The organism is Streptomyces sp. NPDC026515, from assembly GCF_055567595.1.
In genome coordinates this window covers 410,437-466,177 of record NZ_JBVHQD010000002.1, presented here as the reverse complement: position 1 = coordinate 466,177, position 55,741 = coordinate 410,437, and the positions used below count along the sequence as shown (strand labels likewise).

General features: G+C 67.9%; 53 protein-coding genes, 1 tRNA gene and 4 pseudogenes (2 of these 58 running past the window's edge). 30 read left to right on the top strand and 28 right to left on the bottom strand.

Translation table 11 applies throughout. The annotated features are described in order from the left end of the window. A protein-coding gene (locus ACZ4O3_RS05590; RefSeq protein ID WP_362721439.1) for a response regulator crosses the window boundary here: on the bottom strand, positions 1-507 show its 5' portion. It extends 51 nt beyond the left edge of the window; 507 of the gene's 558 nt are visible here — the first part of the coding sequence; the start codon lies at positions 505-507; its stop codon lies off the left edge, out of view. 98 nt (positions 508-605) lie between these two features. Here ACZ4O3_RS05590 and ACZ4O3_RS05585 point away from each other — a divergent pair. Further along, positions 606-677 (top strand) — tRNA-Arg (locus ACZ4O3_RS05585). A 238-nt stretch (positions 678-915) separates the two neighbouring features. Here the strand turns inward: ACZ4O3_RS05585 and ACZ4O3_RS05580 are convergent. From ACZ4O3_RS05580 to ACZ4O3_RS05545, 8 genes and pseudogenes are all read right to left on the bottom strand, one after another. Beyond that, the gene (locus ACZ4O3_RS05580) at positions 916-1,635 is read right to left on the bottom strand and encodes a Shedu anti-phage system protein SduA domain-containing protein (RefSeq protein WP_467721272.1); all 720 of its coding nucleotides are present in this window, start codon (positions 1,633-1,635) and stop codon (positions 916-918) included. A gap of 91 nt (positions 1,636-1,726) precedes the next feature. After that, complete coding sequence (locus ACZ4O3_RS05575; RefSeq protein ID WP_467721270.1) at positions 1,727-3,115, bottom strand: tyrosine-type recombinase/integrase; 1,389 nt, start codon at positions 3,113-3,115, stop codon at positions 1,727-1,729. Next, on the bottom strand, positions 3,112-3,324 hold the full coding sequence (locus ACZ4O3_RS05570) for a helix-turn-helix transcriptional regulator (protein WP_467721269.1): 213 nt from the start codon (positions 3,322-3,324) through the stop codon (positions 3,112-3,114). The genes ACZ4O3_RS05575 and ACZ4O3_RS05570 overlap by 4 nt, the downstream gene beginning before the upstream one ends. Next, positions 3,314-4,684 (bottom strand): annotated as a pseudogene (locus ACZ4O3_RS05565) (replication initiator). The gene ACZ4O3_RS05570 and the pseudogene ACZ4O3_RS05565 overlap by 11 nt, the downstream one beginning before the upstream one ends. A 361-nt stretch (positions 4,685-5,045) precedes the next feature. Further along, complete coding sequence (locus ACZ4O3_RS05560) at positions 5,046-5,336, bottom strand: hypothetical protein (RefSeq protein ID WP_467721268.1); 291 nt, start codon at positions 5,334-5,336, stop codon at positions 5,046-5,048. Between the two features lie 35 nt (positions 5,337-5,371). Next, positions 5,372-5,566, bottom strand: coding sequence for a hypothetical protein (locus ACZ4O3_RS05555; RefSeq protein ID WP_467721267.1), 195 nt, complete (start codon positions 5,564-5,566; stop codon positions 5,372-5,374). 12 nt (positions 5,567-5,578) lie between these two features. Further along, positions 5,579-6,901 (bottom strand): FtsK/SpoIIIE domain-containing protein, encoded by a 1,323-nt coding sequence (locus ACZ4O3_RS05550; protein ID WP_467721266.1) that lies wholly within the window; start codon positions 6,899-6,901, stop codon positions 5,579-5,581. Further along, positions 6,898-7,248, bottom strand: a complete 351-nt coding sequence (locus ACZ4O3_RS05545; RefSeq protein WP_467721265.1) for an SCO3933 family regulatory protein — start codon at positions 7,246-7,248, stop codon at positions 6,898-6,900. Before ACZ4O3_RS05545 ends, ACZ4O3_RS05550 begins: the two co-directional genes overlap by 4 nt. Before the next feature lie 204 nt (positions 7,249-7,452). Here ACZ4O3_RS05545 and ACZ4O3_RS05540 point away from each other — a divergent pair, with 204 nt between their 5' ends. After that, on the top strand, positions 7,453-8,193 hold the full coding sequence (locus ACZ4O3_RS05540) for a GntR family transcriptional regulator (protein ID WP_467721264.1): 741 nt from the start codon (positions 7,453-7,455) through the stop codon (positions 8,191-8,193). Positions 8,194-8,640: 447 nt separating this feature from the next. On the opposite strand, the gene ACZ4O3_RS05535 is transcribed toward ACZ4O3_RS05540, so the two are convergent. Further along, positions 8,641-9,279, bottom strand: a complete 639-nt coding sequence (locus tag ACZ4O3_RS05535) for a hypothetical protein (protein WP_467721263.1) — start codon at positions 9,277-9,279, stop codon at positions 8,641-8,643. 323 nt (positions 9,280-9,602) lie between these two features. On the opposite strand from ACZ4O3_RS05535, the gene ACZ4O3_RS05530 reads away from it, so the two are divergent. The 8 genes and pseudogenes from ACZ4O3_RS05530 to ACZ4O3_RS05495 form a co-directional block, all read left to right on the top strand. Then, positions 9,603-9,779 (top strand): hypothetical protein, encoded by a 177-nt coding sequence (locus tag ACZ4O3_RS05530; RefSeq protein WP_467721262.1) that lies wholly within the window; start codon positions 9,603-9,605, stop codon positions 9,777-9,779. A 452-nt stretch (positions 9,780-10,231) separates the two neighbouring features. After that, positions 10,232-10,633: a hypothetical protein gene (locus ACZ4O3_RS05525; RefSeq protein ID WP_467721261.1), complete on the top strand. Its 402-nt coding sequence runs from the start codon at positions 10,232-10,234 to the stop codon at positions 10,631-10,633. Between the two features lie 1,379 nt (positions 10,634-12,012). Beyond that, the gene (locus ACZ4O3_RS05520; RefSeq protein WP_467721259.1) at positions 12,013-12,768 is read left to right on the top strand and encodes a hypothetical protein; all 756 of its coding nucleotides are present in this window, start codon (positions 12,013-12,015) and stop codon (positions 12,766-12,768) included. A gap of 107 nt (positions 12,769-12,875) precedes the next feature. Beyond that, complete coding sequence (locus ACZ4O3_RS05515; protein WP_467721258.1) at positions 12,876-13,784, top strand: ComEC/Rec2 family competence protein; 909 nt, start codon at positions 12,876-12,878, stop codon at positions 13,782-13,784. 84 nt (positions 13,785-13,868) lie between these two features. Beyond that, entirely contained in the window at positions 13,869-14,042 is a 174-nt protein-coding gene (locus ACZ4O3_RS05510; protein WP_362170175.1) for a KTSC domain-containing protein, read from the top strand. Further along, positions 13,972-14,349 carry a hypothetical protein gene (locus tag ACZ4O3_RS05505; protein ID WP_467721329.1) on the top strand — a complete coding sequence of 126 codons (378 nt, stop codon included), beginning with the start codon at positions 13,972-13,974 and terminating at the stop codon, positions 14,347-14,349. The genes ACZ4O3_RS05510 and ACZ4O3_RS05505 overlap by 71 nt, the downstream gene beginning before the upstream one ends. A 653-nt stretch (positions 14,350-15,002) precedes the next feature. After that, positions 15,003-15,470 (top strand): SCO4402 family protein, encoded by a 468-nt coding sequence (locus ACZ4O3_RS05500; RefSeq protein WP_467721256.1) that lies wholly within the window; start codon positions 15,003-15,005, stop codon positions 15,468-15,470. Positions 15,471-15,577: 107 nt separating this feature from the next. Then, positions 15,578-15,922, top strand: a pseudogene (locus ACZ4O3_RS05495) (DUF4265 domain-containing protein); the annotation flags it as partial. Positions 15,923-16,971: 1,049 nt separating this feature from the next. Here ACZ4O3_RS05495 and ACZ4O3_RS05490 read toward each other — a convergent pair. Beyond that, the gene (locus ACZ4O3_RS05490) at positions 16,972-18,705 is read right to left on the bottom strand and encodes an AIPR family protein (RefSeq protein WP_467721255.1); all 1,734 of its coding nucleotides are present in this window, start codon (positions 18,703-18,705) and stop codon (positions 16,972-16,974) included. Between the two features lie 549 nt (positions 18,706-19,254). Here ACZ4O3_RS05490 and ACZ4O3_RS05485 point away from each other — a divergent pair. Continuing rightward, positions 19,255-19,809, top strand: coding sequence for a hypothetical protein (locus ACZ4O3_RS05485; RefSeq protein WP_467721254.1), 555 nt, complete (start codon positions 19,255-19,257; stop codon positions 19,807-19,809). 334 nt (positions 19,810-20,143) lie between these two features. Here the strand turns inward: ACZ4O3_RS05485 and ACZ4O3_RS05480 are convergent, their stop codons facing one another. From ACZ4O3_RS05480 to ACZ4O3_RS05470, 3 genes are read right to left on the bottom strand one after another with little or no spacing between them, the layout of a single operon-like run. Next, positions 20,144-20,473: a hypothetical protein gene (locus tag ACZ4O3_RS05480; protein ID WP_467721253.1), complete on the bottom strand. Its 330-nt coding sequence runs from the start codon at positions 20,471-20,473 to the stop codon at positions 20,144-20,146. A 3-nt stretch (positions 20,474-20,476) separates the two neighbouring features. Next, on the bottom strand, positions 20,477-20,788 hold the full coding sequence (locus ACZ4O3_RS05475; protein ID WP_467721252.1) for a hypothetical protein: 312 nt from the start codon (positions 20,786-20,788) through the stop codon (positions 20,477-20,479). Beyond that, positions 20,778-21,329, bottom strand: a complete 552-nt coding sequence (locus ACZ4O3_RS05470) for a bifunctional DNA primase/polymerase (RefSeq protein ID WP_467721325.1) — start codon at positions 21,327-21,329, stop codon at positions 20,778-20,780. The genes ACZ4O3_RS05475 and ACZ4O3_RS05470 overlap by 11 nt, the downstream gene beginning before the upstream one ends. A 420-nt stretch (positions 21,330-21,749) precedes the next feature. On the opposite strand from ACZ4O3_RS05470, the gene ACZ4O3_RS05465 reads away from it, so the two are divergent. Both ACZ4O3_RS05465 and ACZ4O3_RS05460 read left to right on the top strand, forming a co-directional pair. After that, positions 21,750-22,997, top strand: coding sequence for a hypothetical protein (locus ACZ4O3_RS05465; protein WP_467721251.1), 1,248 nt, complete (start codon positions 21,750-21,752; stop codon positions 22,995-22,997). A 40-nt stretch (positions 22,998-23,037) separates the two neighbouring features. Beyond that, the gene (locus ACZ4O3_RS05460) at positions 23,038-23,646 is read left to right on the top strand and encodes a hypothetical protein (RefSeq protein ID WP_467721250.1); all 609 of its coding nucleotides are present in this window, start codon (positions 23,038-23,040) and stop codon (positions 23,644-23,646) included. On the opposite strand, the gene ACZ4O3_RS05455 is transcribed toward ACZ4O3_RS05460, so the two are convergent. The 6 genes from ACZ4O3_RS05455 to ACZ4O3_RS05430 all read right to left on the bottom strand — a co-directional run bounded on the left by ACZ4O3_RS05455 (position 23,643) and on the right by ACZ4O3_RS05430 (position 33,022). Next, positions 23,643-24,572, bottom strand: coding sequence for a phosphotransferase (locus ACZ4O3_RS05455; RefSeq protein ID WP_467721249.1), 930 nt, complete (start codon positions 24,570-24,572; stop codon positions 23,643-23,645). The two genes, ACZ4O3_RS05460 and ACZ4O3_RS05455, sit on opposite strands and share 4 nt — an antisense overlap. A gap of 722 nt (positions 24,573-25,294) precedes the next feature. Further along, the gene (locus ACZ4O3_RS05450; RefSeq protein WP_362719497.1) at positions 25,295-25,687 is read right to left on the bottom strand and encodes a hypothetical protein; all 393 of its coding nucleotides are present in this window, start codon (positions 25,685-25,687) and stop codon (positions 25,295-25,297) included. Continuing rightward, a complete protein-coding gene (locus tag ACZ4O3_RS05445; protein WP_467721248.1) occupies positions 25,687-28,032 on the bottom strand; it encodes a DUF4132 domain-containing protein in 2,346 nt (781 codons plus the stop codon). The genes ACZ4O3_RS05450 and ACZ4O3_RS05445 overlap by 1 nt, the downstream gene beginning before the upstream one ends. Continuing rightward, positions 28,032-30,536: a DUF4132 domain-containing protein gene (locus ACZ4O3_RS05440; RefSeq protein WP_467721247.1), complete on the bottom strand. Its 2,505-nt coding sequence runs from the start codon at positions 30,534-30,536 to the stop codon at positions 28,032-28,034. Before ACZ4O3_RS05440 ends, ACZ4O3_RS05445 begins: the two co-directional genes overlap by 1 nt. 275 nt (positions 30,537-30,811) lie before the next feature. Further along, on the bottom strand, positions 30,812-31,723 hold the full coding sequence (locus ACZ4O3_RS05435) for a hypothetical protein (RefSeq protein ID WP_467721246.1): 912 nt from the start codon (positions 31,721-31,723) through the stop codon (positions 30,812-30,814). A gap of 441 nt (positions 31,724-32,164) precedes the next feature. Continuing rightward, complete coding sequence (locus tag ACZ4O3_RS05430; protein ID WP_467721244.1) at positions 32,165-33,022, bottom strand: inositol monophosphatase family protein; 858 nt, start codon at positions 33,020-33,022, stop codon at positions 32,165-32,167. Between the two features lie 77 nt (positions 33,023-33,099). Between ACZ4O3_RS05430 and ACZ4O3_RS05425 the strand changes: the two are divergent. Beyond that, positions 33,100-33,601: pseudogene (locus tag ACZ4O3_RS05425) on the top strand (helix-turn-helix domain-containing protein); the annotation flags it as partial. Here ACZ4O3_RS05425 and ACZ4O3_RS05420 read toward each other — a convergent pair. Together ACZ4O3_RS05420 and ACZ4O3_RS05415 are read right to left on the bottom strand one after the other, a co-directional pair. Next, positions 33,526-34,058 (bottom strand): annotated as a pseudogene (locus tag ACZ4O3_RS05420) (IS701 family transposase); the annotation flags it as partial. The pseudogenes ACZ4O3_RS05425 and ACZ4O3_RS05420 sit on opposite strands and share 76 nt — an antisense overlap. 78 nt (positions 34,059-34,136) lie before the next feature. Further along, entirely contained in the window at positions 34,137-34,877 is a 741-nt protein-coding gene (locus ACZ4O3_RS05415; RefSeq protein ID WP_362713280.1) for an SDR family NAD(P)-dependent oxidoreductase, read from the bottom strand. Between the two features lie 441 nt (positions 34,878-35,318). On the opposite strand from ACZ4O3_RS05415, the gene ACZ4O3_RS05410 reads away from it, so the two are divergent. After that, on the top strand, positions 35,319-36,203 hold the full coding sequence (locus ACZ4O3_RS05410; protein WP_467721324.1) for an alpha/beta fold hydrolase: 885 nt from the start codon (positions 35,319-35,321) through the stop codon (positions 36,201-36,203). A 1-nt stretch (position 36,204) separates the two neighbouring features. Next, the gene (locus tag ACZ4O3_RS05405) at positions 36,205-36,624 is read left to right on the top strand and encodes an MOSC domain-containing protein (RefSeq protein WP_467721242.1); all 420 of its coding nucleotides are present in this window, start codon (positions 36,205-36,207) and stop codon (positions 36,622-36,624) included. 417 nt (positions 36,625-37,041) lie between these two features. On the opposite strand, the gene ACZ4O3_RS05400 is transcribed toward ACZ4O3_RS05405, so the two are convergent. The 3 genes from ACZ4O3_RS05400 to ACZ4O3_RS05390 are packed head-to-tail and all read right to left on the bottom strand — an operon-like array spanning position 37,042 to position 40,479. Beyond that, positions 37,042-37,746 (bottom strand): ABC transporter ATP-binding protein, encoded by a 705-nt coding sequence (locus ACZ4O3_RS05400; RefSeq protein WP_362713262.1) that lies wholly within the window; start codon positions 37,744-37,746, stop codon positions 37,042-37,044. Between the two features lie 6 nt (positions 37,747-37,752). Then, positions 37,753-39,138 (bottom strand): ABC transporter permease, encoded by a 1,386-nt coding sequence (locus ACZ4O3_RS05395; protein ID WP_467721241.1) that lies wholly within the window; start codon positions 39,136-39,138, stop codon positions 37,753-37,755. A 54-nt stretch (positions 39,139-39,192) separates the two neighbouring features. Continuing rightward, positions 39,193-40,479: an ABC transporter permease gene (locus tag ACZ4O3_RS05390; protein ID WP_467721240.1), complete on the bottom strand. Its 1,287-nt coding sequence runs from the start codon at positions 40,477-40,479 to the stop codon at positions 39,193-39,195. A gap of 202 nt (positions 40,480-40,681) precedes the next feature. Between ACZ4O3_RS05390 and ACZ4O3_RS05385 the strand changes: the two genes are divergently transcribed. The 11 genes from ACZ4O3_RS05385 to ACZ4O3_RS05335 all read left to right on the top strand — a co-directional run bounded on the left by ACZ4O3_RS05385 (position 40,682) and on the right by ACZ4O3_RS05335 (position 50,844). Beyond that, positions 40,682-41,344, top strand: a complete 663-nt coding sequence (locus tag ACZ4O3_RS05385) for a response regulator transcription factor (protein WP_362713256.1) — start codon at positions 40,682-40,684, stop codon at positions 41,342-41,344. Further along, positions 41,335-42,525: a sensor histidine kinase gene (locus tag ACZ4O3_RS05380; RefSeq protein WP_362713254.1), complete on the top strand. Its 1,191-nt coding sequence runs from the start codon at positions 41,335-41,337 to the stop codon at positions 42,523-42,525. The genes ACZ4O3_RS05385 and ACZ4O3_RS05380 overlap by 10 nt, the downstream gene beginning before the upstream one ends. Before the next feature lie 5 nt (positions 42,526-42,530). Next, positions 42,531-42,758: a head GIN domain-containing protein gene (locus ACZ4O3_RS05375; RefSeq protein WP_362713253.1), complete on the top strand. Its 228-nt coding sequence runs from the start codon at positions 42,531-42,533 to the stop codon at positions 42,756-42,758. Positions 42,759-42,960: 202 nt separating this feature from the next. Then, positions 42,961-43,317, top strand: a complete 357-nt coding sequence (locus ACZ4O3_RS05370; RefSeq protein ID WP_467721239.1) for a hypothetical protein — start codon at positions 42,961-42,963, stop codon at positions 43,315-43,317. Positions 43,318-43,530: 213 nt separating this feature from the next. Next, the gene (locus tag ACZ4O3_RS05365; RefSeq protein WP_467721238.1) at positions 43,531-44,982 is read left to right on the top strand and encodes a glycosyltransferase family 39 protein; all 1,452 of its coding nucleotides are present in this window, start codon (positions 43,531-43,533) and stop codon (positions 44,980-44,982) included. 63 nt (positions 44,983-45,045) lie between these two features. Continuing rightward, positions 45,046-46,266, top strand: coding sequence for an NAD(P)/FAD-dependent oxidoreductase (locus tag ACZ4O3_RS05360; RefSeq protein WP_467721236.1), 1,221 nt, complete (start codon positions 45,046-45,048; stop codon positions 46,264-46,266). A gap of 10 nt (positions 46,267-46,276) precedes the next feature. Beyond that, the gene (locus ACZ4O3_RS05355; protein ID WP_467721235.1) at positions 46,277-46,579 is read left to right on the top strand and encodes a (2Fe-2S)-binding protein; all 303 of its coding nucleotides are present in this window, start codon (positions 46,277-46,279) and stop codon (positions 46,577-46,579) included. Continuing rightward, positions 46,569-48,002, top strand: coding sequence for an FAD/NAD(P)-dependent oxidoreductase (locus ACZ4O3_RS05350; RefSeq protein WP_467721233.1), 1,434 nt, complete (start codon positions 46,569-46,571; stop codon positions 48,000-48,002). Before ACZ4O3_RS05355 ends, ACZ4O3_RS05350 begins: the two co-directional genes overlap by 11 nt. 30 nt (positions 48,003-48,032) lie before the next feature. Beyond that, the gene (locus ACZ4O3_RS05345; protein WP_467721322.1) at positions 48,033-48,968 is read left to right on the top strand and encodes a dihydrodipicolinate synthase family protein; all 936 of its coding nucleotides are present in this window, start codon (positions 48,033-48,035) and stop codon (positions 48,966-48,968) included. A 33-nt stretch (positions 48,969-49,001) separates the two neighbouring features. After that, complete coding sequence (locus tag ACZ4O3_RS05340) at positions 49,002-50,003, top strand: proline racemase family protein (protein WP_384999155.1); 1,002 nt, start codon at positions 49,002-49,004, stop codon at positions 50,001-50,003. Between the two features lie 154 nt (positions 50,004-50,157). After that, entirely contained in the window at positions 50,158-50,844 is a 687-nt protein-coding gene (locus ACZ4O3_RS05335) for a GntR family transcriptional regulator (RefSeq protein WP_467721232.1), read from the top strand. Between the two features lie 22 nt (positions 50,845-50,866). Here ACZ4O3_RS05335 and ACZ4O3_RS05330 read toward each other — a convergent pair whose 3' ends face one another. Both ACZ4O3_RS05330 and ku read right to left on the bottom strand, forming a co-directional pair. Further along, entirely contained in the window at positions 50,867-51,349 is a 483-nt protein-coding gene (locus ACZ4O3_RS05330) for a DoxX family protein (RefSeq protein WP_467721321.1), read from the bottom strand. A gap of 398 nt (positions 51,350-51,747) precedes the next feature. Beyond that, the gene (gene ku / locus ACZ4O3_RS05325; protein ID WP_467721231.1) at positions 51,748-52,806 is read right to left on the bottom strand and encodes a non-homologous end joining protein Ku; all 1,059 of its coding nucleotides are present in this window, start codon (positions 52,804-52,806) and stop codon (positions 51,748-51,750) included. Positions 52,807-52,878: 72 nt separating this feature from the next. Here ku and ligD point away from each other — a divergent pair, with 72 nt between their 5' ends. Beyond that, the gene (gene ligD, locus ACZ4O3_RS05320) at positions 52,879-53,760 is read left to right on the top strand and encodes a non-homologous end-joining DNA ligase (RefSeq protein WP_362724990.1); all 882 of its coding nucleotides are present in this window, start codon (positions 52,879-52,881) and stop codon (positions 53,758-53,760) included. Positions 53,761-54,170: 410 nt separating this feature from the next. Here ligD and ACZ4O3_RS05315 read toward each other — a convergent pair whose 3' ends face one another. After that, on the bottom strand, positions 54,171-54,986 hold the full coding sequence (locus ACZ4O3_RS05315) for a nuclease-related domain-containing protein (RefSeq protein WP_467721230.1): 816 nt from the start codon (positions 54,984-54,986) through the stop codon (positions 54,171-54,173). A gap of 112 nt (positions 54,987-55,098) precedes the next feature. Here ACZ4O3_RS05315 and ACZ4O3_RS05310 point away from each other — a divergent pair, with 112 nt between their 5' ends. Further along, positions 55,099-55,605, top strand: coding sequence for a protein-tyrosine phosphatase family protein (locus ACZ4O3_RS05310; RefSeq protein ID WP_362730741.1), 507 nt, complete (start codon positions 55,099-55,101; stop codon positions 55,603-55,605). Positions 55,606-55,717: 112 nt separating this feature from the next. Continuing rightward, a protein-coding gene (locus ACZ4O3_RS05305; RefSeq protein ID WP_467721228.1) for a hypothetical protein crosses the window boundary here: on the top strand, positions 55,718-55,741 show its 5' portion. 717 nt of this gene lie beyond the right edge of the window; 24 of the gene's 741 nt are visible here — the first part of the coding sequence; it begins with the start codon at positions 55,718-55,720; its stop codon lies beyond the right edge, outside the window.

Sequence of the window (55,741 nt, the reverse complement as noted above, 5' to 3'; positions counted from 1 at the left end):
CCGCTCCCCCGAGAAGTCCACGCCGCCGGTCTCGTCACCGTCTCCCCCACGCTCCCGCTCCTCGACCCCGTCCGGCCGCCGCAGCTCCATCAAATCCCTTACGAGCCGCACGAGTTCGGCAGGCTCGAAGGGCTTGGCGAGGAACGCGTCGACGCCGACGTCGAGGCCCGTCTCGACCTCGTACTGGGTACAGGCGCTGACGATGGCGAGCGGAAGGTCGTGAGTGCGGGGGTCGGCACGGAGCAGGGCGGCGGTCCGCAGCCCGTCGAGCCGGGGCATGACGACGTCGAGGGTGATCACATCGGGCTGCACCTGATGAACGACATCCAGACACTCGGCACCATCGGCCGCGGTCACGACCTCGAGACCCTCCAGTTCGAGATTGACCCTGATCAGCTGCCGGATGACCTTGTTGTCGTCCACAACAAGCACCCGGCCCGACGCCCCTGGCACAACTCGAGAGTAGGTCCGGACCGGCCACCGCGTCCGGGTTTTCCGGACTTCCACCCCGCGCGGGAAGGCACCCCGGGAAACCCGTTCCTGATCACCCCGACCGAGCTGGTAGTGTTCTACCCGTCGCCGCGAGCAACAGCTCAACGCCAGACGCCCCCGTAGCTCAGGGGATAGAGCAACGGCCTCCGGAGCCGTGTGCGCAGGTTCGAATCCTGCCGGGGGCACCTTGGATTAGGTGCCCAAAGACCCCGACACCAGCGAAGACGCTGAGGCCGGGGTCTTTGCATATCCAGGGTCCGTGCGCAGGCAGATGCCGCCGAAAGCAGCTGTTTGCCACTGATCACGTAATGGCGACGTAATGATCTTGGCGGATCTTTCCGCAGGTCAGTGACCGTTCATTGCCGTGCCGAGCACAGCCGTGTGGACTACCTGTGGACCAGCTCCGCTGGGGCATCCACCGCCTCACCCCGAAGAGCCCGGCGACTCCCTGTCCACGGTGCGCCCTGGCAGATGGCAGTCTTCGCAGATGACGACCCGCGCCTGCGCCAAGTCCCCTCGAAAGCGGATTCGGTGGCGCGCCTCATCCATGAGCCAGTCATACGACTTGATCAAAACGCGCTCGCGCCACACGAGCGATTTCAACCGCTCCCGTTCAGCCTCGGAGCGATGATGGCGACGCCCGATAATCACAAGCCCGGTCGCCATATGGTCCACGCCGATCAGTCCAAGACCCTGATCAGCTCGACTCCGCCGGGCGACATCTCGATTGGCGATCAACCAGTCCCGCCAGTCTTGAACCTGACTAAGCCCCTTACGTAGTTCCTTCCTTGGTTGCCCATCCTTGGTGAACAGTTGAACGGCAGGGCTCTCCAGTTCCACCAAGGTCCAGCGCACCCCGCCGCTGTCAATGCGGGCAACTAGGAAGTCCGGCACGTAGCGCCCACCAAGACTCACCTGCGGCAGAACCCATCGGCAGTTCGCCGCATACTCTTGCGCGAGGACGCCGGGGTGATCCTCGAAGAAGCGTTGCAGCGGTCGCTCATCAGGCGCAGCGTCCAGTACCGCTTGGTAGTCCGCGATGAGCTGCTCGTCCACATCACCTCGGGCAACACACTGCCGCTCATAGCCATTGCGGCGCATCTCGGCAGTGACGTGAGCCACGTAGGCGGTCCAGTCATTCACGCCACCCAGTGTTACCAAGAAAAGACAGGTGGAACGGCGGAAGCCCCAGATCACTCTGGGGCTTCCGCTCTTGAGGTTCCTCGATACCTCTCTACTCGCCCAGCTCAGAGTGCTCTCCCAGACCCCGCATGATCCGGTCGTTCATCGCCGCCTCCTGGCCGTCGATGCACTTGGCGTAGATCTTGAGCAGCACGTCCACCGAGTGACCGGCACGAGCCGCGACCTCCGGCGCCGGCACCCCGGAGTTGAGCCACTGGGAGACTCCCGCGTGACGGAGGTCGTAGGGCCGGAAGGCCAGAACCGACATCACCTGATGCGGCAGCAACGCCAGCTCGCGAGCCTGCTTCCACGCTCGCGAGTAGGACGAGGCGGCGATCACATTCCCCCGCTCGCTGAAGAACAGCCGCCCGTCGGCCGCTGTGCCGAACTCCTTCACGTGCTCGCGCAGCAGCCGCACCAGCGGAGGCGGGATCGGCACGATGCGCACCTCTCCCTCGGCCCGCTGCTTCAGCCCCCTCCGGTCATGCGCCTCACCGGAGTCAGTCCACGCCTTCCCCGCGGTGGGCCGAGTCTCCGCCAGCTCGATGCGACCCCAGCCGGTAGCCGGGAGCGTGCAGTCGGAGCGGCGGAGCCCGAGCGCCTCCCCCGGCCGCATGGCGGCGTAGTACAGGCAGCCGAAGAAGGCCCGGAGTCGCCGACCGCCGGCCCGGTCGTAGCCGCCCACGTACGTGAGCGCGGTGAGCAGCTCCCGAGCCTGCCGAGGGTTGACCACCACCCGCCGGTCGACTTCCTGCACCGGCCGCTTTCCCCGCTTGCGCCGGACCCGGCTCAGGGGATTGGATGGCAGGTGATCGAGTTCGACGGCGTACTCAAGGACGTTGAAGACCACCGCTCGTCGTCGCCGGTAGGTCTGCGTCGCCGCAGGCTTGCCGTCCAGCCTCCGACTCAGCGCCTCGATCACCTCGTGGGCGCGGGCGATCTCTTGCAGTTCCCCCACCGGGAGGGACGCCTTTTCGATCCACCGGACCGCCTCAGCGATCTCCTGCGGCCTCTCCCGTTCCCTACGAGGTACCGGCAGGACGTACGACCGCAGGGCGCGCCGCAGCAACTCCGGGGCGGGACGTCCCCGCCCCGGCTTGACCAGGGCGGGAACAACCGTGGCCAGGGCATCGGTCACGCTGTCCCGCTGCTTGGCGGACGCTTCCGCCCACCGTGCCTCCACGTATTTGACCGCCAGGTCGAGGAACGAGAGCGCCGCCTTTCCACTCCGCAGCGAGTCCGGCAATCCGGTCACCGTGTCGAAGGGCTCGCCCTTGTCGGCGGCACGCAACAGTTTGGCCCGGAAGCGGTCCGCCAGTGCCTTCGTCTTGTGAGACTCGTGGAACGGCTCGCCGGCCACCGACCACCGAACAAGGTAAGTCGGCTTCTTCGCCGAGCGGTTGATGCTGAGCTTCCAGATGACGACCTTGTACGACTTCACCGCGCAGCCCCCTCCGCCCGCTCTTCGAGCCAGTGATCGAACACGTCACGCCGAACCCGCAGCTCCCCGTTCGGCAGCCGTATGCACGCGGGCGCGAGGCGCAGCTCCCGCCAGCGGTAGAAGGTGCGCCGCGAGATGCCGCCCAGCTCGTCGAGGACCTGCCGAACGGTGAGCAGCTCGGCAGTCCTCCGACCGTTGTCACGAGCCATGGGAAGCACCGCCCTCCCGTACCGAAGCCGCCAGGAGCGCGGCATCCGGCGAGTAGCCGCGCCCCGCATACCGCCACCGGCCAACCGTGACCGCGGGCACGTCGACCAGGCCCAGGGCGGCCCGCTGCTGCTCCGCCCGATGGTCGGTGCGCGCGTGTCGCAGCGCGGTCAACGTGGTCGAGTAGCGCCGGGACTTCGTGGAGAAGTGGCCGCCGTAGCCGAGCATGTGCGCCCAGCGGCGCAGCCCGAGCGCTTCGAACTCGGGTAGCCCGCCGAGCCACCAGCTCGTCGCGATCATGCGGAGCACGTGCGCGCGTACTGGCAGGAGGACCATGTCCCGAGCACTGTGGATACGGCCGTCCACGGCGCCGGCGGACTCCGCTCCCTTGGTGGCGTACTTGGCGATGTATCCCGCCACGGCGCCAGGAGCAGGCCGCTCCCCCACATCGCCCCGGTACGACACAACCGGTCGCGCGTCGACCTGAGCCCCGAAGTGCAGCGCCCGCGGCCCGATGACCCCGGTGCCAGGAGCGATCAGCTGTACGCGCCCGATCGCACCCCGCACAGAGTCGACCAGGAGCGGAACGGTCGCCCAGTCGGGCGGTTCCGAGTCGGGTCCATCCGGCCCGTCGAGCCGGATGACGGCGTGGAAGTGGACGAGGCCGCGCCGCTGATACTCGGCGACTTTCGCGTACGACAGTCGGGCGACTTATCCGAAGTCGGTCCGGGAGAGCCCGACTCGCCGGGCGACCTCCCGCCGTAACTCCAGGCCAAACCGGTGCCAGAGACGACCGGCGAAGGCATGCCAGAGGACGGCGCCCGCGTAGTCGTAGCACCGCGCGCAGAGCGGCTCGCCGAGCCGAAGGTCATCCGCCGAGTGCCGTTCCCGGCATCCGGCCGGTGTCCCGTGTGGGCAGAGCTCCCCGGTCCGCCGAGGCCGACAAGCCGCCGCCGCACGCCCATCCCTCTCACGGCGGGTGTGCACGGGCCCGAACCCGGGGGCGGTAAGCGTGGCAAACACGCGCGGGTAGTCGCTCACCGACTCCGGAACGCTCTTTCCTCCGACGAGACCGGCCCGGACGAGTTGATATGTGTCCGCCCGATACAGCGCCGAGCAGGCCGGGCAGACCGCCGCCCGCCGGTTGCCGCAAGCGACGAGAAGGCGACCGCCGTAGGCATCCGAGCCGTAGGAGAGCAGGGCGGCCCCGCTCGTCGTATCGTAGACGGTTGCCGCACCGACCAGGTGAATCGGGTTGGTGCACCCGCCGAGGCGGACGATGTTCCGCCGCCAGGCCGCGAACTCCGGCTCCGACGACCTGACGACGAGAGCGGCCACGTTCTGAGGAAGGACAGTGGTCATCGGCGACCACCCCCGTCCCCGAACGCCTGCCCCATCACGGCCGAGATCCCCTCCAGCTGAGTCTTGGCGCTGAAGCGGAGGGTAGGGTCCGTGAGCCACACGGCAGCGGCATGCGCGGAACACAGCCACTGCTCAGTGCCATCGAGTTGGACGAGGACGATCTGCTCCCGTCCGGCGCAGGTGGCGACCTGCGCGTCACGCTGCCTGAGATCGCACTCAGGCGGCAGGGATTTGCGCGAATGATTCGCGGTGGACAAAGTGTGCGTACTCCTTTCACTGCTCACGTGGCGGATGGAGTGGGTTCCTGACGGGGTCGGGTTTGGCGACATCGCGCCCCGTCGGGAGCCCGTCGTACGGGCGATCACTGCCGTTCCTGGGGAGGGACCGCGATGACGCCGTACGAGATCGGCCCGAAGTCGAGCCACGCGTTGAAGTAGCCCTCTCCGATGTCTGCCGCCGGCACGCCGAGCGGGGCGGCGACGAAGTCCACGCCGTCGCGGCGAGCGATGGAGTCGGAGGCGTCGACCAGGACGGCGACGGACGCGTGACGCGGCACGACGACGGTCGGATTGGCGGTCAGGAAGTCGACCAGCTCCCGCAGACCGGCCAGGAAGGCCGCACGGTCGCCGGAGCGGATGACGTAGTCGGACACAGCAAGTCCCCTTATCGGGTGAGTGGTTGGGCGGGTCAGAATCGGAACTGACCGAGGAAGCCGTTCACGCCGTCGAGGAGGCCCTGAACCACGGGCGCGGCCACGGTCCGGGCGAGCAAGAAGCCGAAGACGCCGCAGAGCAGCGTGTCGGCCCAGCGCAGGTAGCGGATGCGCAGGAGGAACCAGATCACCAGGCCGAGCAGCAGCACGGCCGACATGGACACCAGCACGACAGGCCCCTCTCACAGCGCTTCGACGTGCAGCTCGGACAGGACGGGAGTCAGGTGCGCGTACTCGGCGGCGACGGCTTCCGCCTCCGCTTCCGTGATCAGGTAGGACCGGGCGCGTTCCCAGCCGTCGCCGGACGCGAGCACGGCCGTACCGGCCTGCTCGGGAGCGATGGCCTGCGCCGCTTTCAGGGCGTCGGGGTTGAGATCACCGAGTGCCATCTCTGCTGTGCCGGGATCGGCGACCCGGTGACACACGCGCCCGCCCAACTGCGCCCGCAGGGCGGTCACACCGGGCCCGAGATCGGACCCGACGCGCTGGCCGGCCACGACGAGGAACACCCCGAGCGCCGCGCCGAGTTGGGCCAGGCGGATCAGCGCCGTACCGGCCGCATGCGCTTCGTCCTTCTCGCTCCGGCTCGCGACGAGGAAGAGTTCCGCGATCTCGTCGACGATCACGACGACGGGGACCGGCCGCTCCTTGTCCGCCAGGCCCCAGATGTTCCGGACGCGAGCCGCCCGGCAAAGGGTCATACGGTCGAGCGTCAGGTCGACGAGAGCGGCCAGCAGCCGGACGGCCTGCTCCCGATTCGTCGCGAGCGCGGACAACCGTGGCTCGTAGAGGGACAGTTCCATGCCGCCCTTGCAGTCGATCCCGACGAGGGCGACGGACTGCGGAGCGAGCCCCGCCACGAGTGCGTTGATCAGAGTCGACTTGCCGGAGCGGGTGGCTCCGACGATCAGCCAGTGCGGGATGCGCCGCAGGTCGACGATCCACGCGGCGCCGGTCTCCAGGGCACCTACGGTCACCCGGAGCAGATGACCGGGCCCGCGCTGCTTCGGTATCCGCAGATCGGCCAACGGGTCGGCCGCCGAGGCGACGATCCGTACGACCCCTGGCTTCCAGGAGGTCACGCGGACCGCGTGCACCTGCCAGTTCTCCGCCATGGCGGGAGCAGCCTTGACGAAATGCTCGGGCACCTGGCCCGGCAGTAGTCGCACCAGCAGTACGAAGCCGCCGGAGGTCGGGCGTATGAGTCCCCGCCGCGGAACCCGCGGCTGCGGCGGAGGCGCCCCTTTGCCGACGAGCCCGGACACCACGGTCAGCGCCGGCCGACGGCTCACGGCGAGCCCGCACCCGGCCATCAGGGGCCGCCATGTCTGCATGACCCGGAAGGCCACGAACGGGAACCCGCATAACAGCCACCAGGCGACGGGATAGCGGCGGCGCAGGCCCGGGCCTGCAAGAAGCAGACCCGACACCAGCACTGCGGCCACCACCAGGACCCAACTCGGCCAGTGCGCACCGGCCGAAGCGGCGGAGGCCAGTTCACTCACTGTCCGGCCCCCTTACCCGTCGTGGCGGCGGGGGCGTGCAGGGGCCGGATCTCCGCCGCGCGGAACGCGATCCCGTGCCGCCCCTCGTTCTCCCAGGGCGTCGCGACCAGGTCCCGCACGGCCACGGGCATGCCGAGCTGCACACCGGCCGGCTCACCGGCCACGCTCACGTTGACGACGTCGGCCGATGCACCTGCCATCAGGCAGAGGCCGACCTGGTACATGGTCTTGCCGGTCTCGCGGTCCACGCGGAGCTGACCGGTCTCTCGGTTGGCGACCCGCGGAGCCGGGGGAACGGCGCAGATGATCCCCGTGAACTTCGCGGTGTCGATCGGAAGGCTTGCCACTGTTCGGTTCTCCTCATCTCAAGTCACCCGAAGGCGAGTCCTTCGGGTTGCTATACAACCCGTAGTACGGGTTGCGGATACAAGACTGACCACCCGTAGTACGGGTTGTCAACCGACCTGGCGATGAGCGATGCTGTCCACGATCGTGGGCAAGCTGTCCGCGACGATGACCAGCCGAAGAGGCCACGGCCACGGAGGGCCCGTATGCCGCCGAAGAACACGCAGCCGAAGTACCGGCAGATCGCCGACTACCTGCGCGAAGGCATCTTGGACGGCACATTCCCCGCCGGCCAACCGCTCCCCTCCGAGGAGTCGTTGGCAAAGCAGTTCAGCGTGACGCGCCCCACAGTCCGTCAGGGGCTCAGTGAGCTTCGGGCGTCAGGTCTGGTCGAGGCGATCATGGGCCGAGGCACTTTCGCCCGCTCCCCGCACAACCGCCCGAGCCACACGCGCCCGCGCGGCGTACGCCGGACTCCAGAGGGCCGGTACGTCGAGGCGGACGGCATCCGTTGGACAGACGCCGAGGCGCCGGTAGCCACCCGCACCGATGCCCCACTCGCGCTCGCGGACCTGCTCCGCATCCCGCCAGGCGAGCCGATGTACACGTACGACGCCCTACAGACCGCGGACAACGGCCGTCTCCGCCAACTGCACCGCACGTACATCCCATTCTCGGTACTGATCGACACCAAGTACGAGGAGGAGGCCCCACCGCCGGCGCCGGAGCTCTACACCGCGCTCGCCGACCTGGGACACGAACTCCACTTCACGGAGTACGTCCGCACCCGCATGCCATTGCCAGACCAGGCCCAGGCGCTACGACTGACGGACGGTGTCCCGCTGCTCCACATCATCCGCGTGACGCTGACCGAGTCGGACAAGCCCCTCGCCCTGGAGGAGTTCCACCTCCCCGGCGACGAGCTGGAGCTCTCGTTCAGGCTGTAGCCGAAGCCGAGTTGGCTCAGACTTTCTCTACGTCATCAAGGGCCCGCGCAAAGCGCGGGCTGGCCCCTTGGGCCTGGCCCCTCTGCGCCTTCGGCGCCGGGGCCTGGCCCTGGGGCCGCAAGCATGTTAGGACCCAGTTGGTAGAGCCCTAGACGGGCAGGCCACGGTCAGAACAATGCCTCCGGCGGGGGATCGGCCGGCACCGGGATGGAGGGGGCGCCGTTTCCGACTGCGGGTTCGTAGTGGCGTGTGCGGGGTGCTCCCATCCCGTCCACCGTCGACCCAGGCAGAGCCGAGCAGACGCGGCCCATGGCGTCCAGGTCGTTCGTACAGTGGCGCGCTCCACCTGGACGCCATGAACCACGCCCGCTCCACGGTGTGTGGGTCGACGGCAGACGGGATGGGAGCTGGGGAGTGGTGGGTTGAGGCAGAGGTGCTGGTGACGGGTCAAAAGGCCAGATCAAGGATGCTCTGCACTGCAAGCCCAAGAGCGACGCAGAAGAGACCGAGCACCTGCTCATGCAAGCCACGAATCGTCGCCTGTTTTGCTTCCTCATCGAGGGCAGTGATGCGAGCCTGGAGGTCACCACTAAACCTCTGATCTTCCTTCTCTCGGGCCTTTGTTTCCTTCACCAGGTCGTGTTGCACGTCTTGGGTCAACCTGTGCACACGGTTCAGGCGGTCTTCGATCGCAGCCTTGAAGGCGTCGAGGTCCTGAGTAGGGTCAGGCAACGGCCCGAACTGGACGATGCCCTGAGCACTTCCGGCGAAGTTGAGTTCGACGGCCGTATCGAGGGTGCCATACACCGTTGTCGGTCGCGGACGTCCGAAGAGACGACGCGAAAGCTTCTTAGCGCCAGCCCAGACCTGTCGGGCCACCTCATGTTCAGTCCGCAGCACGCGGGCGATGAAGCGATCGCCCGGGGCCGAGGAGTCCTTGAAGGTGTTGAACAGGCCGACTGCTGCTGCAACCAAACCGAGAACTTGAAGCACGATGCTGGAGATCGTGAGTACAGTTTTGAGCACCTGGCCATCTTCAGTGCCGGTCGATGATCGGATGTACCGATCGCGAAAACTGTCGTTCAAGTCCCGATGCGCTGTACAGGCGCGCTGTCAAGCCCCCGACTCACGTCTGACACCAGTAGCTGACACCAACAGGCCCGAACGGCAGCGGTCAGCGCCGAACCTCGGTGGACGAACAGCCGAGGACCGTGACCGATAGACCCGCATCACCGACTCCCCATGATCGACCGGATAAGGATGAGGCCAGACCTCAAAGCTTGGCCTAGACGGGCGCCAGCCGCATCATCGGCAGGCGCCCGCCGCTCTTGTGCAAGCAGCTCCGGTCCAAAGCTGGTCTTGGCCGCACGGTAGCGTGCCGCGTCACAACACTTGACCTGGAGGTATGTATGGCTACCTACGAAGAGCACGAGCGAGCTGCCATCGAACTCCTGGCACCGCTAAGAGGCGCCATGGTTGGGGCAGCCCAGCCGGACTATCGTTTGCAGATGGCCCAAGTGGAGGCGCTTCTGGCTCTTGCCGCGGCCATTGCCGGTCGTCACCAGGAGGGCGGCATGCCGGGGTAGCCGCCGACCGCGAACGGCCCTGAATACCCCTCCGACGTGCCCGAGAGACGTCAGCAAGCATCGTTCCCATAGTCTTCTGCATCGAGGGGGCCATGGCCGTGCCACATCCGTGCCAGAACGGACGGGGACTCACGGGGAATCGCGGTTTCCCAGGCTGCGCACGGCCCTAAGCCGCCCAAGGCCGGGATTCCCAGGTCAGGCCCAGAGGCCCCCAACCTCGCTCCTAAAGCGGGTGTCGGTCGCCTCGTTGTCCTGGTCTTTGTCCAGTGCACCCATGGCCACCACCGTTCATGGACGTACGTGCACCCCGTCTGACCTGCCCCGCGAACCCCAGCGAACACCCCCGGACGGCCGCGCGGACAGTTGGAAAGCGTGCACCAGTGCTGACGCTGGCATACGAGCCGTTCCGATTCTCTGCCCCACTGTCAGACTGGCGCTGTACGGTCCGCTCCATGGCTGAGAGTCCTACGACGAACTGGCGTAACTGCATAGCTAAAGAAGCCGAGGAGCTGGCCGCCGGCGCCCTGGACCCTGAGTGCGCGTGTATGGCGGGACTGTTCCCCGAAGAACTGCTTAGGTCGACCGATGCGGTCCTCGACACCTTCGAGAGCGAGCTTCCCGGGCTGGGTGAGGCAGACGACGCACAGATCTTCGGTGTCGTGGAGCGCGTCGTCCTGGCCCTGAACGCCGTGAACGAAGCCCACGACGAGAGCGGCTACGAAACCGATGAGCGCGAGCAACTGTGCCTGTTCATCGACCAATCGCTCACCGAGCACGGCGTCGACATCGTCGCGCTGACCGCCCGGCATGGACTCGGCCGCTACCAGATCACGGACAAGTGGCGGAAGTGGTAACGCCGCTCGCCGACGCTACCTGCTGAGGATCGGCTTCCTGACACAGCACCGCTCCCGCACCCCAGGCGCACCAGATCGAGCGGGGAACCGCGGGGAACTGCGGTGAAAGCGGCCAGACCCGGCGAGACCGCATCGCGGCCGTTGGCCCAGGTCAGTGCACGAACGAGCCGTAAATGCCCGCAGCTTCCCAAGCTGATTGCCGTGGGCGCAGGGCCAGACAACCGGCACAACCCAAAGGTGCAAACTGGCGCCCCTGCTCACCGTGGCCACGTCAGAATCGGTTTCATGGGGCGTTGCGCTGGTGTGACACGGCAAGGGCAAGCATGCCGCAATTCTGCGGGCTGGAACGGCTTCTGCCACCTACACGGCGGTGGCGGGCGAAGTCGGGCACCCAGGCCCGGCCGACCTCCGGCACCCGTAGGTGTGACGCACGGTTTGGGACCTCAGCGCCTGAGGCGGCGGAGAGGCTGGTGGTGGAGGCTGCGGTATCTCTGCGTGAGCTGGTTCGAAGCGCTGTGCAGCGCTATCGGTCGGCGCCGGCGGGGTTAGAGGCTGTAGCGGAGCTTCGGCGGCTGGGCCGTCTCTGGGCCGTCCGAGGTTGCTCAACAGTGGCCGGTGACGACCAACGACGGCGGCCAAGCGTACGAGGCCTTCGAGCTCGTTTCCGTCACCGTAGATGGCAAGTCGCATCCAGTCCGCCGGAGTAGCCGGAAGGACGGCTAGCTCTTCAGCGGGAGCCTCGGTGACGAGGTGCAACGAGGCGAGCAGGTGTCGCCGGCGTACACCTTCCGCGTCTTGGTTCAGCAACACGGACACATACGGCACCTCGATCTCGCTCAACCGACCAAGGACTTCACGGCTGAACTTTGGTACGGCGATTGCGGTATCCGGCATATGAACGTTCTGGACCACCTGTCTGGGCCGCGACAGTCGCGAGTGGCCGAACTGGCCGCAACCGACCCATCACCAAGTGTTCAGGTGGCATATCCAGGCTGGACGTTTCCCAAGGGAGGCGTGGCCTTCGTGTGGGTGTCGGAACGGGAGATGCGCGCGGTCACTGGTCGACAGAAGTGATCACATTCGGTCAAGAAGGAGGGTGGTCTACTCCTTTTGTCTGCCCTAAGTCTGACGGAGCGTGAGGGGTTGTCGGTCCCGTGCGGCTACTGTGTGTGCGGTAGTTGGCCGAAAGCACGGGGGTGCAGAGGCCGTCTCATCGTGTGATGCGCCAATGCGCCTGGAAGCCAAGGAACCGACGTGCGATACGAGATCGACCTTCTCTCGATCGAGGAGGAGCTCAAGGGCAGCGACGCCACAACCGTTTGGCGTGGCAGTGGGTGCAGATGCCGCCGGGTGCAGATTGCCGCTGGGGGTGCCTGACCGTGGTGTGGCTCGACGAGTACGAACGCCGGGCGAGACTCATACCGGGACTGCTGGCGATCTTTCCATTGGCGATCCTTCTCTCGGTGCTGAACTTGCGCCAACTCCCTACGGTCTCTTACGCCATGGGCGCGGCGGCCGTCATCGGTATGCCCGTAATAGTGGCCGACATAGTTCGTCAGCGTGGCCGGAAGACCGAGAAGACCCTTTGGGCCAGCTGGGGCGGCCCGCCAACTACGGCCTGGTTGAGGCTGCGGGATTCCTCGGACAACGAGGTGCAGCGGGACCTCTGGCGCAAGGCAGTTGCGGAAGTTTCTGGCGTAGAGCTTCTGAGCCTACGGGCTGAGCGTGCGAATCCATCGCGAGCCGACCAGGCGATTGCAACCGCCGTCGGCCAGGTGCGGGATCTCACACGGGACACCGCGAAGTTCAAGCTGTTGTTCAACGAGAACCGTAACTACGGGTTTGCGCGCAACTTGTACGGAGTTCGCTGGATTGGTCGTGGCATCAGCCTCGGCGGAGTCATGGTTGTAGGCGCCTACATGGCATGGGTGTCGCTTGGGCGGCACCAGGACGGCATTACAGCCGAGAGCCTGTTCGGCGTGGCTTCGTGCCTCGCATTCTTTGTCTACTGGTGTGTTTGGCCGTCTCCAGGACGGGTGCGAGAAGCGGCCAACAAATACGCCCAGCAACTGTTGCAGTCTGCGGTCACTTTGAAGGGTGAAGCTCATGCGGCTGCGTCGAATCCGAACGCGTAAGTGTGCATGACCTTGAACGGAGTAGTGGAACACTCGTGATGAAGATTCATTTCCTAAATGTGGGGCACGGAGACTGCACGATCGTGGAGTTGCCCTCGGGTAGAATCATGATGATCGACATAAACAATTCCAAGAGCCTGCCCGAAGCGGATGAAGAGGCATTGGCCGAGAGTAGCGGGGTATCGCTTTATGATTTCCGCTACCGCCGATCTCAGCTTGTCAAAGGAGAGTTTCGCTCCTGGGAAGACTACTACAAGTCCTTGCTGGTCGACCCAGCTGACTACTTTAAGGACAACTTCTCGGGCAAGAGCCTCTTTCGCTACATCCAGACACATCCCGACATGGACCACATGAGCGGCCTGCATCGCCTCTTCTGGCAAGACAAAGTTACTGTTGAAAATTTCTGGGATGTAGACCACGACAAGGAGTTGGAGGAGTCTGGATTCGACAAGAGCAAGTATGCGTATGTCGACTGGCTGGTGTACAAGTGTCTGCGCGGCGGAGTTGGTCCGGACGACACTAAGCAAAAGGTGCTGAATAACCTGCGAGGGGCTTCAGCTCAATACTGGGCTGATGACAACATCGAGATCCTGTCGCCAACGCAAGAGCTGATCGACGGCTGTTCTGTAAGCGGCAGCTACAACGACTGTTCCTACGTTCTGAAGCTCACGCACGCCGGCCGTACGGTGATCCTGCCGGGCGATGCCGAATCGGCAGCTTGGAAGTCAATGTTGGACAACCCTGGGGAAGACGCGATCAAGTGCGACATCCTCAAGGCATCGCACCATGGCCGGGAATCCGGCTATCACGAGGAGGCCGTCGAGGCCATGTCACCGGAGGTCGTGATCTGCTCGGTCGGCAAGAAACCCGGGACCGACGCCTCCGACGAGTACAAGGGCCACGGTGCCAAGGTGCTCTCAACCCGGTACAACGGCACTATTACCGTCAAGATTTGGGATGACGGCGACGTGTGGGTGCAGAATCACAAGGGGGAGGACATTCACACGATCGACTAGTAGGGCAAGCTGAAGCCAGACAGGTGGATATCTGAGGGAGGGATCTTGCAACGACAATCCGTCGCCTCAAGTAACGTTTCTTCTGTGGGCTATGCCCTTGAAGGTTCGATTCTTGAAGTTGGGTTCCATAGTGGAACCGTGTATCAATACTACGGTGTTCCGCAGTCGGTATATACCGCATTCGTGAATGCTCCAAGCAAAGGCCGCTACCACGCTCGCTTCATCAGAGACAGGTATCGTTTTCGGCGAGTGGCGTGAAGGGGCTACTCGCTCCCTGCTTCTCGACCAAGGGCGCGAAGGTAGTGACGTCGATGTGAGCGATGACCACGAGGAAGAGCTACGCAGTCTCGTCAGCCACTTGGGCGCCGGCATCCGTGACACGCACTACCAACTCGCGTACGACGCGGCCGCGAATGTCTGCTCAGGCACCTTGGACATGATCCCCATAGACCTCCACGACGCCGTACACGTGGCGGTCATCGCCGGATACGCAGCCGCACTAAGCGACCTGGAGGAGGGCAAGCTGGACGACCAGGTTCGAGAACGGTCCGAGATCATCGAGTGAGAATCCGAGTCGCAAGCCGTCTCAGTTTCCGTCTCATTCCGCACGGTTCACGGTCGTTCAGGCGAAACCTGGAGCCGTTTCCACGCCAGTTGGCAACCGTCGATGAACGCAGGTGAACGGCCCCGTCCGAGGCCCTCAAGACCACCACCACAGTTGGAAAGCGTGCGCCCCTGAGCAACCTCCTTGGGCCGCCGTGCACCGCTGCGCACTGCAGTGCGCCTTCCGCAGAGGAGATGCGCCCGGTAATCCTGCACTGGTCCGCACGACCGTCGAGACCGAGGGTGGGAGACGTGGCTCGTACGCAGTCCAGGTGTGGAGCGCTCACGGCAAAGGGCACCCGGTGTCAGCGGCTGGCGATGATCGGTGCGTCGCGATGCAACCTGCACCGTGGCGAGTGGTCGCCGTACACCATCGAGAAGCGCAAGGAAGCCGAACGCAAGGCGAAGGCACGCAAGCGTCGCAAGTGACCCCAGCGGCTGTGATGTGACATCCAACGCTGACATCAACGACAGCGGACAGCGACGGGGCGGTCGGTCTGTCACGGCTGCGGCGCCCCGCGCAGCCCGGGTGGACTGGCGGTCGGATCGAACTCCTAATGCGGTGTTCTGAGAGCGCCGACGCCTCCATCACTTGCGGTCGCTACGCTCGGATTCGTGAGCGATGCCGACCGAGTCATAGCGAATCACCGAGTGCACGTCGTACCTGTTGTGCTGGCTCTGGCCAACCCGCCGTGGCAGCGGGATGTGTGGCTCGACCCGTCGGCGTTCGAAGACCTGGCCCATGTCTTCCACACACTCTTCGACGACTTCTGCGACGCTGACGAGCCAGAGCGGTACCTCGGCGTCAGCCTACGAAGTGACGAAGAGGTCGTCCTGATGAGAGAACTCGGTGCCGCGCTCAACGCCGCGGCGGCCGAGGCGCCCCACGACACCGACGCGGAGTACCTCCGGGCATCTGCCTGGCCAGAGGTCGTGGCCATCGCCGGACGCCTCGCTCAAGTCATGGTCGCGAACGACCTAAGGGAACTTGCCGCATTGCTTGGCGACGCGGCCGCGCCAGACCCGTGCCAGATCGGGCGGGGAACCACGGGGAACAGCGGGGAGCAGGCCGGCGGAGACTGAGGCCCCGACACGGCATCGCCACAGGTCGGTTAGGCGACCTCCCGTAAACGCCCTTAGCTTCCCAAGCTGAGGGCTCCGGCATCGTCGTCACGGGTCGGCCGTCGTGGCCTGCTCTGGTCGACGGCATCGCCTGCGGGGACGTCGTGGCCACCCAGCCCGACGAGGAAGGTGTGTGGTGGGCCGGCGACGTGGTCCGGCGTTCGGAGAACTGCACCATCCGCCTCATCGTCCTCCGAGACGGCGGTTCGGGAGCAGCACGGCAGAGCGTGATCAACGCGTTCCACAGACTCGGCGTCGACGGCGAGGGCATCGAGAGGTTTCGGATGGTTGCCCTGGACGTCCCGCCTACCGCTGATCTCGCCAAGGTGCAGAGGCTGCTTCGGCACGGGGTGACCAAAGAGTGGTGGCACATGGAAGAGGGCTGCATCAGGCGAGCCGCTTCCGTCGGCTGACGCCGTTCAGCGTGCCCATGGCTGGGCCGTCTCTGGGCCGTCCGAGGACGCTCGACAGTCGCCAATGACGACCAACGACGATTACCAGGCGCACGAGCCCACGGCCCCTGAGCAGCGAAAACCCGGCTCACCAAGATCCCCGACAACACCCAGGGCAAGAAGAAGTGAGCGCACGAGCAAGTCTTGCCCACGACGACCCTCACCGGGCGAGTGGGATCATCCATGGATGGCAGACATACGGCTCCCCCGTGGTTGGACTCTTCAGCAGATCCGCGATGTCTCGGGGGACCGAGAAGCTGCCGCCCTGGATCCCGATCGGCCAGTGCAGTGGGTCAGCGTCGGCGAGACCCACAAGATGTCACACCCGGAGATCGTTCTGGGTTTCCACAGCCTGTGTCTCGTGAAGCTTGTCGACGACGACTGGTACATGGGCAGCCTGTACGACGACGGCAGCGTCGACTGCTGGACCGCCTATGGCGACCTGTACGAGGCGCTACGGGGCCTCTAGAAGCCTTGCTCCGTGTGCGCGGCCCGGCTGAGTGTCCAACTGCGTGACAACCACGGCGCACAACCGAGAACACCCGCGTACGCCAACGCACCATCAGCGCAGGTGAGAGGCTCAACAGCCCAAGGACAGTGACCGTCCCAAGTGGCTTCGGGACGGAGAGGTCGCTCAGTTAGGGTGCGCTCCATGACCAACGACGCCCCGGCCTGTCCAGAGTGCCACCGGCCTATGGAATCTGGCGGCCTGGTTCTCTCAAAGCGAGAGGACGACGGCCGACGTACCTGCCGGGCATTGTGGCGGTGCGCGGACCGGCACACGTGGTGGCGGTGGGCGGACCGGCCGGACGATCCGTTGGAGATCTGCCCAGTTCCGAAGCTCTTTCGCTGACATCCAACTCTGACATCAACAGGGCCGGACAGCGCGTACAGCAGCGCCCTCGGGCGGCCGTCGGACCAGCCGTCGACGGCCCCAGGGGCGGGCGTAGATCGAACTCCTAAAGCGGTGCTCCCCCTGATCCCCCGCAAGCAGCCCGGAACCGTTGAGGTCAACGGTCAATCTTGAATCGCCGCATGGCAATTGTGGCTTGACGCAACCTGACTGTGAAATCCTGACTACGGGCCACTTTATCGATGCCTTGAGCTCTGTTCCCCCGGAGAGTCGCTCGGTATTCGCGATCCAGGAGATTCGTCATTGCCCCCAAGAGGGCATCCGTCAGATGCTCAGTTCTCACGTTCAGGAGATCGCTTTGGGTGGGCCGCCTCAAACGCGTCAGAGTGAATGAACTCATGTATGCAAGGTGATGTCGCCAGTTCTCTGCCGTATCGCCGAGTAGTGGGCGATCTTCGGCATAATAAGCAAGAAACTCTCCGACGCGCACATGTACATCGAGTACCAACCTGTAGAGGTCTAGATCACTCTCAGCCGAGAAGACTTTATAGTAGTGGGAATCATCTAGTAGCAGCGTCTCCGAGTACTTGAGTGCAGTATGTGGTTCCCCCACAACAAATGCTGTGTATTCTCGGACAAGTCGCGACATGGAAACGACTTGTTCAAGCGGGAACCCCAAGTTCTTGTAGTAATTCGCCCGCCGCTCATAGTAGTAGCCGTCTCGCGCCAACGACTCCTCGATGTCTTTCTGAATCTTCTCGGTAGCACGTAGAGCCCCCGGCGGTAGCTGAGTCTGGCTGTTAGTCGCGCGGATGATGACATCTCTGGCGCGCCCAGAAGTCGGTGGAACCATGACCCTAACAAGGACTGAGCGATTGTTATGCTGTCCGGCGTGCTGGAAGTGGTTGAATATCTCGTGGCTCGTCTGGAGACCATTCACGATTTGAGGGTCCCTGATTACGATCTTCTTACCCGCAATCCTAACTTCTTCCGCGACGATGGTCACGCCGTTATTGAACCACCAGAAGTCTTCGCGATGGCTAGACTTCAGCGTCTCTCCAATGGCGGTATTTACCGATGTACGTCCCGCATAGTCTCGAACATTCGACTCGAACAGTTCTAGACGCAGTGCCCCGTTTTCCGAAGTGATGAACTTGTAGTATTCGTCAAGGCGTACCAGGCAAACATAGCCTTCGCCAAGTGACGTACTCATAGGCGTCTCGGTGAACACCATTTCGGATACGACCACGGCACCGCGAGCCGACAACGCCCTGAGTTCTGCGGCACCCAAATACTCGACTGCACATTTTGTTTGAGACGCAACCTTAGCCAACTCGCGAGCAAGCCTGGTCCCTTTCGCGCGGACGTTAGGATGCGGATGCTCTGCGGATCGGGTGGCATAAATGACGCGGATTGACACCTCAGGGAAGGAAGATGCAAGAGCTTCTAGGACATTAAGAAACCGGCCGGTGCGATCCAAAAGCTTTGCATTTGTCGATTCAGAGAGCTGCTTGAGATCGCGATCCATGTCGAGCAACAAGGGCAAGTGATAATGCAATTTCTCGAATGCAGTCTCCTGATATCCAGGAGACGTCTTTGCCTGTAGAATGACTAGCTCAATCTTGTTGGCTCGAACGGTTACGTGCCGTTCAATATTTGCTGAGACATAGCGGTCGTCGACAAAAACCCAAAGGCCGTCAACGCCGCAGTCGTGTGATCCATCAACGATGCCATCTCTAAGCTCATCAATGTCGAGATCCAGGTCCTGCAATGCCGTACTCGCCGCAAAATAGTTAAAGAAATCATCCATCTTCTGGTTCGGCGCAAGCCTACGTCGTTGATCTTCAAGAATGCGGTCGAGGAGTCGTTGATCGTTGCTCTTTACAGCCATCTGCAGGCCCCCAGTGATCTCTGCGACTACGCAAGCTCTCATCTTGACGATGAGTCACATCGGTGGCAAGACTTCGGGTCAGGGCTCGACGCCCCGACCCGAGATTCGAACTCCTGTTACGTCTCGTGCGCATACTCATGCTTCAAGCGTTACCGCGAAGGGTTGAAGGGCAGCATCGTGGTGACCATCCTTTACGTACTCAGACTCAGTCCCGAATGGATCGGCTACTCCATCGCGCTCGCGCGTCTCAGGGAACCTCAGGGAGACAATCAGCAGTCACCTGCGCTCGCGGCCCTCTGCGGTGAGGCCGACTGCAACCCTGCCAGATCGTGCGGGAACACCGGGGAACGCAAGCTGCGAGCGTCAAACGTCGACACCGTTACGCCGCAGGTCAGCCCGGCAACCGCCGTTAAGAAGCCCAAGCTTCCCAAGCTAAAGGGTCAAGGCACGCCTCGACGGGGAGCCCTGGTGCGCACGGCCAGCAGACCCCAGTTACGAGTGAGTCACGACGCCGCATCTGCGGCTCACTACCCGCCATGATTCCTGATCATGGAATGGATCTCGCTTGCGATCACCCTCGCTGCGGCGTTGGCCGCATCGGGTATCGCGATATGGCAGGTACGCACACAGCGAGTCCGACAGGTCGAGGACTTCTACGTTGCTCGCTACTGGTCGCTGCTGGATCGCCTGTCGACTCGCGCCCTTCGCGGAGTTGACGCTGACACCTTGAGTGAGCAGGAAGAGGCAGCGATCCGGCTGTACTTTCGCCTCAGCGAGGACGAGGCCGATCTGCGGGCCCAAGGTTGGGTTTCCGATGACACCTGGCGGTTTTGGGGCGCCGCCATCCACTCTCAGATGCACCGTCCGCCATTCGACCGGCTCTGGACGGAGACCGTCCAAGATTCGGATGCCGGGCGTGACTACGAGTTCAGGCATCTGCGCGAGCTCTGGCACGACACCGCCTACGATCCCGCGCCGAGTCGTACCTTCCGAAGGTGGCTACGCCGCAGCCCGTGGCGTCGGCCGGCGTCAGCACGCCGCTCGACGCTTCCCCGCACCACAACCGCACCAGTTCGAGCGGGGAACAGCGGGGAACCACGGTGACACCGGCCGAGCCTCACGAGGCCGCACCTCGGGCATTCGTGCAGGTCAAGTGCCGAACCGCTCTCTTATGACCGCAGATTCCCAAGCTGGGGTTCTCGCGTGCGATCAAGCACGCCTCTCGTTGCACAACAATCGAACATGCTTGTCTGCCGCGTCGTCCGGGCTGCGGCGCTGGGGCGCCGGTCCCGGCCGAGCGGCAGACGAGAGAGCTGACGTACGACAAAAGGCCCCGCACATCGGCCGCCGGGAGAGATGGCGATGTGCGGGGCCAGCCCGGCCGGTCGCAGGAGCCTGCCAGCACTGCGGCCAACCGGAGTTTCATCGACCGACGAGATCAGACCGCTGACGCACTCCGGCCCATCGTGCGCCTCGGCGTCGGCAATACGTCGGAACTTGCCTCTGCCTCCGTCGCGAGGCCGACGAGGATCAGTTCAGCCAGCATCGCGGCCGTCTCCGGCCGGATGGCGCCAAGGTGTACCAGGCCGTCACCAGCAACATTCACGTCTGCCGCAAGGCCGGGGAAGTCCGTCTCCAGGCCCAGGGCTGACAGTTGTGTGGCCAATGCCCCTGCGCCGCGTCGAGCCTGAACCCAACCACGAACGTACGGAACTCCGGACATCAGGTCTTCGGCGCGCTTGGCGACGACTCCCCGTCGGTCGGTCATGGCTCAGTCCCTTCCTGCGCGAAGTTCGGTGGCTCGGGCGCCGCTCTTCTCACATCGCTCGCCGCCCGTTGCCAGGGCCAGCCGCAGCAACTCAGCCAATCGCTCCGCGGTGGCCGGCGTCACCCGGCCGAGTTCGACCAAGCCGTACCCGAAGGCATTCAAGTCGGCACGCAGGTAGGGGAAGTCCTTCTCCATTCCTGCACGGATCAAGGCGTCTCGTAGAGCGGTCGTGCCATTGCGAGCGGCGTACCAGCCGTCGCTTTCCAGAGGCGACCAGGTAGCAGCGTCATGCCGGTCCGTGGTGTCATCCGGCATCCGCCGCGCTCCCCTCGATTGCACTCCAAGTCAAGGCAGCAGCGGACGGGTAGCGCTCGCCGTAGCGGTCTACCCGAGCAAGCAGTTCTGCGGAGGCTACGAGCATCGTGGCCAATGCGACCGGGCGGAGCGGGTTGGCCATCGGTCGGCGGATCGGGGCGCGGAGCCATTCATAACGGTCGCCGGGCATGGGCATGGGGCCAGGTACAACGACCACCGATCCCCCGCTGAGGTAGCGGTACACGGGTGGAGTCCCCTCTTCGCGTTCGAGGTAGTGAGCGAAGTCCTCCCGGCTCTTCGAGCCGAGAAAGAAGCCCACCCGCTGGCTCCCGTGATCGAGCACCGTCGGGCCGAACGGAAGGCCGCGCCGCAGCAGTTGATCGAACGTCTCCATGCCGACCCGCTGCCCGACGGTCACCATGTCGAAGAGGCGGCCGGCCGGGACCATGTAGGGCGACCGAGGATCGTCCGCCCAGGTGGCCCGGCAGTCCGCCGGATCATCGGCGGCAGCGGAGAGCCATTCGACGCCCCTCCTCGTCATCCTCTGCACGTCATCTCACCTCGGTCAGAACCGGAGACAGTTGCGGCTGCGACGCCGCCTTGTGTCCAGAGTCGGGGTCAACGTCGTGGCCAGGGCAGATGACGAGAGGTGACGGGGGATGACGTGTCACGCGTCGGCGCGTCACCCCCCGTCATGCACCCAACGACGCCCGGCATTCGCTTACTTGCAGCGCAAGATGATGAACACCGCGTACATTCGGTCGTAAGGTCAGAGAACCGTGCGCCCCGCAAGTCGCGCCCGTTCACAGGTGGGGAAGGAATGGTCACGTCTTCGCTGGAGTCGGCCAGCGTTCGCTTACGGCAAGCCCGCGTGACCCGAGGCTGGAGCCAGCCACGGTTGGTCAGAGAGTTACGGCAAGCTGCCATGCGTCGTGGCCATCAGCTCCCGTCCGACGCGAGCGTGAAGCGCCGGATCGCCAGCTGGGAGAACGGGCACAGCGTGCCGGACGACTTCTACGGTCCGCTACTGTGCGAGGTCTACGACCTCAGCCCCGTCGAGCTGGGGCTGAACCACGAGGGCGAGCGGGACACAGGCCTCTTGGACGCCAGCTATCCGGAGAGCCCCGAAGGCGCAATCGAGACCGTCGGTCAGTTGTGGCGCGCCGATCTCAACCGGTACGAGCCTCTGCTACAGGCCGAGCCGTCCGAGCCTGCCTGGAACGAGGCCTCGCTTCGATGGTTGGTCGCGCCCGAGCCGGCCGTTCCTCAGCAACGTCGGGACGGCATGCGTGTCGGGCTCGGAGATGTGGCCGCCATCAAGACCACCGCGGACATGTTCGCCCAGTTGGACGACCGGTTCGGCGGCGACCACGCGCGCCATGCAGCTGTGCAATACCTCAGCACCGAGGTAACACCACTCCTCCACGGGCAGTACAACGAGCAGGTTGGCCAGGCCCTCTTCTCCACCGTGGCGGAGGCGACGCTCCTGGCCGGTTGGATGTCCTACGATGCCTGTCGCCACGGCTTGGCACAGAGGTACTTCCTCCAAGCTCTCCGGTTGGCCCAGGACGCCAATGACCGCCGGCTCGCCGGAAGCATTCTGTCCGCCATGAGCCATCAGGCGACGTTCCTCGGCCGATACACGCAGGGCGCGACGCTCGCCCGTGCTGCGCTCATGGGTATCTCTCCCGTGGCCACGCCCACGCTCCGCGCTCAGTTCCACGCCATGGAGGCACGCGCGCTTGCCCGGACCGGAGACGTTCGGGCCTGTGAAGCCGCCTTGAGCGCGGCTACGAAGGCGCTGGAAGGCCGGAATAACGACGACGAGCCCGAGTGGATCAGCTATTTCGACGAAGCCGAGCTTGCAGCAGAGGCCGCCCACTGCTTCCGTGACGTCAACAGCGCCCGGCAAGCCGTCGCCCATGCCGAGAACGCCATGAGCGGCAGCCACGTACGAAGCGACTTCTTCGCAACCATGGTCCTCGCCGACGCCCACCTACGCGCCGGTGACGTCGAGGAGGCTTGCCGCGTGGCACTCGACGCGCTGGACCTCGGCGAGCAGCTCAAATCGGCGCGGTGTGTCAGCTATCTCGCCGAGTTCCGGCAGAACCTCACCCCGAGCGGCAACAGCGCGGACGTGCAGACGTTTACCGAGCAGGTCAGGGAGCACAGGCTGTGGGTAGCCGCAGCCCCACGAGCGGCAGTCTGACTTTCACCCGGATCGCCCAGCAAGGAGAAAGGATCCGTTCATGGGTGACCTGCTGACTCCCATCATTTCGGCTGCTTCGGCCCTGCTGGGCGTTGGCCTGACCGGCACCATCAGTGCTCGCTCCGATAAGCGTAAAGACAAAGCTCTTGAGAGACAGCAGTTGCACCAGGAATCCGTTCAGGAGCGCACTCACAAACGCGAGCTCCATGCGGAACACAAGAAATGGCTGCGCGAGCAAAGATTGGCCGCGTACCAGTCGCTACTGACTGCCATGACCCAAGCACGTGAGGCAAATTGGCAATATTTCAACGTGCTGCAATCGACGTCCTCGCCCTCGCCCGACGCCCAGGAGAGGAGGACCGCAGCACGACAAGCACGTAGCGTGGCCAGTCAAGCAAGCCACACTGTTCAGTTGGAGGGTCCCGAACCGGTCTCTGCCGTTGCTGTCCGCTGCCTGGCAATCGTGGAGCTTGAGTACGAACGTGTTGCCACTCTCGTAGAGGGCACACTCACTAACAATCTGAGCCAGCAACGTGAGGCCGACATACGGGCGGAATTCAGGGAAGGCGATCAGGAGTACAAGGACGTGATGGATCTGTTCGTTGAGACCGCAAGAGGAGCACTCGGCGAGATCCTGGCCGTCGACTAGAACGGGCCCCATTCGTCTCGCCCGTCTCCGGTACGAATGGACCGCACCCGCCGCGCGAATTCCGCGGCAGCTGAGTCGCTGGTCGTGACCTGGTGGCCGAGCCACGCGACCATCATCAATTCGCGGAGGTCCGCGAGAGTCCCGTATCCGGGCCAGTTCATCACGTCGAAGCCGTACCGGTGGACGAACTCCGCGTACTCCGCCTCTGAGTGCCAGCCGTACCGGTCGTAGAACATCGCCGTCTGGATCAGGTCCCACTCGCGCGGAGCAAGAGCGAAACCGTCCAGGTCGATGAGCACAGCGCGTCCATCCCGGTGGCGAAGGATGTTCCCGATGCTCGCGTCACCGTGGATCATGCCGAAGGGGAGGACGAAGTCCAGTCGGTCGTACTCCTTGGCCAGACGTGCCGCTCGTTCGTCCAGGAACGTCCGGTCCTCGGCCGCGATGCCGTCGAGGCCCTCCAAAGAGGCCGCCAGCTTTGCCAGCGGGTCGAAGTACGGGAGGCGGAGGGATTCGGGTTCCTCAAGCCAGTGGAGGTGCCTCAGGAGATCAGCCAGTTCAGCGACCGACGCGTACTCCACTCGGTCTTGGACACTCTCCCAGAAGGTCACCACCAGGCCGCCGACGACCAGCGGTTGCGTGACCGATGCCGGCATGCGCATAGCCGGGAAGTCCTGTGTCTCCAGCCACCGTGCCACACTCACGGCCCGGTCCATGTCCGCAAGGACAGATCGATCACGCGCGATGCGGACTATGACGGGTAACGAGGTGAGCCGGTAGACCGCGTTCGAGCCAAGGCGCAGCAACTCGGCGCCGCGAGAGTCGAGTCCGACCGTCGCGCAGGCCTCTTGGAGTACGGGCTCCAAGCCCTCCGCCGTGAACTCCGTGCCGCCGCCGTCCGGTCCCCCGCTGCTGCCCGAGATCATGCTTTGACCATACGGGCCGGACGGACCACCCGACAGGCCGCCCACGTAATAGGGGCGTAATGATCTTCATCAGCGGAGACCAGGACCGCACCTCCGCCGCAGGTCAGCGCCCCAAAAGCGCAACGGTCCCTGATGGCCTCCGGAGCCGTGTGCGCAGGTTCGAATCCTGCCAGGCACTCGAGCCTGCCGCCCGGCGACCGAACTGAAGATCCCAGATCTACCGGGACAACGAAAACGCCGCACACCTGCTGATCGAGTGCTTCAGCCGCCGCCCCGTGGCGCCGGCCGTCGTGTGAGTCGGCAGAGTTGCGTGCCCGGTCACGCCCATGGGCATCCGCCTCCCCCTCCCCGCACTGGCCTGGTGCTCGCTGGAGCGAGCAGTGTGCGCTCGAACCGTGGGTAAGCACGGGTCCGTGCGTTGCGGTGAGTTTCGCGGGGCAGTACGCGTACTGGTTCGCGGTATTGGAGGTGAGCTCGGTCCAGGGCGGAGACCGGGCTGGGGGCGCGGTCGGAGGCGAGGCGCGCTGCATGTGGCGGAAGCGGACGCGAAATCCTCACGGGCTTGCCCTGCACGGCCGGCACCGGTCGACGGGGCCGAGATCCGTACCGCCGCCCAGGCGGGCGACTGACGGTGACGGTGGCCTTCGGTCGGGGCGGAGGACTTGTCCCGGTCTGATGGACCCGGACAGGCCCAGCGCCTTCGGCCGAAAGGCACCGGTCGCTCAGCCGCCGACAAGCGCGACGAGCTTGATGAAGACCAGGTTGGGATCGGCGGTGAGGTCGACGACTTCCTCGAGGTCCACGACCTGGCGATCGCCGGCCAGGATGAAGAAGCCGTTGGCCAGGAAGGCTCGCTCGGCGATCTCGGCCTGGCGCTCCCAGTCGATGCGGCGGGGCTCGCGGAGTCGGTAGCCGTTCAGCTCCGTCTCGGCGTCGTCGGGGCGGACGAGGCCGTTGAAGCGGCTGGTCGGGCGGGCGTTGTGCCGGGCGACCTCCTCGCGGACCCGGAGCCTGATGAGCTCCTGCACGGTCATCCGTTCGGGCAGCCCGGAGACCTCCCAGTCGGTGAGCGGCTTGCCCGTCGCGGTTTCGTCCCGGAATGTCACGGTGGCCATCAGGCACCTCGCTTGATCTGCATGAGGATGGACTCGTCGGTTATCTCGGTGTCGGCGGCCAGCAGGAAGGCCTTGCTGAGGATCAGTGAGAGGCGGTCGTCCTCGAACGGCAGGAACACCTTGCCGTCCCCCGGGCGCCGCGCCGGGACGATGCACAGGTAGCTGTCGTTTGGTTCCATCAGGATGTTGGCCGAGCCCAGGTGGATCTTGTACGCGCGCAGGTCGCCGCGTACGAGCAGGAAGCGGCCGTCCAGCGTGCATCGGTCGGCGATCTTCAGGCGCGGGAGGATCCGGTCCAGGACGTCGCGGCGGGCCTGGGCGCTCTCCGTCAGCTCGGCGAATCCCGCCCGCTGCCAGTAGGTGCGCCCGGGGCCGCCGTCGGTCCAGGCCGGGTCGGCGGCGATCGAGGTCACGCCGACGAAGAGATCGACGTCCCGCATCACCTCGCTGAACACCAGTGGGGGCACGTCGGCGAGCGGTGCCTCGCGCCAGGCGCCCTGCACCCGGCGGTCGAAGCGCACCTGGTCGGTCGAGGCCAGTTCGTCGTCACCCGCCCAGTCGGCCCAGGTGTGGAAGAAGCGGACCCGCCACTCCCCCGCCGCAAGGGTGCGCTCGGCCTCGTCGCCGTCCCCGCCGTCCCAGGGGCCGAGCAGGTCACTCTTCCATCCCCGGGCCCGGAACAGGGCGAACATCTTGCGGTAGTGGACGAGGTGCGCGGCGAAGCGGTTGGAGTAGACGCGGGTCTGCTCCTCGGCCGGGGTGAGCAGGTAGATCTCGCGGAACGCCTGCTTGAAGGGCTGGCGGATGCGCTGTTCGATGAGCAGGTCGCGCCAGGCCCGTACGGTGTCCGGCTCGGAGCGGATGGGGTGCCACAGCCGCACGGAGACGTCGTCGGGCGCGTCGGGAAGGACTCCGGCTGTCTCGGGCAGAACGGCCCGCCACTCGCCGGGTGTGACCTCGATCTCCCAGATCAGCCGGCGTACGAGGGTCCGGGCGAGCGGGTGTCCGGCCAGCTCGGTGCGCCACCAGCCGTACGGGTGAACGGCGTCGACGGTGAAGCCGCCTTCCAACGCGCGTACGAGGGTGATGAGTTGGGCGTTCACCCGCTTCACCAGCTCGCGCAGCTCCTTGACGAGGGCCGCGTGGTCGCGGCGGACCGGCGCCGGGACGGTGCGCAGCGGGCGGCCGTCCTTCTCCCAGGTCAGCGTGGCGGTGTCGGTGACCGTGACGACCGCCTCGTAGTCGCCGGCCGTCCGGCGCAGGACGCCACCCGCGGCGGAGCCGCTGATGGATGCGGTGTCGAACTCCAGCCTCGGCAGCCGTAGCGCCACGTCGGTGCGCTCGGCCAGGGCCGCGTCGACCTTCTTGAGCATCTTGTCGAGCTGCTTGGGCACCCCGGCGTGCCGGACGGTCCGGCGTACGGTGCGGATCGCGGTCACCAGCTCGGGCGTCGGGTAGTCCTGCGCGGCGCGGACCACCTCGTACAGCAGGGCCTGCGAAGGAAGCGTCTTCGCCGGTGTGGGGGCGAGGGCGAGGCCGGGCAGCAGCCGCTCGAACAGCTCCGGCAGCCAGGGCTCGTCGCGCAGCAGGGCAACCCGCAGGGCCTGTCCGAGCGAGGTGATCTCCCGGTCCGTGAACGCCTTGTCCGCCTGGTAGGGGATCGCGCCCGCCCGGATCGCGTCGGTGCGGTCGGCCGCCGCTTCCAGCGCGCGGCGGGCGAACACCACGTAAGCGGGGTTGTCGGCCGGCCTGCGCCACGCCTCCGCCTGCGGCGAGACGAACCTGCTGTCCCGGTCGGTCTGGGACAGCAGTGTCCGTTCGGCCGGGGTGAGGCCGGCCACGACGGCGATCTCGTCCGCGACGATGGGGCCCACATCACGGGAGAGTCGCTCCACGGCCGTGCGCAGTGTCCCGTCGTCGGCGAGTCCCGCGACCGCGAGCAGCGCGTACGGCTGTCGTACCGTGTCCTTCTCCAGCCAGAACCCGACCAGGGCGCGGGCGGGTTCGGAGACGTCGGGCAGCGGCCCTGTGCAGCGTTCCAGCGCGTCCAGGCCTCGGGTGAGGTCCGCCCAGCCCTGCTCCTCACACCTTTCGGCGAGTGCCTCGAACAGACGGCGGCACGCCTCGGGCGTATATCGCGGCCGCCGTTCCCGTGCGGCGTCCTCGACCGCGAAGCGGACCCTCGTCACCGCGGGCGTGGCCGCGGTCCCCACCCGGTAGGCCGCCACGAGCAGACTGCCGAGTTCCTCCTCGGAGATCTGGGCCAGATCCTGGTTGCTGTCCTGGTCCTCAAGTGTGAAGTCCGGGTCGGTCAGCGCGCTCATCAGCCGGGCTGCGAGGTCCATCAGGCCCCTCTCCTGATCTGGCGGAGGATGGTGTTGTCGGTGATCTTCGTGTCGGCGGCCAGCATGAATGCCTTGCTGAGGATGAGGGAGAGCCGCTCGTCCTCGAACGGCAGGAACACCTTGCCGTCCCCCGGGCGCCGGGCCGGAACGATGCACAGGTAGGCATCGTCAGGTTCCATCAGGATGTTGGCCGAGCCAAGGTGGATCTTGTACGTCCGCAGATTGCCGCGGACCAGCAGGAAGCGGCCATCGAGCGTGCACCGGTCGGCGATCTTCAGGCGTGGGACGATCCGTTCCAGCGCCTCGCGGCGGACCTCGGCGCTCGCCGTCAGGGCTCCGAACGTGGCCGTCCGCCAGTACGCGGCGTGGCGGTCCTCGCCCCGGTCGGTCCAGTCGGGATCGGCGGCGATCGAGGTCACGCCGACGAAGAGATCGACGTCCCGCATCGCCTCGCTGAACACCAGAGGGGGTACCTCTGCCAGCGGAACCTCCCGCCAGCGCCGGCCGTCCCGCTGTTCGAAGCGGACCTGGTCCGTCGCGGCGTGCTCGGGCTCGTAGCCGCCGTCGTCGTCCGCGACGGGCTCGTGGTGGAAGCAGGCCCGCCACTCACCGTCGCCGAACTCGGCCCGCGCCGTCCCGTGGTAGCCGCCGTCGTACCGGCCGAGGAAGTTGGCCTGCCAGCCGCGTTCCTTGAACAGCGCGTAGAGCCGGCGGTAGTGGACGATGTGGGCGGCGAACCGGTTGGAGTAGACACCGGTCTCCTCCTCCGCGGGGGTGAGCAGGTAGATCTCCCGGAAGGCCTGTTTGAACGGCTGTCGCAGCCGCTCGGCGACGAGCCGTTCCCGCCACGCCCTGATGTCGTCCGCCGACGCCCGGATCGGATGCCACAACCGGACCCGCTCGGGCCGGCCGGGCGGCCCGGCCATCGGTGCCGTCGCATGCCACTCGTCGTCCGCGTCCCCGGCGTTCTGGAACTCCCAGATCAGCCCGCGGACGAGAACCCCGGTGACCGGATGGTCACGGTAGTGGCGGCACCACTCGTCGTACGGCCACTCGCGCCCGGCCGACATCAGCGCCTCGAGCCGGGCCCGCTCACCCGCCAGTGTCCCCCGTACCTCCTTGGCCAGGGCCTTCACTTCCCGGAGCTCGTCCGGGAAGCCGTCCTTCACCGCGGCCGGAGCGGTGCGGGAACTCCCCCCGTCGGGGCGCGTGAAGGTGAGCCGCACGGTTGCCGCGTCCTCGATCGCCAGCCGCACCCGGTGGCCGCCCAGCTCGTGTTCCAGCGAACCGTTCTGTGCCAGTCCGTGGTCCGGCACGCTGCGCTCGATGAGCTGCTCCGCCGTGATGCCCTGTTTCCCGGCCGCCGTCACCAGCGCGGTGTCGAGCTGCTTGCGCAGAGCCCGGTGCTCGATCCTGGACCGCAGCCGCCACAGGGCTTCAAGGGAGGCCGGGTCGCCGGTCTCGGCCAGCGCGTTGATCGCCGCGCCCGCGAGCTTGAGGTCCTCGACCACGCCGGTTCCGGGTCCGCCGGTCCGCAGCGCCAGCGCACCAAGGTGCCGCACCGCTGCCGAACCCCCGGTCAGCGCGGCCGCCCAGACGACGCCACGCGCCAGGTCGCCGTCGTTCTGGTGGACGACGTAGTGGTAGTGGTAGCCGTCAGGGAGCCAGGCGGTGTGCGCACCGCTTCCGGTGCTGCACAGCGGATCGTCCTCGGCCAGCGCGCGCAGGACGTCCGCCACCAGGTCCCGGGCCGACGCCGCGTCCGCGAGTTCCAGGCACGTCCGCCGCCATCTCTGGGTGGGACGCGGCCCCGACAGGCTCGCCACGTGCCGTACGAAGTCCGCCAGTTCCCGGGTCGGTGAGGTGTTCGCGCGCTCGCGCAGGGAGGTGGCCCAGGGGGCGTACGGCGGGATGAGCTTCTCGGGGATGTGCGCCTCGTCCGCGCTCGCGAGCAGTGCCCGCAGGCGCTGGGCGAGCGACGTACGCAGGCGCGCCTCGACGGTGGAGTCCATCAGTTCCGTGTGTGCGTGCCGCAGCGCGGGCATGACCGCACGGCGGCCGTCGGCGTCGAGCTGGTCGGCGGCGTTCAGCGCCGGCCCCAGCGAACGGGCGAACCGGTAGCCCCTGTCCCCTTCGGTGACGCGGAGCAGCATCACCGCGACCTCGTCGGGCGTCCAGCCGCTCACCCGCGAGATCAAGGCCCCGATCTCGACGTCGTACTCCCACACGCTCGTGTCGTCGAAGCAGGCGGCCAGCATGAGGCACAGGACCGCAGCCCTTCCCTCGTCGTCGGCGCAAGCCGCGAGCCGGGTGTCGATCTCGGCCTGGGTCGCCGCGCCAAACGCCCTGGACCGCCGGAACTCGTGTCCCATGTTCCGCCGGAACTGCGCCCGTTGACGTTCCAGGAGGTCGACGAGCCAGCGGACACGGTCAAGTGCGGCGGACCGCACCTCGTCCAGCGAGTCGTTCCTACGAGATCCGGCCACCAAGGCTTCGTACAGCATGACGGGATGATGGCAGGGGGGACTGACAATGCGATCAACTCAAAGCGCGGCACTGGCCCTCCTGACGAACGTCGACGCCCCTTGGCACGGTGCCAGGAGTGCGAGGGTGGCGTGGGCGCCGGGTGGGCCTTCGACACGCCGTCCGGCTCACAGACCGTGTTCGTCCATCAGGCGCATCAGGTTCCGCTTGCGTCTCTGGGCGGTGCGCAGGGCATTCACCGCGTGTACCGGGGCGGTCTCGAGTGCCGCTCAGCCCGACCCCGGCGGCTCACGGCTCAGCAGTCGTAGCGGTGGGTGGTGGGCCAGGTGGGGCAGCTGCGGCAGACGAAGACATAGACGCCTCCACAGTCCCCCATGATCATTTCGTGGCTGCCGTGCTGCAGTTCCGGGCTGTCGGAAGCTTCCCAGCCGCAGCCGGGACGGGTGCGCTCCTCGACCGGAAGCCAGCGGCCACACGATTCACTCGCCGAGATCGTCAGCAAGTTTTCCATCCGGGAACCGCACGAACAGTGCGGCCAGTTCGGCGGCTGTGTCCAGCCGGGATATCCGCCGACCTTGCTCTGCTGGGTGGTGAAGGCGTCGTAGTAAGAAATACCAAAGGACTCCTCCATCTCCTCGCTCCACTCGCCCACGCGCTCGGACAACTCCGCGGGCATGTCCCAGTTGGGGTACTCCACGGTCTCGGTGGGGTGTATCACGCAGGGCTGTGGGACGTACTCGTCATCGAACTCATAAGGCCGCGGCGCCTCGTCCAGCAGTGGCCGATCCGCCAGGTCAGCAACGGATCGCCAACGCAGCATCGGAACCGGCGAGTGCTGGTCGTGTTCGGAATGGATCAGCGGGCACCAGAGCACCTGGAGCACGTCGGCGCCGACCGGAAACACCAATGCCGGAACGTCGTGGGCGATGAGTTGCAGCACGGGCACCAGGGAGACAGGGGCCGGCCCGACCACCGCGCAACCGCGGGCGGGGTTGTAGTGGTCGGGAGCCATACACGTCGGCCAGGGCTCATCGGCGGGCCAGAGGAGCGGCCCACCCAGCGAGCTCTCATCCCGTTCGGGGCTACCGGCACGCGGATACAGCAGCGTGGTTGCCCTCGCATACGGCACGAGTTCTGGAAATACTTCCGCGATGTCGTACGGAGCTGGCGGAACAGTAAGACTCATGATCACCTCCGGGGCGCGCATGGTAACGCGACGGGAGTCAGCCGACACCGCTCGTGCCACCTCGAAGCGAATTATGGGCGCCACGGTCGCTGGGGTCCGCTCGGCTGGTCAGGCGGTCATGCGGGACTGTCGGCGGACGGGCCGCTTCTTCAGACCGCGATCGTCGCGGGTCTCCCCCGAGTCAGTCCACTACTTGCCGACCGACGGACGAGTCCGGTGGAACAGAGCTGCTTCCCGTCCTCGTCGCCACGGTCTGGGAGGTTGCGCCGCGAGCAAGGAGCATGGGCACAGCTACGGGGCCGTAGTGCCGTTGTCAGTCGCCGGCCCGCGAATGGATCGAATGAACGGGCGGGGGCCCTCGTGGATGTGACCACGCTTGCCGTCGCACTCATCAGCGTCGGAGGAACGCTAAGGCTAGTCCCGTAACCCATGAGGCGGGGTGAAACGGTCCTGGACTGTGGGTCAGTTGGGGGGTTTGGCCAGGCCCAGGAGCTGCTGGTGGAGGCCGGGTCGGGCGAACAGAGCTGCGCCTGTGTCGGTTCGTCGCCGGCCGGAGAGGTCGCTGAAGGTGCCGCCGGCCTCCTCGACGATGGGGATCACCGCGGCAATGTCCCAGGGGCCGGCGCCCAGCAGCAGGAAGGCGTCGAGTTTTCCTGTCGCGACCAGGAGGGCTCCGTGGCAGGTGCCGGATCCGGTGGATGGCTTGCTGGGTGGCGGCGTGGTGGGCTCCGCAGATGCCCAGTTGAGTGCGGGGAGCACGGTTGCGGTTCCTGCTGCCAGCCGGGCCGCGGCGGCGCGTTCGGCCTTGCTCAGCCGCGGTGGTGGAGGCCAGATTCCGATGGCGGCATCCTTGGCGTTTCCTCCTGCCGTGAGCGTCAGCCGATGCGGCGGTGTCGACGGATCGGAGGGGCAGGGGCCCGTCCAGGCGCCGGTGCCTGGCGTTGCCCACCAGCGGCGCCCGAGCGCGGGTGCGGAGACCATGCCCATGGTCACGGTGCCGTGTTCTTCCCGGGCGATGAGAGTGCTCCATTCCGGATCGCCCGCAATGAAGCTCGCCGTGCCGTCAATGGCGTCGATGATCCATCGGCGGCTGCTGCGCCCATGGGCGCCGAACTCTTCGCCCACGAACGCGTCGCCGGGGTGTTCCGTACGGATCGACGCGCGCAGGACGCATTCGATCTCGCGGTCCGCGTCGGTGACCGGACTTCCGTCGCCCTTGTCCTCGGCACCCAGGTCGGGTGCGCGGAAGTAGCGCCGGGCGATCTCGTCCGCCTGATCAGCCAGTTGGTGCGCCAGCGTCAGGTCTGCCGAGTCCGTCATACCGCCCACTCTTCTCGCCGATACCCCCGTGATCAAGTCCCGGTCCAGGCGCACGGGCTCGGTGAGACGACCAGCGCATGGCTGGTGTGACGACGGCGTCCGAGCCGTCCTGGACAACCCCCGGGCGTGAATCCGCGCCACTTCCACAAGACAGTGCCCGCGCTCCGGCGCGAGGGGGCCGAACTTGTCCGGCGCGGCCGGCCCTGGGCCTTTCGCTGGAGGACCGGGTACTGCCCGTCGCGGCCTGCTGGCGCGCGAACTTGACGATACGCCAGCTCGCCCTGCTGTTTGGTATCTGCAAGTCCGCAACCGACCGGATCATCAACCGGATCGGCCCACTCCTCGCGTTGAAGCCCCGGCAACGCTTCACCAAGGGCACGGTGTCATCGTGGACGGCGCCCTGGTGCCCACCCGTGACCACACGATCACCGAGCAGTCCAAGAACTATCGCCATTCCACCAACCACCAGGTTGTCATCCACGCCGACACCCGCCGGTCGTCGTGGTCGGCCAGTGCACCGTCTCGGGTATCCCGGCCGCCTCACGTCGTTCGGGATCACTGGACCAGGAGTGCTCGGGGGAGGTAGAGCCGGCCAGGGCGAGAACCACGCCGATCTGCGCGTTCTCGAGGCGTCCTGCGGTGCCGGTGTACTGCCTTTGCACGCCGGCCGAAGACCGTCCCTTCTTCAGGAAGCCGGTCTCGTCGACGACGAGGACGCCGCCACCGGTGCCGAGGCGTTCGGCGGCGTAGGCACGTAGGTCGTCACGGACCGCATCGGCATCCCAACGGGCGCAGCGCAGTAGGCGCTGTACCGGCCCGGGCCGCGCAAGGCCCGCCTGCTCGGCCGGCTGCCAGCAGCTCTTCCGTTCGAGACGCTCGACAACAGCCCGAGCAGGTAAGCACGGGCCGCGGCCCGGGGCTCAACCCGTTTGAACCTGCCCGAGATCCGGGCCCTGACCCGCTCGAGAATCGCCTGCCAGCGGGCAGGGTCTACGCTAGGCCCGCGGCCACCGCGCGAAAACAGGAGTCCACACATCCCCCGATGAACACGCGGGTGGTGGCCGTCCCTCATGGCGGCTGGGCCTCAGCGTGGTTTCGGAGTCGAGCTCGCGTGTCAGGCGGTGAAGCCGCCGTCGACATGGATCGAGGCTCCGGTGATGTACGAGCCGTCCGCGCTTGCCAAGTGGGCGACGGTAGCCGCGATCTCGGCCGCTTCCGCATAGCGGCCCACAGCCGTGAAGCCGGCGATCACCTCGGCGTTCGGCCCGTCAGCGGGGTTGGTGTCCGTGTCGGTGGGGCCGGGATGCACCAGATTGACGGTGATTCCCCGCGGACCGAGTTCTCGGGCCAGGCCCTTCGTCATCCCGACCAGAGCCGTCTTGCTCATCGAGTACAGCGCCAGTCCGGGGAAGACCGCACGTTCGGCGACATTGCTGCCGATGCTGATGATGCGGCCGCCCTGGCCCATGTGACGCACTGCCGCCTGGGACGCTGCGAACGGCGCCCGGACGTTCACCGCCAGGGTGCGATCGATCTCTGCCGGCCCCAGGTCTTCGAGTGGGCCCACGAGGAAGACACCAGCGTTATTGACCAGGATGTCGAGTCTGCCGAACATCGCGGCGGCCTCGTCCACCGCTGAGATGAGTGCCTCAGGGACGGCGCTGTCGGCCTGGACGGCCAGTGCCCGGCGCCCGCCGGCCTTGATCTGCTCCACCACCTGGGTGGCACGTTCCGCGGTGTTCTCATAGGTCAGGACGACGTCGGCGCCTTCTTCGGCCAGCCGTAACGCCACAGCGGCACCGATGCCCCGGCTGCCACCCGTGATCAAAGCCACGTTTCCTTCAAGTCGCTTCATGAAGTTGAGCCTTGCCGGCACCAGCGTCGGAAGCCGGCGGGAATCCGACCTGGCGTTCGACCTCCAGGAGGTCGACACCACCCTGATCACAAACCCACACTGGAGTACTCATCACTTGACGTGAGAGGTGCGGATTGCGACGGCCCTCGGCGGCCTGTGGCGGTCCGCCATGACGCTGTGCAATATTCCCATTCCGCGCAGTATTGGCGGCTGTCGTTTCGCGTGCTGCTCGCGACCCGGGAGATCCTCGGCGTGTTTCCGTCGCGTTGTCCTTCCCGATGGTCAGAGCTAGCGTTGGAGACGGCAGCAGGCGCCATCTGCCGCGGGGCCGGAATGCCGCCCAGGGGAAATAACCCCGAGACTCCGCGACGGCCGCCCTTGGCCTGGCTGAACGTATTGAGTGAGCTGCGCGTGGGTGGATTTGGCGCATTTCCGCGTCGAATGGCGCAGGAGGTTGATGTGCTTCCCACGCGACACAAGTCAGCGACCATCAACGGGCAAAAGATCTTCTACCGAGAAGCAGGCCCCAGCGACGCACCGGTCGTGCTGCTGCTCCACGGATTCCCGAGCAGCTCACACATGTTCCGCCATCTCGTCCCCGCACTGGCCGATGATTATCACGTGATAGCCACCGACCACATCGGCTACGGCCACTCGGCCATGCCCAAGGTGGACGAGTTCGACTACACCTTCGACAACCTGGCAGGGGCCACCGCCGGGCTGCTGGACCACCTGGGCATTCAACGCTTCGCCGTCTACGTGCACGACTACGGAGCACCGATCGGCTGGCGTCTGGCACTCGACCCTTCCTTCGACGTCAGCGCGATCATCTCGCAGAGCGGGAACGCGTACATGGAGGGTTTCGCCAAGCCCTTCTGGGACGATCTGTTCGCCTACGCCACCGATCCCAGTCGTGACACGGAGCCGGGCGCGCGCGCCAAGTTCAGTCCCAGCACGACGCGTTGGCAGTACGAGAACGGCGCGTCCGACACCAGCCTCGTCAGCCCCGACACCTGGACCCTCGACCAGCTCCTCCTGGAACGGCCCGGAAACGACGAGGTCCAGCTCGCCTTGTTCCGTGACTACCCCACGAACATCGAGGGCTACCCGAAGCTGCAGGAGTACTTCCGCACCAGTCAGGTGCCTCTGCTCGCGGTCTGGGGCGAGCGGGACGAGATCTTCGGGCCGGACGGCGCGCGAGCGTTCTCGCGCGACCTGCCCGAGGCCGAAGTCCACCTGCTGCCCGCCGGCCACTTCGCCCTCGAGACGCACCTGGACGCCATCAGTGGGTACATCCACGGATTCCTCGGACGCGTCCTCACATGAGATGGGGCCGGACACGCCTGCGCCGGATGGTCCTCAGAGGAAGGGGCACTTGAGAACACGCGCTTCCCGGCGCAGCGGCACGGGAGGCGCGCCCCGGGGAAGGTGGCGTGGTGGCCAGACTGACAGCGGTGAACGTCGGGATGCCGAGAGACGTTCCCTGGCACGGGAAGACCGTGCGCACCGGTGTCTACAAGCAGACCGTGGCCGCGCCGCGGGCGGATCGGGATGGGATCCTCGTTTCTGGGAGGACAAACCGGGGCGCGACGACCTCACGCCGGGCCAGTTCGGCGAGAACCTCACCGTTGCGGGCCTGCCTGACGACGAGGTCTGCAGCGGCGACCGCTACCGCATCGGCGCCGCCCTGTGCGAGGTCACCCAGCCCCGGGTCACCTGCTACCGGGGTGGGACTGCGCATGGGTGAGCCCCAGATGGCGGCCCTGCTCGTGGCTCACCACCGCCCCGGCTCCTGTCTGCGCGTCATCGAGGAGGGCGAGGTGGAGGCCGGGCAGGACATCGTCAAGGTGTCGTCTCCAGCCGTCCGCTTGCGATTTCGAAAGCCTCACCCCGGCGCATCGCCTGCCGCAATTCCGAGCGCCGCTTTTCGGCGAGTGCCGACGTGGCGAACCTCGCGCTCCTCGTCTTCCCGCCTACGGCTCATCGCACTTGCTACAGGCGCGCCTTCCGATTGACCTTCGCGGCTCTCCGCAGTCGCATCTCGAGGGAACAGTCCGGCTGTGTGCGCCGAACTCGCGCACCCGTGCCAGAGCACGTATCCGGCCGGATCCGCTCCCGCCACCGAGTAACGGAGGGGCCGCTGCCGGCAGTGCACGTGTCTTCGTCAGGCGTTCACCTGTTCCGTGAGCTTGCCCTTGCGCAGGTGGAGGATGCGGTCGGACTGGGCGGCCAGCAGCTGCGAGTGGGTGACGACGACGACGCATTTTCCCTGTTCGTGGGCGAGTTCACGGAAGGTGTCGATGATGCCCTGGGCGGTGTCCTCGTCGAGGTTTCCGGTGGGTTCGTCGGCGAAGAGGATGTCGACGTCGCAGGCGAGGGCGCGGGCGATGGCGACACGCTGCTGCTGGCCGCCGGAGAGCTGCATCACGTTGCGGGTGGCCATCGACTTGTCGAGGCCGATCCTTTCCAGCAGGTGCAGGGCGCGGGTCTTGCGGCTGCCGGTGGCGGGTTTGGTGCCGGTGATCTCCATGGCGCAGGTGACGTTCTGGAGGGCCGTCATGTAGGTGAGGAGGTTGTACTGCTGGAAGATCGTGGCGGCGTGCTTGTTGCGGTAGCGGCCGAGGCCGAGTTCGGTGAGGTTGCGGCCGTCGAAGCTGATGGTGCCCTTGGTGGGGGTGTCGAGGCCGCTGGCGAGGCTGAGCAGGGTGGTCTTGCCGCTGCCGGAGGGGCCCAGGATGGTGTAGAAGGTGCCGCGTTCGAAGGTGTGGTCGATGCTCTTGAGCACGGTGGTCCTGCGGCGCTGGCCGGAGTAGGTGTGGCTGACGTCGGTGAGGCGCAGGACGGGCGGGGCGGCGGTGGGGCTGGTCATGGCGGGTCACTTGCCCTTCGTGAGGATGGTGCGGGGGCTCAGGCGCAGCACGGCGCCGGCCGGGACGGCGGTGGCGAGCAGTCCGATGCCAAGGCCGACGCCGCCGACGGTGGCGAGGTCCGCCGGATCGAGCGCGACCGTGATCCGGTCGATGGGGTCGGCGTTCTCCACGGGCTTGTCGTTCGGGTCGATGCCTTGATCGAGACCGGTGCTGCCGGGAGCCGGAGGCTGCCAGGAGTTCAGCTTCTTCTCAGCGGCGGAGGCTTCCCTGCCGAGCAGTGACTGGCCGGCGCTCTGGGTCAGGTCCGGGGCGAAGAGTGAGCTCACGCCGATGGCGATGGCGGCGACCACGACGATTTCCAGGGCCTGCTGGGTGATGAGCTTGCTCTTCTTCTCGCCCATGGCCAGCAGGACGCCGTACTCCTTGCCGCGCTGCTTGACCGCGAGGTTGACCAGAAGGGCCAGGACGGCCGCGCCGGCGACGCCCATCAGCCACATGGCGACGGTGGCCGTGGAGCGGATGCTCTTGAGCGGGCCCGTCATCTGCTGGACGGCCTTGTCGTTGGCGTCCAGCTCGAAGCCGTCGAGCGCCGAGCCCGCGACCTGCTTCGCCCTGTCCTCGAACGCGCTCTGTTCGTCGGCGTCCTGGAGGAGGAAGGTGGCCTTGCCGACCTGCAGCGTCCCCTTTTTGCCTCCGGACTCGAGTGCGGAGATGCCGCCGACGGTGCCGTACAGCAGGTTGGCAGGGCTCAGGAAGTTCTCGGGTTCGGGTTCGGTGCTGGGGCGCGGGTCGCGGTAGATGCCGGCCACGGTGAAGTCGGCCGTCGTCTTCTCGTCGTTGCCGGTCAGGGTGATCCTGTCGCCGGCCTTGAGACCGTTCTTCCTGGCCAGCCGCTCCTCGATGAGGAGTAGTTTCTTGTCCTTGTCGGCGGCTGTGAGGTGCCTGCCGGACAGGAGGGTGAACTTGCCGCTGCGGAAGTCGGGCAGCAGCGAGGAGTCGAGCACGCCTGTGGCCGAGGTGCCGCCGGGACCCATGGACTGGATCTTCGGCCCGCCGTCGACCAGCTTGTACTTGCCTTTGAGGATGGCGCGGTCCCACATCGAGTAGGTGTACTTCTGCACCTGGGGCAGCGCACCGAGCTTGTCGACGGTCGCGGCGTCGATGCTCGGGGCCTGCATGCCACCGCCACCGCCCAGTTGGTGCATGTCCATCTCCATGTCGACCTCGGCGCCCACGGAGCGCTTGGCCTCCTGCTCGGCCTGGGCCGTCGCGTCGTTGATCAGGACTCCCGCCAGCACCATCACGGAGATGACGAGGAAGGTGGCGAAGGTGATCAGGGTGCGGCCCTTGCGGGCCCACAGACTCAGCCCCGCGCGTTTGACGAAGTTCATGGGTATCGCTCTCTCGGTCCCTGTCGGTGGATGGAAGTGCGGTGAGTGGCCCGGCTACTCGGTGTCGGCGAGGATCGAGCGGGGGTGCAGGCGGAGGATCCCGATGCCCGGGACGACGGTGGAGACCAGACAGATGCCGAGCCCGATGCCGGTGACCTTGCCGACGGTGGCCGCCTCGACCCGTACCGCGGCCGGGGCGATCTCGGCGCCCCGCGCCCCGGCCGCCGCGACCGGCTTGCCGGCCTGGCGGCCGAGGAGCGCGTCGCCCGTGTGCTCTCCTGCGAGGGAGCCGGCCAGAGCGGCAAGCGCGACGGCGGGCAGAGCCACGGCCGCCACCTCCACGGCGTGCTGGCCGACGAGCTTCCACTTCTTCTCGCCCATCGCGAGCAGCACCCCGAGCTCGGCGCGCCGCTCGCGGATCTGCAGCGCCACGATGAGACCGAGGATCAGCGCCCCGGCCAGGGCGATCACCCAGACGATCAGGCCCGCGAACGTGCCGACCCGCTGGATCGGGCGGACCTGATCCCTGTACGCCTTGTCGTTGACCGGGAAGTCGAAGCTGCCCTTGCCCAGAAGCCGTTCGGCCTCGGCGTGCAGCTGCTCGGCCCGGTCCGGTGAGCCGATCCTGAACACGGCCTCGCTGACCGTCGCGGTGGCGGTACCGAGCTGCTGCGCGGTGCCCACCGGTACGTACAGCGTGTTGCCGGGCAGTTCGTGCGGCGGCGTCCATCCGGTCGGATCCTGTGTCGGGTCCTGGAAGATGCCGACGACCGTGAGCGGTACCGTGCGTTTGTCGTCCTCAGACCGCACCTGCACGGTGTCGCCCGCCCTGACGTGGTTCTTCTCGGCCAGGCGCTGTTCGATCAGCGCGACGTCGTGGCCGGCGTCCGCGGGGGTGATGCCGCGGCCCGCCGTGATCTTCGTCGAGCCGTACGAGAAGGGCAGCAGCATGCCCGAGTCGCGGACGCCGTTCACAGCCAGAGGATCCTTTTCCGCTCCGCGTCTGTGCTTCCGGGCTCCGGTGCCGCCCGGCTTCGGTGCGTTCGGTGTCAGCGGTGCGAAGCCACGCGCGCCGGCCCGCACCGGAAGCTCCAGGTTGTAGCGGTGCACCAGGTCGGAGGCGCCGAGCCGGCCGGCCAGGGCCGCGGTGAGGCCCTTCTTCCTGACCGTGACGTCGACGCCGATGGTGCGTTGCGCGTCGGCTTCCTGGCGGGCGGCGGCGGCCTGCAACAGGAAGCCGCCGAGGAGCAGGGTGCAGATGACGACGAAGATCGCCAGCAGGACGGCGGTCTTGGACTTTCTGGCACCAAGGCTCATCCCGGCGCGCTTGACGAAGTTCATGCCGCAGACAAAAGCAGCTTGCCGCTTGCAGCGAGATAAGCGTGTTACAGCGGCATAAGGGCCGGCCCCGGTGCTGGTCGCGGGCGCAGACGTCGACCCGGGTGTCTTCACCGGCCGGTCCGATACCGTGCGGGCGGGCACGGAGCACACCGCTCGATACGTCCTTATCCGGCTGCAATCGTGGTCTTGGTTCCATGAGGACATGAGAGTTCTGGTAGCCGAGGACCACCGTGTTCTCGCCCGCACCATCGCCACCGGTCTGCGCCGCCAGGCGATGGCCGTCGACGTCGCCGCCACCGGCGACGCGGCCGAGCGGATGTGTCTGCTCACCGCCTACGACGTGCTGATCCTCGACCGCGATCTGCCAGTCATGACCGGCGACGAGGTGTGCGGGCGGCTGCGGGAACTCAAGGACCCGCCGCGGATCCTCATGCTGACCGCGGCCGGCGGACTCACCGACAAGATCTACGGCCTCACCACGCTCGGCGCGGACGACTACCTCGCCAAACCCTTCGACTTCGCCGAGCTCGTCGCCCGCGTACGCGCCTTGAGCCGTCGCGCGCCGAAGCCGCCCCCCGCTGTGCTGCGCTTCGGGGGCATCGCCCTGGACAAGGCGCGGCGCGAAGCGTCCGTGGACGGCCGTCCGCTGGAGCTGACTCCGAAGGAGTTCGCGGTCCTGCACCTGCTGCTTGTGGCCGGTGGCACGCCGGTGGCGCACGACGAGCTGGTCCGCACCGTCTGGGACGAGCACCTCGACCCGCGCACCAGCGCGGTCCGCGCCACCGTCAGCCGGTTGCGCGGCAAACTCGGCGACGCGGGCCTGATCGCCGCCGACACGGGAGAGGGATACCGGCTGTGCGACTGAACCCGCGAGCCCTGCTGAGCAGGCTGCCCTTCCGCGGTCGCCTGGCCGCCGCCTTCTCCGGGCTCTTCCTGCTCGCCGGCATCGCCCTGCTGGCCTTCGTGGTGCTGCTCGCGCGCTACGGAACGGATCAGCAGGTCCAGGGGCTGTCGATCACGTACGCCGATGCGCCGAGCAGTCATGCGACGTCCTTCCGACCCACGCACCCCGCTCGGCCGGATCGCTCCGCCCAGGCCCCGAGCGACAGTGTCATGATCAAGAAGATCGACCAGACCGTGCAGGCCGTACAGGACACCGCGCTGCGCCAGATGGTGCTCTGGTCCGCCGTCGGCCTCCTCGTCATGGCATTGCTGGCCGGGCTGCTGGGCTGGTGGCTCGCGGGATGGGCACTGCGTCCCGTCGCCTCCATGACCGAAGCCGCCCGCCGTATCAGCGAACAGAACCTGCACCACCGCCTGGCGCTCACCGGCCCCGCCGACGAGCTGCACAGCCTCGCCGACACCTTCGACACCATGCTCGACCGGCTGGAGAAGGCCTTCGAGAGCCAACGCCGCTTCGTCGCCAACGCCTCCCACGAGCTCAAGACGCCCCTCGCCGCCCAGCGTGCCACCCTCCAGGTCGGCCTCGCCGATCCCCTCCCCGAGAGCCTCGTCGAAGTTCGCGAGGACCTGCTCACCACCAACCGCGAAGCCGAACAACTGATCAACGCGCTCCTGCTGCTCGCCCGGAGCGACCGCGGACCGGACGAGACCGAGAGCGTGGATCTCGCGGAAGCCGTCCGGCTCGTGACCGCAGAACTCGCCCCGCAGGCAGTCCGGAACGGTGTGCGCATCGACGTCCGCGCCGACACTCGGCCGGTCGTTCCCGGGGACCCCGTCCTGCTGCGTCACCTGCTGACGAACCTGATCCGCAACGCCATCCAGTACAACCACCGTGGCGGCGGTGTCCGCGTACGACTCGGTGCCGCGACCGTGACGGTGACCAACACCGGCCCCCGCGTGCCCGCCGAACGGATCCCCGATCTGTTCGAGCCCTTCCGACGCCTCGACGCGGACCGCACCGCCACCACCGGTCACGGCTTGGGGCTGTCCATCGCCGCCTCCATCGCCGAGGCACACCACGCCACGCTGACGGCGCGCCCCGGCCCCGAGGGGGGACTCGCTCTCACCCTGCGGTTCCCTTGACCGCCATGGCGGTACTCGTCACCGCCGGCCTGCCCAAGACCGCGGCGCTGCACGGCGGGACAGGGCAACTCCATCTGGAAGCCTCCGGCGAGTCGACAGTCAGCCTCCACGGCAAGGCCCGGCATCTGAACATCGAGGCCAGTGGTTCCTCGACCGTCAATGTCTACGACCCGGTCGTGAACGATCCCGAGCGGGTCCCGCCGGTGGGCTCGCTGCCCCCGGTGCGGCGCTGAAACCCGGATGCACCGACGTCCGTACCATCCGCCTCGGCACCAGCCGTAGTCCGTTCTTCGCCCGGCCAGCTACCGACTCCAGCTCACCGTCGTCGATGGGTTGACCCCGGCTCCCCGCCCCAGTGGCCCGGACGCGGCGCCGGACGAGCAGGGCAAAGCCCCTGACCGGCGGCGGGTTTTCTCCAGCACCACCTCCCTCACGGTGCCTCTCAAGGCGGCACTGTGGAACGTGATGTCCGGTGGCGCGGCGGGAAGTGCGGCCCGCTCGCTTCAGGACGCCCACAGCCTGACCACCCTCCTCCATCAACACCTCGGCACAGCCATCAGTTCACTCGTGCTCGCCGTCATCCTCAGCAGCGCTGCGATCGTCTTCGCGGCCCGGAAGTCCGAGGCGCAGTCCTTCATCACCGTGGAAGCTGCTCACTCCGGTCAACTCCGTGAACGCGGCCGTTCCCGAGTAGCCGATCAGGACTCCACCCCAGCGAGTCCGGCGCCAGGTCCGGGCGGTCGGGTTTTCGCCGGATGCGTGATGCCGAAAACCGTTTCCTGGTTGCATTGAATTTCGCCACATTCCGGCCCGGTTTTCAGCCATTCTCTCTAGGAATGGCGGCCTTTTATCTGTGCATGTACTGTCGTCGAATTACGGGGCGGCGCCGGACAATACCCCCTGCCTTGCCGACGGGTCTGGAATACGCGGCCCGGCGGGTTCTCAGTCATGTCGACGAACCGCTTATTCCAGTTCACACCGACACACGAGGGCCTGACCAGCTTCATGAATTGCTCCCCGACCGCCGGCCGCAGAGTCCCGCCCCTCTGGCTGAGCCCCCTGCTGTGGACCTTGGTTCCAGGTGTGTGGGGTCTGTCCCGGGAGCACAGTCTGTGGCGGGACGAGGCGGCGACCTGGCAGGTGGCCCAGCGACCCGTCCCGGAGATCTGGCACACGCTGGGGCACATCGACGCCGTACACGGGCTCTACTACCTGCTGATGCACGGGCTCTTCGAGTGCTTCGGGGCCGGCACGACGACGCTGCGGCTGCCCTCCGTGCTGGCCATGGCGGGGGCCGCGGCGTGTGTGACCGTCATCGGCCGGCGACTGGCCGGGGACTGTGCGGGCCTGGGGGCGGGGCTGTCACTCGGTCTCCTTCCGGCGGTGCAGTTCCATCTCCAGGAAGGGCGTCCGTACGCGCTGGTCACGGCCGGAGCCGCGGTCTCGACGCTGCTGCTGGTGACCGTACTCGGGAGCCGTGGCACGACGGCGCACTGGGTGGCCTACACCGGGGCCGTTCTGCTGTGCGGGTTGCTGAACTGGCTGGCGCTGTTGATCCTGCCCGCGCACGCGGTGACCCTCGCCTGGACACGGGCCCGGCGCGAGGTGTGGACGCGATGGACGGCGGCCTCGGCCGCGGCCGTGGCGGGCGTGCTGCCCCTGATCCTGTTCACCCGTGGCCAGTCCCAGCAGATCGCCTGGATTCCACCGCTGACCTGGCACATGATGATCGGCCCCGCGGTGCTGCTGGCGATCGGTGGCCTCGGAGCACTCCTGAACCGGCCGCGGGCGGGCCGGCTGTCGTCGGCGGCCGTGGGTCTGCCGCTGCTCGCGGTGCCGCAGTTGAGCCTGATCGGCGTATCCCTGGTCCAGCCGCTGTACCTGGACAGGTATGTCCTGTTCAGTCTGCTGGGTCTGGCGTTGCTGATCGGGACGACGCTGGACACGGTCGTACGGGCGGGCACGCCACGCTTCCCGAAGGCGTCGCCATGGATCCTCCCCGTGGTGGTCGCCGTGGCGACGGCGGCGCTCCTCCCCCAGGCCCTGGTCACCCGCTCCCCGGCCAGCCGGGTGGACGACGTCTTCGCGGTGGCGACGGACGTGCGACGGCTCAAGCAGCCCGGAGACGCGGTGGTCTTCGTACCGGCTGAGCGGCGCGACACCATGGTGATCTCCCCTCGTGCCTTCGCCGGGGTGCGGGACATCGCCCTGACCGAGAGTCCGGAGAGGTCCGGGACGCTGAAGGGCGTGGAGGCCGGACCGGACCGGATCCGGACCGCGATGCTGGCCCAGCGAAGGATCCTGCTGGTGACGGACGTGGCGAAGGTCGCCAGACCGGTGTCGGCGCGGCGGGACCGGACGAAGGTCTCCGTGTTGAGGAAGTACTTCACGCCGGTGGCGGACGCGCAGGTCCGCGGTCGCAGGGTGACGGTGTACCAGCGCGTCGAGCGCCCATGACCGAAGTCGCCTCGCGGGTGCGACGGCATTCCCCAAAACTGCGGTATGTGACATAGTACTGACGTGACCAAGTCACTGACCTGCGATGTCGTGGTCGTCGGGGCCGGGATGGTCGGCGCCGCCTGCGCTCTGTACGCGGCACGGGCCGGGCTGGACGTGATCGTCGTGGACCAAGGGGCGGTGGCCGGCGGGACGACCGGAGCGGGCGAGGGCAATCTCCTCGTCTCCGACAAGGAACCCGGGCCGGAACTGGACCTGGCCCTGCTGTCGGGCCGGCTCTGGGCGGACCTCGCCGAGGAGTTCGGAGCGGCCGTCGAGTACGAGGCCAAGGGGGGTGTGGTCGTTGCCGAATCCCCGGACGGACTCGCCGCCCTTGAGCGGTTCGCCGACGGACAGCGTGCCGCGGGAGTCCTCGCCGCACCGGTCGGCGAGAGGGAGTTGTACGACCTCGAACCCCGGCTCGCCCCGGGCCTGCCCGGCGCCGTGCACTACCCGCAGGACGCCCAGGTGATGCCCGCCCTGGCCGCCGCCCACCTGCTCCGCGCCTCCGGCGCGCGGCTGCTCACCGGCCGTACCGTGACCGGCATACCGCGCACCCCCGACGGCGCGGTGCGCGGGGTCCGCACGGACCACGGCGACGTCCTCGCGCCCGCGGTCGTCAACGCGGCCGGCGTCTGGGGCGCCGGCATCGCCGCACTGGCGGGCATCCGCCTCCCGGTCCTCCCGCGCCGCGGCTTCGTCCTCGTCACCGAACCCCTTCCGCGCCTGATCCGCCACAAGGTGTACGCCGCCGACTACGTGGCCGACGTGGCCAGCGACGCGGCCGCGCTGCAGACCTCGCCGGTCGTGGAGGGGACGGCCTCGGGGCCGGTGCTGATCGGCGCGAGCCGGGAACGGGTCGGTCTCGACCGGACCTTCTCGTTGCCGGTCATGCGGGCGCTGGCCGCGGGGGCGACCCGGCTGTTCCCGTTCCTCGCGGAGGTCCGCGCCACACGCGCGTACCTCGGGTTCCGTCCCTACATGCCCGACCACCTTCCCGTCATCGGGCCCGACCCGCGCGTCCCCGGCCTGCTCCACGCCTGCGGCCACGAGGGCGCCGGCATCGGACTCGCGACCGGCACCGGCCACTTGATCGCCCGGGCGCTGACCGGCAACGCCTATGACGAGGGCCGGGGCCGGGAAGTGGATCTCGCGCCGTTCCGCCCTGACCGCTTTCCCGCACACCCTCCCGTGAAGCACCCTCCCGCGGACCACCCCTTCGCGGACCACCCTTCCGTCGACTAGAGGAGACCGCGTGCGATCGCCCCTGGAACTCGCCGACGCCCGACCGGATCCGGCGTTCACGGTCACCCTCGACGGGCGTGAGATCACCGCCCGGCCCGGCCAGACCGTCGCCGCCGCGCTCTGGGCGGCCGGCGTCACCTCCTGGCGCACCACCCGGGGCGGGGGCCGCCCCCGGGGCGTCTTCTGCGGCATCGGCGTCTGCTTCGACTGCCTGGTGACCGTCAACGACCGGCCGAACCAACGTGCCTGTCTGGTGCCCCTGCGGCCCGGCGACTCGATCCGTACGCAGGAGGGGACCGGCCATGGGGACTGACCGGCCGCGTCTCGCCGTGATCGGGGCGGGGCCGGCCGGACTCGCGGCCGCCGTCGCCGCCGCCTCGGGCGGGGTGGGTGTCACGCTCATCGACTCGGGAGCGGAGGCGGGCGGGCAGTTCTACCGTCGGCCCGCCGCGGAGCTGCATGCCCGGCGGCCGCAGGCCCTGCATCACCAGTGGCGGACGTGGGAACGGCTGCGGGACGGCCTGGAGGCACAGGTACGGGCCGGCAGAATACGCCATCTGACGGATCATCATGTCTGGTTCGTGGAGCAGCCGCTGGGCGGCGGCTTCACCGTGCACGCGCTGCTCGGCCCGGCGCAGGAGGAGCCCGTGGCCGTCGCTGCCGACGCGGTGCTCCTCGCCACCGGCGGATACGAGAAGGTGCTGCCCTTCCCCGGCTGGACCCTGCCGGGAGTCGTCACCGCGGGCGGCGCGCAGGCCATGCTCAAGGGCTCCCTCGTGGTCCCGGGACGCACCGCCGTCGTCGCCGGCACCGGCCCCCTCCTGCTCCCCGTCGCGACCGGCCTCGCCGCGGCCGGCGTCGAGGTGGCCGCACTCGTCGAGTCGGCCGACCCGCGGGCGTTCGTACGGGGGGACCCGAGGGCGTTGGCAGGCAGGGTCCGCGCGCTGGGGGCCGAGCCGGGCAAGGTCGTCGAGGGTGCCCGGTACGCCGCCCAGTTGCTACGACACCGGGTGCGCACGCTCGTCGGTCACACCGTCGTGCGGGCGCACGGCACCGCGCGGCTGGAGGCCGTCACCGTGGCCGCCCTCGACTGCGCCGGGCGGGTCAGGCCCGGCACCGAGCGCCGTATCGCCTGCGACAGCCTCGCCGTCGGCCACGGCATGCTTCCGCACACCGACCTCGCCGAGACGCTGGGCTGCCGCATCGACGGGCCGGCGGTCCACGTCGACGACGAGCAGCGCACCGACGTGCCCGGCGTCTGGGCCGCCGGCGAGACCACCGGCGTCGGCGGCGCCGCGCTCTCCCTCGCCGAGGGCCATGTCGGGGGCCGGTCCGCCGCGGCCCGGCTGCGCGGCGCCGAACCCGACCCGCGCGCCTGGTCCGCGGCCGCGAAGAGCCGTACCCGGTCGCGGGCGTTCTCCGCCGCGCTCGACACCGTCTACGCGCCGCCCGCCCACTGGGCCGAGCAGGTCACCGACGACACCGTGGTCTGCCGGTGCGAGGAGGTGACCGGGGGTGCGATCCGGGAGGCCGTGGCAGAACTCGGCGCCGGTGACCCGCGGACCGTGAAGCTGCTGACGCGGGCCGGCATGGGCTGGTGCCAGGGGCGCGTGTGCGGGCCCGCGGTCGCGGGGCTTGCCGGATGGGAACTCACGCCCGCACGGCGGCCGTTCGCCCGGCCGGTACCCCTCGGGGTTCTGGCCGCCGTCGGCGAACGGGAACCCGAGGACGACTGAATGCCACACCCGATGGATGAGATGGATGAAATGGACGAGACGGGCGGGATGGGACTCCAGATGAATGCCACCGAGAAGACCGGCGACCGGCCCTGGCACGGCGTCCTCGTCGCCACCGCCCTACCGCTCGACGACGACCTGTCGGTGAACTACGACCGGTACGCCGAGCACTGCGTCTGGCTGGTGGCGAACGGCTGCGACGGTGTCGTACCGAACGGCTCGCTCGGCGAGTACCAGACTCTCACCGCGCAGGAGCGCGCCAGGGTCGTGGAGACGGCCGTGGCCGCGGTCGGCGGGGAGCGCGTGATGCCTGGCGTCGCCGCCTACGGCTCGGCCGAGGCCCGCCGCTGGGCCGAGCAGGCCCGGGACGCCGGCTGCGCGGCCGTGATGCTGCTGCCGCCCAACGCCTACCGCGCCGACGAGCGTTCGGTGCTGGCCCACTACGCCGAGGTCGCCGAGGCGGGCGTGCCGGTCGTCGCGTACAACAACCCCATCGACACCAAGGTCGACCTGGTGCCGGAGTTGCTCGCCCGCCTGCACGGCGAGGGGTACATCCACGCCGTCAAGGAGTTCTCCGGCGACGTCCGCCGCGCCTACCGGATCGCCGAACTCGCGCCGGAACTGGACCTGCTGATCGGCGCCGACGACGTCCTGCTGGAGCTGGCGATCGCCGGCGCCAAGGGCTGGGTGGCCGGCTACCCCAACGCGCTGCCCCGCGCGAGCACCGAGCTGTACCGGGCGGCCGTCGGCGGCGATCTCGCGACCGCCAAGAAGCTGTACGAGCAGCTGCACCCGCTGCTGCGCTGGGACTCCAGGGTCGAGTTCGTCCAGGCGATCAAGCTGTCCATGGATCTCGTCGGCCGGCCCGGGGGTGCCGTCCGTCCGCCGCGCGTCCCGCTGCTGCCCGCGCAGGAGGCCGCCGTCCGCGCCGCCACCGAGCGGGCGGTCGCCGCCGGCCTCGCTTGACCGACCCGGCCCCGCCGACTCACCAGGAGCGTCATGCGCAGCAAACTCGTCCTGCACGCCGTCGACTCGCACACCGAGGGCATGCCCACCCGCGTGATCACCGGCGGGATCGGGACCGTCCCCGGCGCGACCATGAACGAGCGGCGGCTGTACTTCCGTGAACACCGCGACGACATCAAGCAGTTGCTGATGAACGAGCCGCGCGGCCACCCGGCGATGAGCGGGGCGGTGCTGCAGCCGCCGACCCGGCCCGACTGCGACTGGGGGGTCCTCTACATCGAGGTCTCCGGCTATCTGCCCATGTGCGGGCACGGCACCATCGGGGTGGCCACCGTACTGGTGGAGACGGGCATGGTCGAGGTCGTCGAACCGGTGACCACGATCCGGCTCGACACCCCGGCGGGCCTCGTCGTCGCCGAGGTCGCGGTGGAGAACGGCGCGGCCCGGCACGTCACCCTCGCGAACGTGCCGTCCTTCTCCGTGGGACTCGACCGCAAGATCACCCTCGCCGACGGCCGGACGGTGACGTACGACTTGGCCTACGGCGGCAACTTCTACGCCATCCTGCCGCTGGACGAGTTCGGCCTGCCCTTCGACCGTTCCCGCAAGGAGGAGATCCTCACGGCCGGGCTCTCCCTCATGGCGGCGATCAACGCGGAGGCGGAGCCCGTCCATCCGGAGGACCCGTCCATCCGCGGCTGTCACCACGTCCACCTCCTCGCACCCGGCGCCACCGCCCGGCACTCCCGGCACGCGATGGCCATCCACCCGGGCTGGTTCGACCGCTCCCCCTGCGGTACCGGCACCAGCGCGCGCATGGCCCAGCTGCACGCGCGCGGCGAACTCCCCCTGGGCACCGAGTTCGTGAACGAGTCCTTCATCGGGACCCGGTTCACCGGCCGGCTCCTCGGGACCACGGAGGTCGCGGGCCGCCCCGCCGTGCTGCCCAGCTTCACCGGCCGCGCCTGGATCACCGGCACCGCCCAGTACCTGCTCGACCCGACCGACCCCTTCCCGACCGGCTTCGTCCTCTAGGCCCTGGCCCCGGCGCTTCCGGAGGAAGGGATACTCATGGTGCGTGCCCCGCACATGACGCCGGAAGGCTCCGTCGCATGACACCGAAATACACCCGCACGTGCGCCTCCCACGCCCGGACACCGCCGCACGTGCCGTACCAGGAGACGTTCCCATGCCCGCCGCCCAGCACAGCTCCCCCGCCGCCCCGGCCCTGCCGACCCTCGGCGGCAAGAAGAGCAGCTACCGGGAACGGGTCGCCGACGCCCTGCGGGCCGCACTGATCGCCGGTGAGCTGCGCCCCGGCGAGGTGTACTCGGCGCCGACGCTCGCCGCCCGGTTCGGCGTCTCGGCGACCCCGGTACGGGAGGCCATGCTGGACCTGGTCAAGGAGGGCCTGGTCGACACGGTCCCCAACAAGGGGTTCCGGGTCACCGACGTCTCCGAGAAGCAGCTCGACGAGTACACCCACATCCGTGCCCTCGTCGAGATCCCGACCGTGGTGGAGCTGGCCGGGACCGCCGACCCGGTCTGTCTGGAGGCGCTGCGTCCGGTCGCGCGGGAGATCGTCCAGGCCGCCGCCGCCGGCGATCTGGTCTCCTACGTCGATGCCGACACCCGCTTCCACCTCGGGCTGCTCGCCCTCGCGGGCAACGCCCACCTCGTCGAGGTCGTCGCGGACCTGCGGGGGCGCTCGCGTCTCTACGGCCTCACCGCCCTGCTGGAGGCGGGCCGTCTGCCGGCCTCCGCCGAGGAACACCTCGAACTGCTCGACGCGCTCATCGCCCGTGACGAGCAGGCGGTCCACGACGTCATGACCCGCCACATCGGACACGTCCGCGGACTCTGGGCGGCCCGGTAGCCGGTACCCGGCGGGGACGCGTTCAGATGGTCAGCGCGATCGCGGCACCGATGCCGCCCAGGCCGAGCGCGAGGGCGGCGGCGGCCCAGCCGTCCGAGCGCCAGGGGAAGAACCGGTCGACGGACAGCCGGCCCGGGCCGATGGCGGCGAGCGCGAGGGCGACCACGGAGATGGCGACGCTGTACTCGACCCCTCCGTTCTGGCTCCACAGGCCGTGGGCACCGCTCACGGTCGCCATGGCGTTGATCATCACGCCGATGACGGCGGCGGCCGCGAGCGGGGTGAAGAGCCCGACGGCCAGTCCGAGGCCCCCGGCGATTTCGGAGAGGCTTCCGATCACGGCGAACACCTTGCCCGGGTGGTAGCCGAGGGCGTCGAAGTTTCTGCCGGTCGCCGCCAGGCCCGGCCCGCCGAAGAGGCCGAACAGCTTCTGCGATCCGTGGCCGGCCATCAGCAGCCCGAAGGTCAGCCTGATCAGCAGCAGTCCGCAGTCGGCGGCGGACACCCTGGGGACCGTTGCCGCGGCACCCGTCGCGCCCGGCGGGCCCGATCCGGCCCGGGCCGGATCGGCGTACCCGCGGTACTCCGTCGCGGGGGCGCGCACCTGGGTCAGTGACAGGGCATGGTTTCTACCGAAGGGGTGGAGATGCAGAGCACGCATGACATCGCCTTCATCAGGTGAGAACGAGTCGGTCCGCCCGCCGTGGAGGCGGGCCCTCCCCCTCACCCAGCATGGCGCCATTACGGCACCATATCCACCGATAAGTTGAAATATGTATTATTTTACTCGTCGATAACCGGCCTGGCGGGGAGGGAATCGGCCCGGAGCCGGCCCGCGCTGATGAGGTGTCAGGGGCAGCGGGGACGCGCCTCGAACGCGAGGTCGCGATCGGCGGGGGCCCCTCACGCGGAGCGTTTGCGTCCCGCGACCGCCTTCCTGCCCGTCGAAGCCTTGGACGCCGGCGCCGATGCCGTCGATGCTTTCGCGCTCGAAGCCTTCGCACTCGAAGTCTTCGCCGCCGTCTTCTTCGCCGCCGCCTTCTTGGCCGTGGACTTCCGGGCCGTGGACTTCCGGGCCGAGGACGTCTTCGCGGCCGGAGCCTTCTTCGCCGGTGTCTTCTTCGCCGGTGCCGTCGACTTCTTCGCGGCCCCCCGTCGCGGCAGGGGCGTGACCTCCGCCTCCTCGCCTCTCGACTCCTTCGCCGCCCGGACGCTCTTCTCCAGGGCCGCCATCAGGTCCAGGACCTTGCCGCTCCGGGCCGGTTCGGGGGACTCCGGCGGGGCCTCGCCGGCCGCCTTCGCGGCGATGACCTCCTCCAGGGCCGTCCGGTACTCGTCGTGCAGGTCCTCCAGGTCGACCCCGCCGAGGGTGTCCATCAGCGCGTCCGCGAGGTCGAGTTCCTTGTCGCGGACGGTGACGTCGACGTCGGGCGCGACGCCCTCCGGGGCCCGGACCTCGTCCGGCCAGAGCAGGCCGTGCATGGCGATGGCCTCGCCGACCACCCGGAGCATGCCGAGCCGCTCCCGGCCGCGCAGCGCGTATTTCGCGATCGCCACCTTGTGGCTGCGCTTGAGGGCCTCGCGCAGGAGGGTGTAGGGCTTCGCCGCCGGGGCGCCGCTCGCCGCCAGGTAGTACGCCGCGTCCATCTGGAGCGGGTCGATCCGGTCGGCCGGGACGAAGGCCACGATCTCGATGGTGCGGGCGGTGGGGATGGGCAGGTGGGACAGGTCGTCGTCGGTGATGGGGATGATCGTGCCGTCGGCGTCCTCGTACCCCTTGCCGATCTCCGACTGGGTGACCTCGCGGTCCTCCAGCTCGCAGAACTTGCGGTAGCGGATCCGGCCGTTGTCCTCGGCGTGGACCTGGCGGAAGGAGATCGAGTGGCTCTCCGTGGCGTTCACCAGCTTGATCGGGATGCTGACGAGCCCGAAGGAGATCGCGCCGTTCCAAATGGATCGCACCTGCGGATTCCTTCCGTCCGACCGTCCGGCAGTCATCATTTGTGTGATTGATATGTATGAGATTGTCATCCTATGACGCCGATCACAGAGGTGGACGGGCGGAGGGTCGCGCTCAGCAACCTGGAGAAGGTGCTGTATCCGGCGACCGGGTTCACCAAGGGCGAGCTGCTGCACTATTACGCGACGGCCGCCGGGGTCCTGCTGCCGCATCTGCGCGACCGGCCGGTGTCCTTCCTGCGCTATCCAAACGGGCCGGACGGCCAGGTGTTCTTCACCAAGAACGTGCCGCCGGGTACGCCCGAGTGGGTCACCACGGCCGAGGTGCGCCGGTCGGAGGGGGCGGCCCGGATGGTGCTGGTGCAGGACCTGGCGAGCCTGATGTGGGCGGCGAACCTGGTCACCGAGTTCCACACGCATCAGTGGCTGGTGCGGACGCCGGACGAGGCCGACCGGATCGTCTTCGACCTGGACCCCGGGGCTCCCGCGACGGTGGTGGAGTGCTGCGAGGTCGCGTTGTGGCTGCGGGAGCGGCTGGCCGCGGACGGGATCGAGGCGTACGCCAAGACGGCCGGATCGAAGGGGCTGCATCTGCTGGCCGGTGTGCGGGGGGCGTCCAGCGAGCTGGTGAGTGAGTACGCCAAAGGGCTGGCCGTGGCGGCGGAGCGGGCGCTGCCGCGGCTGGTGGTGCACCGGATGACGCGGAGCCTGCGGCCGGGGAAGGTGTTCGTGGACTGGAGCCAGAACGCGGGGCGGAAGACGACGGCGGCGCCGTACACGGCGCGGGCGCGGCGCGAGCCGATGGTGTCCACGCCGGTGACCTGGGAGGAGGTCGCACGGTGTCGGCAGGTGGAGGACCTGGAGTTCCAGGCGGCGGACGTCCCGGGACGGGTCGAGCAGTACGGCGACCTGCTGGCGCCGCTGCTGGACCCGGAGCAGGCCGCCCCGCTGCCGTGAGACCGGGCTCGCCGCCGCAGGGGGCTCACGCGGACCGCCAGGGACACTCGCGCGGAGCGGAGAAGCGGCCCGCCGACCGGGAGGCCGTCTTGTCCGCCGTGAACCGAGGGCTCACGGCGGACCGGGAAGCGGCCACCTCGCCGGACGCCTGGACAGAACCGCCGTGAACCGAGGGCTCACCCCGACCGGAAGGCCACCCTCGCGGGAACGCGCCGGCCGCGAGAAGAAGCCGGCTCCCGCCGGCCGGAAGGCCCAGGACGCCGGGCGTCGAAGTCTCGGCCGAGCCAGAGAGGGAGGCCCCCAACCGCCCGGCAACGCGCCGGCCGCACAGCCCCGGGCTCACGCAGGCCGGAGGAGGGCGTTCTCGTCGGCCGGGCGCGGGGTGGTCACGCCCTCGGCCGCGTGTTCGGTCATGCCCTCGACCACGTGTTGCGGTCCCGGGCCATCGCGTGGAGGGCTTCGACGTCGGCCGGTTTGAGGACTCCGCCCAGGCGGGACAGGCCCAGCAGGTCCCGGTCACGGAGGACGCGCACCTCGCGCGGCGGGGCCACCAGGGTGACGTCCGCCGGTTCGGTCAGCGCCAGGACCGGGTGGACCTCGGCCGTCAGGGCGTACGAGGCCCGGTCGGCGTCCGCGCGCAGGCGACGCAGCAGCGGCCGGGAGTCGCGGCGGCCCAGGGTGACCATGGGGTCGGCGACCAGCACCTTCTGCTTGCGGGCGTAGAGCGTGTGCACGCAGAAGAGGCCGCCGGGACCGATCAGCAGATGGTGGATGCGGTCGCCGCCGGGCAGCGGGACGGAGTGCACGACGTGCCAGCCCGAGCCGTCCAGGTGGTCGAGGGCGTCACCGACGGCCTGCTCGGCGGTCAGGGCGCGGCTGCGCGGGTCGGGGCGCAGGCGGTGGGCCGGTCCGGGGTCCCGGTCGAGCGCGATCAGCAGCGCCTCGCCGGGGCGGTTGGGCGCGAGGTCGTCGTCGGGGTGCAGGCTCAGCCGCGCCAGTTCGGCGGGCGTGGGCACGGGTGGCGGGCCGATCGTGACCGGACCGGTCAGGAACGGCCCCAGGGTTTCGAGCACGTCGTCCCGGCGCTCCTCGCTGAGCACGTTGACCCGGCCCGCCTCACGGTCGTACTCACGGTCGTACCAGGCGATGTTCCGTCCGTCCGGGTGGCGGACGTACAGCCGCTCCTGACCGTGGCGCCAGGCCGGCACGACGCGCAGTTCGCCCATTGCGACATCACCCCTGAACCATGGGAACAGGCGGGGTGCTCCGCGGGCAAGAACCCCGCTACCTTTGACAGGAGGCCGGGCAGGGGTTGGCGTGCGCAGCGGGGAGGCGCCGGTGCGGATCCGTGAGAACCAGTACGACGTCCCGGTTCCGGACAGCCCGTGGAGCGAGGTGCTCCCCGGGCTGTGGATGGGCGGCCATGAGTTCCGGGGAAGTGCGGGACAGCTGGAGTCCGCCGTCGTACGGGACGAGTTCGATCTGGTGCAGAGTCTGCTGCGGCTGCCCGGGCACGGTCCGGACACCGGGGTCGAGCATCAGGTGTGGCCGATACCCGACGGGCCGCTGGACGGCACCCAGCTGGCGGGCGTGATGCGGCTGGCCCGGACGGCCAGTGAGGCCCTGGACGCCGGGCGGTCGGTGCTGGTGCGCTGCTACAGCGGGTACAACCGGTCGGGGCTGGTGATCGCGCAGGCGCTGGTGCACCGGGGGCACACGGCCGATGAGGCGATACGGCTGGTGCGGGCCCGGCGCTCGCCCTGGGCGCTGCACAACGAGCTGTTCGTCGCCTATCTGCGGGCCGGTCTGTCCACCGCCCGCCTGCTCGAGGAACTCGCCGAGTAGCCTCGCCCCTGCACCGGGCACCCTCCGGAGACAAATAGGACTTCCCTACGAATCTGCGAATAAGGTGTACGGGGCCCGAGACCCTCACCCCCCCGAACCGCCCAGGAGCAGCGTGCCCACCCGTCGTCCCCTCCGT

What these genes read in the sequence shown, in the direction of transcription:
- ACZ4O3_RS05505 (WP_467721329.1), top strand. Translation starts at nt 13,972, where the DNA reads ATGCTCCAAGCAAAGGCCGCTACCACGCTCGCTTCATCAGAGACAGGT.
- ACZ4O3_RS05470 (WP_467721325.1), bottom strand. Translation starts at nt 21,329, where the DNA reads ATGACGAGGAGGGGCGTCGAATGGCTCTCCGCTGCCGCCGATGATCCG.
- ACZ4O3_RS05395 (WP_467721241.1), bottom strand. Translation starts at nt 39,138, where the DNA reads ATGAACTTCGTCAAACGCGCGGGGCTGAGTCTGTGGGCCCGCAAGGGC.
- ACZ4O3_RS05365 (WP_467721238.1), top strand. Translation starts at nt 43,531, where the DNA reads ATGAATTGCTCCCCGACCGCCGGCCGCAGAGTCCCGCCCCTCTGGCTG.
- ACZ4O3_RS05375 (WP_362713253.1), top strand. Translation starts at nt 42,531, where the DNA reads ATGGCGGTACTCGTCACCGCCGGCCTGCCCAAGACCGCGGCGCTGCAC.
- ACZ4O3_RS05400 (WP_362713262.1), bottom strand. Translation starts at nt 37,746, where the DNA reads ATGACCAGCCCCACCGCCGCCCCGCCCGTCCTGCGCCTCACCGACGTC.
- ACZ4O3_RS05340 (WP_384999155.1), top strand. Translation starts at nt 49,002, where the DNA reads ATGCGCAGCAAACTCGTCCTGCACGCCGTCGACTCGCACACCGAGGGC.
- ACZ4O3_RS05335 (WP_467721232.1), top strand. Translation starts at nt 50,158, where the DNA reads ATGCCCGCCGCCCAGCACAGCTCCCCCGCCGCCCCGGCCCTGCCGACC.
- ACZ4O3_RS05405 (WP_467721242.1), top strand. Translation starts at nt 36,205, where the DNA reads ATGGGGCCGGACACGCCTGCGCCGGATGGTCCTCAGAGGAAGGGGCAC.
- ACZ4O3_RS05440 (WP_467721247.1), bottom strand. Translation starts at nt 30,536, where the DNA reads ATGCTGTACGAAGCCTTGGTGGCCGGATCTCGTAGGAACGACTCGCTG.
- ACZ4O3_RS05390 (WP_467721240.1), bottom strand. Translation starts at nt 40,479, where the DNA reads ATGAACTTCGTCAAGCGCGCCGGGATGAGCCTTGGTGCCAGAAAGTCC.
- ACZ4O3_RS05345 (WP_467721322.1), top strand. Translation starts at nt 48,033, where the DNA reads ATGGACGAGACGGGCGGGATGGGACTCCAGATGAATGCCACCGAGAAG.
- ACZ4O3_RS05570 (WP_467721269.1), bottom strand. Translation starts at nt 3,324, where the DNA reads ATGGCTCGTGACAACGGTCGGAGGACTGCCGAGCTGCTCACCGTTCGG.
- ACZ4O3_RS05430 (WP_467721244.1), bottom strand. Translation starts at nt 33,022, where the DNA reads ATGACGGACTCGGCAGACCTGACGCTGGCGCACCAACTGGCTGATCAG.
- ligD (WP_362724990.1), top strand. Translation starts at nt 52,879, where the DNA reads ATGACGCCGATCACAGAGGTGGACGGGCGGAGGGTCGCGCTCAGCAAC.
- ACZ4O3_RS05385 (WP_362713256.1), top strand. Translation starts at nt 40,682, where the DNA reads ATGAGAGTTCTGGTAGCCGAGGACCACCGTGTTCTCGCCCGCACCATC.
- ACZ4O3_RS05515 (WP_467721258.1), top strand. Translation starts at nt 12,876, where the DNA reads ATGATGATCGACATAAACAATTCCAAGAGCCTGCCCGAAGCGGATGAA.
- ACZ4O3_RS05455 (WP_467721249.1), bottom strand. Translation starts at nt 24,572, where the DNA reads ATGATCTCGGGCAGCAGCGGGGGACCGGACGGCGGCGGCACGGAGTTC.
- ACZ4O3_RS05490 (WP_467721255.1), bottom strand. Translation starts at nt 18,705, where the DNA reads ATGGCTGTAAAGAGCAACGATCAACGACTCCTCGACCGCATTCTTGAA.
- ACZ4O3_RS05525 (WP_467721261.1), top strand. Translation starts at nt 10,232, where the DNA reads ATGGCTGAGAGTCCTACGACGAACTGGCGTAACTGCATAGCTAAAGAA.
- ACZ4O3_RS05480 (WP_467721253.1), bottom strand. Translation starts at nt 20,473, where the DNA reads ATGACCGACCGACGGGGAGTCGTCGCCAAGCGCGCCGAAGACCTGATG.
- ACZ4O3_RS05540 (WP_467721264.1), top strand. Translation starts at nt 7,453, where the DNA reads ATGCCGCCGAAGAACACGCAGCCGAAGTACCGGCAGATCGCCGACTAC.
- ACZ4O3_RS05460 (WP_467721250.1), top strand. Translation starts at nt 23,038, where the DNA reads ATGGGTGACCTGCTGACTCCCATCATTTCGGCTGCTTCGGCCCTGCTG.
- ACZ4O3_RS05485 (WP_467721254.1), top strand. Translation starts at nt 19,255, where the DNA reads ATGGAATGGATCTCGCTTGCGATCACCCTCGCTGCGGCGTTGGCCGCA.
- ACZ4O3_RS05315 (WP_467721230.1), bottom strand. Translation starts at nt 54,986, where the DNA reads ATGGGCGAACTGCGCGTCGTGCCGGCCTGGCGCCACGGTCAGGAGCGG.
- ACZ4O3_RS05415 (WP_362713280.1), bottom strand. Translation starts at nt 34,877, where the DNA reads ATGAAGCGACTTGAAGGAAACGTGGCTTTGATCACGGGTGGCAGCCGG.
- ACZ4O3_RS05435 (WP_467721246.1), bottom strand. Translation starts at nt 31,723, where the DNA reads ATGCGCGCCCCGGAGGTGATCATGAGTCTTACTGTTCCGCCAGCTCCG.
- ACZ4O3_RS05450 (WP_362719497.1), bottom strand. Translation starts at nt 25,687, where the DNA reads ATGGCCACCGTGACATTCCGGGACGAAACCGCGACGGGCAAGCCGCTC.
- ACZ4O3_RS05445 (WP_467721248.1), bottom strand. Translation starts at nt 28,032, where the DNA reads ATGGACCTCGCAGCCCGGCTGATGAGCGCGCTGACCGACCCGGACTTC.
- ACZ4O3_RS05475 (WP_467721252.1), bottom strand. Translation starts at nt 20,788, where the DNA reads ATGCCGGATGACACCACGGACCGGCATGACGCTGCTACCTGGTCGCCT.
- ACZ4O3_RS05410 (WP_467721324.1), top strand. Translation starts at nt 35,319, where the DNA reads ATGGCGCAGGAGGTTGATGTGCTTCCCACGCGACACAAGTCAGCGACC.
- ACZ4O3_RS05530 (WP_467721262.1), top strand. Translation starts at nt 9,603, where the DNA reads ATGGCTACCTACGAAGAGCACGAGCGAGCTGCCATCGAACTCCTGGCA.
- ACZ4O3_RS05350 (WP_467721233.1), top strand. Translation starts at nt 46,569, where the DNA reads ATGGGGACTGACCGGCCGCGTCTCGCCGTGATCGGGGCGGGGCCGGCC.